General features: G+C 63.5%; 49 protein-coding genes and 2 tRNA genes (2 of these 51 cut by a window edge). 34 read left to right on the top strand and 17 right to left on the bottom strand.

What is annotated here, in order from left to right; all coding sequences use genetic code 11:
* Positions 1–479, bottom strand: partial view of a cysteine synthase A gene (locus tag OZ411_RS01940; protein WP_282526564.1) — the beginning only. The gene continues 556 nt to the left of window position 1, outside the view; the window shows 479 of its 1035 coding nt (coding positions 1–479); the start codon lies at positions 477–479; its stop codon lies off the left edge, out of view.
* Between the two features lie 563 nt (positions 480–1042).
* Here OZ411_RS01940 and OZ411_RS01935 point away from each other — a divergent pair.
* The 5 genes from OZ411_RS01935 to OZ411_RS01915 all read left to right on the top strand — a co-directional run bounded on the left by OZ411_RS01935 (position 1043) and on the right by OZ411_RS01915 (position 10955).
* A complete protein-coding gene (locus OZ411_RS01935; protein WP_282526598.1) occupies positions 1043–2455 on the top strand; it encodes an efflux transporter outer membrane subunit in 1413 nt (470 codons plus the stop codon).
* On the top strand, positions 2445–3863 hold the full coding sequence (locus OZ411_RS01930) for an efflux RND transporter periplasmic adaptor subunit (protein ID WP_282526563.1): 1419 nt from the start codon (positions 2445–2447) through the stop codon (positions 3861–3863). The genes OZ411_RS01935 and OZ411_RS01930 overlap by 11 nt, the downstream gene beginning before the upstream one ends.
* 105 nt (positions 3864–3968) lie before the next feature.
* Positions 3969–7097, top strand: coding sequence for an efflux RND transporter permease subunit (locus OZ411_RS01925; RefSeq protein ID WP_130579194.1), 3129 nt, complete (start codon positions 3969–3971; stop codon positions 7095–7097).
* On the top strand, positions 7097–10201 hold the full coding sequence (locus tag OZ411_RS01920; RefSeq protein WP_282526562.1) for an efflux RND transporter permease subunit: 3105 nt from the start codon (positions 7097–7099) through the stop codon (positions 10199–10201). The genes OZ411_RS01925 and OZ411_RS01920 overlap by 1 nt, the downstream gene beginning before the upstream one ends.
* Positions 10202–10235: 34 nt before the next feature.
* Positions 10236–10955: a tRNA-uridine aminocarboxypropyltransferase gene (locus OZ411_RS01915; protein ID WP_130579189.1), complete on the top strand. Its 720-nt coding sequence runs from the start codon at positions 10236–10238 to the stop codon at positions 10953–10955.
* 44 nt (positions 10956–10999) lie between these two features.
* Here the strand turns inward: OZ411_RS01915 and OZ411_RS01910 are convergent.
* Both OZ411_RS01910 and OZ411_RS01905 read right to left on the bottom strand, forming a co-directional pair.
* A tRNA-Cys gene (locus OZ411_RS01910) sits at positions 11000–11073 on the bottom strand.
* Positions 11074–11236: 163 nt separating this feature from the next.
* Entirely contained in the window at positions 11237–11419 is a 183-nt protein-coding gene (locus OZ411_RS01905) for a hypothetical protein (protein ID WP_130579187.1), read from the bottom strand.
* A gap of 257 nt (positions 11420–11676) precedes the next feature.
* On the opposite strand from OZ411_RS01905, the gene OZ411_RS01900 reads away from it, so the two are divergent.
* The 6 genes from OZ411_RS01900 (at position 11677) to OZ411_RS01875 (ending at position 18821) form a co-directional block, all read left to right on the top strand.
* The gene (locus OZ411_RS01900; protein ID WP_245476142.1) at positions 11677–11856 is read left to right on the top strand and encodes a hypothetical protein; all 180 of its coding nucleotides are present in this window, start codon (positions 11677–11679) and stop codon (positions 11854–11856) included.
* A gap of 260 nt (positions 11857–12116) precedes the next feature.
* The gene (locus OZ411_RS01895) at positions 12117–13019 is read left to right on the top strand and encodes an ABC transporter substrate-binding protein (RefSeq protein WP_130579185.1); all 903 of its coding nucleotides are present in this window, start codon (positions 12117–12119) and stop codon (positions 13017–13019) included.
* Positions 13019–14647, top strand: a complete 1629-nt coding sequence (locus tag OZ411_RS01890; RefSeq protein WP_282526561.1) for an amino acid ABC transporter permease/ATP-binding protein — start codon at positions 13019–13021, stop codon at positions 14645–14647. Before OZ411_RS01895 ends, OZ411_RS01890 begins: the two co-directional genes overlap by 1 nt.
* Positions 14648–14699: 52 nt before the next feature.
* Positions 14700–15941: an acetamidase/formamidase family protein gene (locus OZ411_RS01885; RefSeq protein ID WP_282526560.1), complete on the top strand. Its 1242-nt coding sequence runs from the start codon at positions 14700–14702 to the stop codon at positions 15939–15941.
* Between the two features lie 131 nt (positions 15942–16072).
* The gene (locus tag OZ411_RS01880) at positions 16073–18421 is read left to right on the top strand and encodes an acetamidase/formamidase family protein (RefSeq protein WP_282526597.1); all 2349 of its coding nucleotides are present in this window, start codon (positions 16073–16075) and stop codon (positions 18419–18421) included.
* 16 nt (positions 18422–18437) lie between these two features.
* The gene (locus OZ411_RS01875; RefSeq protein ID WP_282526559.1) at positions 18438–18821 is read left to right on the top strand and encodes a RidA family protein; all 384 of its coding nucleotides are present in this window, start codon (positions 18438–18440) and stop codon (positions 18819–18821) included.
* Between the two features lie 401 nt (positions 18822–19222).
* Here OZ411_RS01875 and OZ411_RS01870 read toward each other — a convergent pair whose 3' ends face one another.
* From OZ411_RS01870 to OZ411_RS01860, 3 genes are all read right to left on the bottom strand, one after another.
* Positions 19223–20104, bottom strand: a complete 882-nt coding sequence (locus OZ411_RS01870) for an NAD(P)/FAD-dependent oxidoreductase (protein WP_282526558.1) — start codon at positions 20102–20104, stop codon at positions 19223–19225.
* Positions 20094–20309 carry a hypothetical protein gene (locus OZ411_RS01865; RefSeq protein ID WP_282526557.1) on the bottom strand — a complete coding sequence of 72 codons (216 nt, stop codon included), beginning with the start codon at positions 20307–20309 and terminating at the stop codon, positions 20094–20096. The genes OZ411_RS01870 and OZ411_RS01865 overlap by 11 nt, the downstream gene beginning before the upstream one ends.
* A gap of 77 nt (positions 20310–20386) precedes the next feature.
* Positions 20387–20869, bottom strand: a complete 483-nt coding sequence (locus OZ411_RS01860; RefSeq protein WP_282526556.1) for a hypothetical protein — start codon at positions 20867–20869, stop codon at positions 20387–20389.
* A gap of 133 nt (positions 20870–21002) precedes the next feature.
* Between OZ411_RS01860 and OZ411_RS01855 the strand changes: the two genes are divergently transcribed.
* From OZ411_RS01855 to OZ411_RS01820, 8 genes are all read left to right on the top strand, one after another.
* Complete coding sequence (locus OZ411_RS01855) at positions 21003–21335, top strand: metalloregulator ArsR/SmtB family transcription factor (protein ID WP_282526555.1); 333 nt, start codon at positions 21003–21005, stop codon at positions 21333–21335.
* Complete coding sequence (locus OZ411_RS01850) at positions 21335–22261, top strand: SRPBCC domain-containing protein (protein ID WP_282526554.1); 927 nt, start codon at positions 21335–21337, stop codon at positions 22259–22261. Before OZ411_RS01855 ends, OZ411_RS01850 begins: the two co-directional genes overlap by 1 nt.
* Positions 22262–22448: 187 nt before the next feature.
* Positions 22449–22523, top strand: a tRNA-Asn gene (locus OZ411_RS01845).
* Between the two features lie 228 nt (positions 22524–22751).
* Entirely contained in the window at positions 22752–22931 is a 180-nt protein-coding gene (locus tag OZ411_RS01840) for a hypothetical protein (RefSeq protein WP_130581694.1), read from the top strand.
* Positions 22932–23066: 135 nt separating this feature from the next.
* A complete protein-coding gene (locus OZ411_RS01835) occupies positions 23067–23732 on the top strand; it encodes a protein-L-isoaspartate O-methyltransferase (protein ID WP_130581693.1) in 666 nt (221 codons plus the stop codon).
* 322 nt (positions 23733–24054) lie between these two features.
* Complete coding sequence (locus OZ411_RS01830; protein WP_130581692.1) at positions 24055–25434, top strand: TolC family outer membrane protein; 1380 nt, start codon at positions 24055–24057, stop codon at positions 25432–25434.
* Between the two features lie 396 nt (positions 25435–25830).
* Positions 25831–26592 (top strand): DUF2497 domain-containing protein, encoded by a 762-nt coding sequence (locus tag OZ411_RS01825; RefSeq protein WP_282526553.1) that lies wholly within the window; start codon positions 25831–25833, stop codon positions 26590–26592.
* Positions 26593–26725: 133 nt separating this feature from the next.
* The gene (locus OZ411_RS01820; RefSeq protein ID WP_282526552.1) at positions 26726–29602 is read left to right on the top strand and encodes a valine--tRNA ligase; all 2877 of its coding nucleotides are present in this window, start codon (positions 26726–26728) and stop codon (positions 29600–29602) included.
* Positions 29603–29724: 122 nt separating this feature from the next.
* Here the strand turns inward: OZ411_RS01820 and OZ411_RS01815 are convergent, their stop codons facing one another.
* Positions 29725–31974, bottom strand: coding sequence for a carbohydrate-binding domain-containing protein (locus OZ411_RS01815; protein ID WP_282526551.1), 2250 nt, complete (start codon positions 31972–31974; stop codon positions 29725–29727).
* 246 nt (positions 31975–32220) lie between these two features.
* Positions 32221–32832, bottom strand: a complete 612-nt coding sequence (locus OZ411_RS01810) for a DNA-3-methyladenine glycosylase (protein ID WP_130581688.1) — start codon at positions 32830–32832, stop codon at positions 32221–32223.
* A gap of 132 nt (positions 32833–32964) precedes the next feature.
* Between OZ411_RS01810 and lipA the strand changes: the two genes are divergently transcribed.
* The 3 genes from lipA (at position 32965) to OZ411_RS01795 (ending at position 34944) form a co-directional block, all read left to right on the top strand.
* Positions 32965–33924 carry a lipoyl synthase gene (gene lipA, locus OZ411_RS01805; protein WP_130581687.1) on the top strand — a complete coding sequence of 320 codons (960 nt, stop codon included), beginning with the start codon at positions 32965–32967 and terminating at the stop codon, positions 33922–33924.
* A gap of 100 nt (positions 33925–34024) precedes the next feature.
* Positions 34025–34477, top strand: coding sequence for a DNA topology modulation protein (locus tag OZ411_RS01800; protein ID WP_245476607.1), 453 nt, complete (start codon positions 34025–34027; stop codon positions 34475–34477).
* On the top strand, positions 34477–34944 hold the full coding sequence (locus OZ411_RS01795; RefSeq protein ID WP_130581685.1) for an SRPBCC family protein: 468 nt from the start codon (positions 34477–34479) through the stop codon (positions 34942–34944). Before OZ411_RS01800 ends, OZ411_RS01795 begins: the two co-directional genes overlap by 1 nt.
* A 140-nt stretch (positions 34945–35084) precedes the next feature.
* On the opposite strand, the gene OZ411_RS01790 is transcribed toward OZ411_RS01795, so the two are convergent.
* Both OZ411_RS01790 and OZ411_RS01785 read right to left on the bottom strand, forming a co-directional pair.
* A complete protein-coding gene (locus OZ411_RS01790) occupies positions 35085–35687 on the bottom strand; it encodes a CinA family protein (RefSeq protein ID WP_282526550.1) in 603 nt (200 codons plus the stop codon).
* 2 nt (positions 35688–35689) lie between these two features.
* A complete protein-coding gene (locus OZ411_RS01785) occupies positions 35690–36871 on the bottom strand; it encodes a bifunctional 2-C-methyl-D-erythritol 4-phosphate cytidylyltransferase/2-C-methyl-D-erythritol 2,4-cyclodiphosphate synthase (RefSeq protein ID WP_130578436.1) in 1182 nt (393 codons plus the stop codon).
* Positions 36872–37157: 286 nt separating this feature from the next.
* On the opposite strand from OZ411_RS01785, the gene dusB reads away from it, so the two are divergent.
* The 7 genes from dusB to hflX all read left to right on the top strand — a co-directional run bounded on the left by dusB (position 37158) and on the right by hflX (position 46692).
* Positions 37158–38159 carry a tRNA dihydrouridine synthase DusB gene (gene dusB, locus OZ411_RS01780; RefSeq protein ID WP_130578462.1) on the top strand — a complete coding sequence of 334 codons (1002 nt, stop codon included), beginning with the start codon at positions 37158–37160 and terminating at the stop codon, positions 38157–38159.
* A complete protein-coding gene (locus OZ411_RS01775; protein WP_130223420.1) occupies positions 38156–39331 on the top strand; it encodes a nitrogen regulation protein NR(II) in 1176 nt (391 codons plus the stop codon). Before dusB ends, OZ411_RS01775 begins: the two co-directional genes overlap by 4 nt.
* A 9-nt stretch (positions 39332–39340) precedes the next feature.
* The gene (ntrC, locus tag OZ411_RS01770) at positions 39341–40783 is read left to right on the top strand and encodes a nitrogen regulation protein NR(I) (RefSeq protein ID WP_130578437.1); all 1443 of its coding nucleotides are present in this window, start codon (positions 39341–39343) and stop codon (positions 40781–40783) included.
* 246 nt (positions 40784–41029) lie between these two features.
* A complete protein-coding gene (locus OZ411_RS01765) occupies positions 41030–43402 on the top strand; it encodes a PAS domain-containing sensor histidine kinase (RefSeq protein WP_130578438.1) in 2373 nt (790 codons plus the stop codon).
* A gap of 16 nt (positions 43403–43418) precedes the next feature.
* Positions 43419–44789, top strand: coding sequence for a sigma-54 dependent transcriptional regulator (locus OZ411_RS01760; protein WP_130223414.1), 1371 nt, complete (start codon positions 43419–43421; stop codon positions 44787–44789).
* Between the two features lie 260 nt (positions 44790–45049).
* Positions 45050–45298, top strand: coding sequence for an RNA chaperone Hfq (gene hfq, locus OZ411_RS01755; RefSeq protein WP_027578348.1), 249 nt, complete (start codon positions 45050–45052; stop codon positions 45296–45298).
* 11 nt (positions 45299–45309) lie between these two features.
* Entirely contained in the window at positions 45310–46692 is a 1383-nt protein-coding gene (gene hflX, locus OZ411_RS01750; RefSeq protein ID WP_282526549.1) for a GTPase HflX, read from the top strand.
* Between the two features lie 78 nt (positions 46693–46770).
* On the opposite strand, the gene mazG is transcribed toward hflX, so the two are convergent.
* Complete coding sequence (mazG, locus tag OZ411_RS01745) at positions 46771–47601, bottom strand: nucleoside triphosphate pyrophosphohydrolase (RefSeq protein ID WP_282526548.1); 831 nt, start codon at positions 47599–47601, stop codon at positions 46771–46773.
* Between the two features lie 127 nt (positions 47602–47728).
* Here mazG and queC point away from each other — a divergent pair, with 127 nt between their 5' ends.
* Positions 47729–48457 carry a 7-cyano-7-deazaguanine synthase QueC gene (queC, locus tag OZ411_RS01740; RefSeq protein ID WP_282526547.1) on the top strand — a complete coding sequence of 243 codons (729 nt, stop codon included), beginning with the start codon at positions 47729–47731 and terminating at the stop codon, positions 48455–48457.
* Between the two features lie 5 nt (positions 48458–48462).
* On the opposite strand, the gene OZ411_RS01735 is transcribed toward queC, so the two are convergent.
* Together OZ411_RS01735 and OZ411_RS01730 are read right to left on the bottom strand one after the other, a co-directional pair.
* Complete coding sequence (locus OZ411_RS01735) at positions 48463–48627, bottom strand: hypothetical protein (protein WP_282526546.1); 165 nt, start codon at positions 48625–48627, stop codon at positions 48463–48465.
* Positions 48628–48776: 149 nt separating this feature from the next.
* Positions 48777–49505, bottom strand: coding sequence for a hypothetical protein (locus OZ411_RS01730; protein ID WP_282526545.1), 729 nt, complete (start codon positions 49503–49505; stop codon positions 48777–48779).
* Between the two features lie 223 nt (positions 49506–49728).
* On the opposite strand from OZ411_RS01730, the gene OZ411_RS01725 reads away from it, so the two are divergent.
* The 3 genes from OZ411_RS01725 to OZ411_RS01715 are packed head-to-tail and all read left to right on the top strand — an operon-like array spanning position 49729 to position 54799.
* The gene (locus tag OZ411_RS01725) at positions 49729–50796 is read left to right on the top strand and encodes a DUF559 domain-containing protein (RefSeq protein WP_282526544.1); all 1068 of its coding nucleotides are present in this window, start codon (positions 49729–49731) and stop codon (positions 50794–50796) included.
* On the top strand, positions 50793–51581 hold the full coding sequence (locus OZ411_RS01720) for a hypothetical protein (RefSeq protein WP_282526543.1): 789 nt from the start codon (positions 50793–50795) through the stop codon (positions 51579–51581). Before OZ411_RS01725 ends, OZ411_RS01720 begins: the two co-directional genes overlap by 4 nt.
* Positions 51581–54799: an ATP-binding protein gene (locus OZ411_RS01715; RefSeq protein WP_282526542.1), complete on the top strand. Its 3219-nt coding sequence runs from the start codon at positions 51581–51583 to the stop codon at positions 54797–54799. Before OZ411_RS01720 ends, OZ411_RS01715 begins: the two co-directional genes overlap by 1 nt.
* Before the next feature lie 13 nt (positions 54800–54812).
* On the opposite strand, the gene OZ411_RS01710 is transcribed toward OZ411_RS01715, so the two are convergent.
* From OZ411_RS01710 to nthA, 3 genes are read right to left on the bottom strand one after another with little or no spacing between them, the layout of a single operon-like run.
* Entirely contained in the window at positions 54813–55193 is a 381-nt protein-coding gene (locus tag OZ411_RS01710) for a nitrile hydratase accessory protein (protein ID WP_282526541.1), read from the bottom strand.
* Positions 55193–55852 (bottom strand): nitrile hydratase subunit beta, encoded by a 660-nt coding sequence (gene nthB / locus OZ411_RS01705; protein ID WP_282526540.1) that lies wholly within the window; start codon positions 55850–55852, stop codon positions 55193–55195. Before nthB ends, OZ411_RS01710 begins: the two co-directional genes overlap by 1 nt.
* The gene (nthA, locus tag OZ411_RS01700; protein ID WP_282526539.1) at positions 55849–56478 is read right to left on the bottom strand and encodes a nitrile hydratase subunit alpha; all 630 of its coding nucleotides are present in this window, start codon (positions 56476–56478) and stop codon (positions 55849–55851) included. Before nthA ends, nthB begins: the two co-directional genes overlap by 4 nt.
* 80 nt (positions 56479–56558) lie before the next feature.
* Here nthA and OZ411_RS01695 point away from each other — a divergent pair, with 80 nt between their 5' ends.
* Positions 56559–57365: an enoyl-CoA hydratase/isomerase family protein gene (locus tag OZ411_RS01695; protein WP_282526538.1), complete on the top strand. Its 807-nt coding sequence runs from the start codon at positions 56559–56561 to the stop codon at positions 57363–57365.
* 9 nt (positions 57366–57374) lie between these two features.
* Here OZ411_RS01695 and OZ411_RS01690 read toward each other — a convergent pair whose 3' ends face one another.
* Positions 57375–57671: the 3' portion of a hypothetical protein gene (locus OZ411_RS01690; RefSeq protein WP_130578449.1), read on the bottom strand. Its footprint extends 45 nt past the window's final position; 297 of the gene's 342 nt are visible here — the last part of the coding sequence; the start codon falls outside the window, past its right edge — the gene reads right to left on this strand; the stop codon is at positions 57375–57377.

Genomic DNA, 57671 nt, shown 5'->3' with positions numbered 1-57671 from the left:
GCCTTGGCATTGTCGAGGTTGTTCCACTGGTCGGCGAACAACACGCCGTTCGGCTCGGTCTTGCGAAGTTCGTCAGCCAGCCGTTTGCCGACATGCTGATAGTTGTTCGGATTGGAGTAGGGCAGCGCCGGCACCTCGATCAATTCGGCACCGCACAGCCGCAGCATGTCCTTCTTTTCCTGGCTCTGAGTTTCCGGGATCAGGATCAGGGTCCGGTAGCCGCGGGCGCTGGCGACGACCGCGAGCCCGATGCCGGTATTGCCGGCGGTCGATTCCACCACCAGCCCGCCCGGCTTGAGCGCGCCACGTTTCTCCGCCTCCAGGATCATCCACTTGCCGGCGCGGTCCTTGACCGACTGGCCGGGATTCATGAACTCGGCCTTGCCCAGGATGGTGCATCCGGTCAGCTCGGAGGCACGCTTCAGCTTGATCAGCGGCGTATTGCCGATGGCTTCGACGACGTCGTTGTTGATTGTCATGTCGGGGGTATTCTTTGCCGGTTATTTCGCTCCCGGCTGACCCTAGTGCGGGGGCGGCAAAAGGGAAAGGCCCCCTTGCGCCGCGGTGCGAGCCGGCCCGAATCGACCCACCGGTCCGCGGCAATCTGCCTCGCGACTCTCGGTCCGCGAAATGGGGTGCCGGATGGTGTCGGAGCATTGGGGATTCGGGGCAACAGGCGCTCGGAAATCCCCATGAAATCTTCGTAAGATTCCGGCAGCTTCCGGTGCCCACGAAATTGAAGTAAGGCCTGTAAGATAAGGACAACTTGCTATTCGGAGGTTCTCTGGTTGAACTTGGCCAGGGTCTCTCGTCGGGTTGGCAGGACTGTCCGCTTGCCATGCCCCCGGAGTAGTATGACGGGGCGGTTCCATTGGAAGCATCACTCCGTGAAGGTTCTACAGACTATCCCCCAACGCGTTGCGAACTCATCGCGACTTGATTCGGCGCGCGGAGGAGAACGGAGGTGACCCAGCGCATCCGGGGGGCTGCTGTCGGCGCACGGCCGCGCGCGCCCGTGCCAAGCCTGCGAACCGTGTTGCGCATGTTTGCGGGTTTTGTGATTGCCGCGAGCTCGGCCGGCTGCATCCTGACCAAGGATCTTCCCGATCCTGCGCTGGATATTCCCGGCGGCTACAAGGCGGCGCGGCAGACAAAGGCCTCAGACGCGCCGCCGACGCTCGACTGGTGGCGTGGCTTTCGCTCGACGGAGCTGACGACGCTGATGGAAGAAGCCCAGCGGGTCAATCTGGACATTGCGGCGGCGGTGGCGCGTTTCAAGCAAGCGGACGCGCAGGCTCGGATTGCCGGCGCGGCCTTGCTGCCGACGCTGTCCGGCAGTGGATCAGAGACGTATTCGCGTACCTCCGGCTCGAGCGCAAGCGGCTTGAGCATCGGCGGGCGCGAGGTGGTCAACTACAACGCCTCGCTTGCCGCGAGCTATCAGCTCGATTTCTGGGGCCAGAACCGCGACGCTGCGCAGGCCGCGGAAGAGACCGCGGTCGCCAGCCGCTTCGACCGCGAGGTGGTGGCGCTGACCACACTGACCGCCGTTGCCAATGCCTATTTCCAGGTGCTGACGTCGCAGGATCGGATTCGCACCGCCCAGCGCAACATCGCCAGCGCCGAGCGTGTTCTCAACGCGATCAGGGATCGCTTCAAGGCCGGCACCGGCACCGATCTCGACGTCGCGCAGCAGGAGAGCCTGGTGGCCAACCAGCGCGCGCTGGTGCCACCGCTCCGGCAGACCCTCGACCAGAACATCAATGCGCTGGCGACGCTGGTGTCGCGGCCGCCGGAGAGCGTGCGCATCACCGGCGGCTCGCTCAACAACGTCGCCATTCCACGGGTAACCCCGGGCCTGCCGTCGGGGCTGTTGACGCAGCGTCCCGACATCAGGCGACAGGAGGCACAGCTCGCAGCCGCCACCGCCAATGTCGGCAGCGCCCGCGCGCAGTTCTTTCCGAGTATCCAGTTGACCGGGCAGGGCGGCTATCAGAGTTCGGCGCTGTCGGCGCTATTCCAGCCGCATGCGGCGTTCTTCAGCCTGGTCGGCAGCGCGACGCAGCCGATCTTCGACGGCGGGCGGATCCTCGGCAATTTCGAATTAACGCAGGCGCAGCAGGATGAACTGCTGCAAGCCTATCGTAAGGCGGTGGTGCAATCCTTTGCCGACGTCGACAGCGCGCTGGTGGCAATACGCGAGACCACGATCCGGCTGAGGCTGCAGCGTGACGTCGTGGCGTCGTCACAGCGGGCGTTTCAATTGGCCGAACAGCAGTTGCAGGCCGGAACTGCTGACATCGTAACTGTGCTACAGACCCAACAGACTCTATTCCAGGCCGAGGACGCGCTGTGGCAGGCGCAACTGGCCCGGCTGCAGGCGATCATCAGCCTGTATCAGGCGCTGGGCGGCGGCTGGGAGCCAAAGGTGGAGAGACCGGTCGATGCTCTTTAAGCCGGAAGCAAAGGACAACGCGAAGGCTGCGGAGGTCAAGAAGCCGGGCTTGTTGTCGCGCCTGCTCAGGCGGATGGTGTCGCTGATCATTGCGGTCGTGATCCTCGGCGGCCTCGGCTATATCGGCTGGCTGGCCTGGCAGCAAAAGGGCGGTGGCCACAACGCCAACGCACGGCCGGACCTGCCGGTGCCGGTGCTGGCGGCCACGCCGCGCGTGCAGGACATGCCGGTCTATCTCGACGGCGTCGGCTCGGTGCGCGCGCTGAATACGGTCACGGTTCGCTCGCAGGTCGACGGCAAGCTGATCAAGGTGAACTTTGTCGAGGGGCAGGACGTCAAGAAGGAAGACGTGCTCGCCGAAATCGATCCCGCGATCTATCAGGCGCAGTACGATCAGGCCGTCGCCAAGAAGGCGCAGGATGAGGCGCTGCTCGCCAACCAGCGGCTCGACCTCGCACGTTACCAGCAACTCGCTCAAACCAACGCCGGTTCGAAGCAGCAGTATGACACCCAGAAGGCGGTGGTTGCGCAGCAGGAAGCGCTGGTGAAGGCCGATCAGGCTGCGATCGACAACGCGGCGGCGACGCTGAGCTACACCAAGGTCGTTGCGCCGATTTCGGGCCGCGCGGGCCTCCGCCAGGTCGACCAGGGCAACATCATCCATGGCTCCGACACCACGGGCCTCGTCGTTCTCACCCAGTTGCAGCCGATCGCGGTGTGGTTCAGCCTGCCGCAGCAGCAGATCGTGCGGGTGAACGCGGCGGCCGCCCAGGGCACGCTTGCAGTCGATGTGTTCGGCAATGACGGCGTGACCGTGATCGATACCGGCAAACTGACCGGCATCGACAATCAGGTCGACCCGACCACCGGCACGCTGAAACTGAAGGCGGAATTTCCCAACGGTAATTTCCAGCTCTGGCCCGGCCAATTCGTCAATGTGCGGCTGAAGGTCGAGACGTTGCCGAAGGCGATCGTGGTGCCGACCTCGGCCGTGCAGCGCGGGCCCGCCGGAACATTCAGCTATGTGATCGGCGAGGACAATATCGTCACCGCAAAACCGGTGACGGTCATCCAGCAGAACGAGCATGACGCCGTGATCGGCAAGGGGATCGCGGCCTCTGACCGCGTCGTCACGACGGGATTTGCCAATCTCGCCGATGGATCGAAAGTCATCGTCGGCAAGGACGACGCCGCGCCGACCGCCGATCTCGCGCCGCGCAAGCGCAGCCGCAGCCCGGATGCCAAGAACGGCCAAGCCAAGGATGGTCAGGCCAAAGATGGCCAGGCAAAGGACGGCGAACATCGTTCGCGGCGCGAGCGCACGCAGGGCGAGGGCGACCAGAAGGGCTCGAGCGGGGCGGCAACGGGGGGTGAAACGTCAGGCGGCGCAGCGAAGTCGCAGCCATGACCGGACGATCAACCTAGAGCATGATCCGGAAAAATGGAAACCGGTTTTCCGAAAAGATCATGCTGAAATTAATGTCTGACTTCGCAAGGACGAGTACGCAAAGCCATGGGCGTCTCTGAACCGTTCATCCGCCGGCCGATCGCGACCTCGCTGCTCGGGATCGCGCTTCTGATCGGCGGCGCGCTCGGCTATTTCGCGCTGCCGGTCTCGGCGCTGCCGCAGGTCGACTTCCCGACGGTGCAGGTGTCGACGCAACTGCCGGGCGCCAGCCCCGATGTGATCGCGTCCCTGATCACGGCACCGCTCGAACGCCAGCTCGGACAGATCCCGTCGCTGTCGTCGATGAATTCGACCAGCTCGTTCGGCGTCAGCCAGATTTCGCTGCAGTTCGATCTCAACCGCGACATCGATGGCGCGACCCAGGACGTCCAGGCTGCGATCAATGCCGCCGCGGGGGTATTGCCGAAGAATCTTCCATACCCGCCGGTGTACGCGAAAGTGAATCCGGCGGATGCGCCGGTCATGACGCTGGCGCTGACATCGGAGACGATCTCGCTGCGCGCGATGAGCGACCTCGCCGACACGATCCTTGGCCAGCGGCTGAGCCAAATTTCCGGTGTCGGTCGCGTCGCCGTGCTCGGCGGGCTGAAACCGGCGGTGCGGGTGCAGGCCGATCTGGCGCGGCTTGCGGCCTATGGCATCTCGATGGAGGACCTGCGCAACGCCATTGCCGGCGCCAACGTCTCGGGCCCGAAAGGATCGCTCGACGGCGCGCAGCAAGCCTACACGATCGCCGCCAACGACCAGATCGCGGCAGCGGAGGCCTACAAGCCGATCATCATCGCCTATCGCAACGGCTCGCCGGTGACGATCGGCGACGTGGCCGTGATCGTCGACGGGCTCGAGAACGACCGCACCGGCGGCTGGTACCAGGGCACCCCGGCGGTCATCATCGACATCCAGCGCCAACCCGGCGCCAATGTCATCGAGGTCGTCCGCCAGATCCGCGACGAGATCCCGCGGTTGCAACGCCTGATTCCGGCCGGCGTCAACCTGACCATCGTCAGCGATCGCACCGTCACCATCCGCGCCTCCGTCCGCGACGTGCAGTTTACGCTGATCCTGAGCGTCGTGCTGGTGACGCTGGTGGTGCTGCTGTTCCTGCGCTCCCTGCGCGCCACGCTGATCGCGGGCGTCGCGCTGCCGCTGTCTTTGATCACGAGCTTCGGCATCATGTATTTTGCCGGCTTCAGCCTCGACAATCTGTCGCTGATGGCGCTGACGATCGGCACCGGATTCGTGGTCGACGACGCCATCGTGATGATCGAGAACATCGTCCGCCACATGGAGGAGGGCGAGTCGGTGATGGAAGCCGCGCTCAAGGGCGCGAGCGAGATCGGCTTCACCGTGATCTCGCTGACGCTGTCGCTGATCGCGGTCTTCATCCCGCTGTTGTTCATGTCCGGGCTGGTCGGGCGCATGTTCCGCGAATTTGCGCTGACGCTGACGATTGCGGTGGTGACCTCGGCGGTAGTCTCGCTGACGTTGACGCCGATGATGTGCTCGCGCCTCTTGAAGCATGTCGGCGAGGAATTCGTGCTGCCGGGCCTTGGCGCCATCAGCGGCTTCATCGACCGTATGGTCGAGTTCTACCACCGCACGCTGCTGTGGGTGCTGCAGCGCCAGCGCGCGACCCTGCTGGTGACCTTCGCCACCATCGCGCTCACGCTGTTCATGTATGTGATCGCGCCAAAGGGCTTCCTGCCGCTGCAGGATACGTCATCGATAACAGCGGTGACCGAGGCAGGCCCGGACGTCTCCTTCGCCGAAATGCAGGCCCGACAGACCAAGGCGGCGGACCTGATCAAGTCGGACCCGGACGTGACCGGCGTGGTTTCCGTGATCGGCGCTGGCTCCGTCAACCCGACCACCAATGTCGGCCGGCTCGTGATGACGCTCAGGCCGCTCGGCGAGCGGCGTGACGGCATTTCGACGGTGGTGGCGCGGCTGAAGCAGAAGACGGCGTCGATCCCCGGCATGACCATCTATTTCCAGCCGGTGCAGGACGTGCAGATTTCGACACAGTCGAGCCGGTCGCAGTACCAGTACACGCTGAACGGCACGGACGCCAAAGAGGTGTCGCTCTGGGCGGGCAAGCTGGTCGCCGAGATGCGGCGCGATCCGATGTTCCGCGACGTGTCGTCGGAGGCGCAGGAGGCCGGCCTCCGGGCCGCGCTCGATATCAATCGCCAGCGCGCGGGCCAGCTCGGCGTCAGCCTGCAGGCCGTCAACGACACCCTGAACGACGCGTTCGCGCAGCGGCAGATTTCGACCATTTACGGACAGGCCAACCAGTACCGCGTCGTGCTGGAGGCGCTGCCGATGTATCAGCGCGATCCATCGATCCTCGACAAGCTGTATTTGCCCGGCGTGAACGGCGCGCAGGTGCCGCTGTCGGCAGTGGCGACGCTGACGCGTACCACGGCGCCGCTCGCGATCTCGCACCAGGCGCAATTCCCGGCGGTGTCGCTCAGCTTCAACCTCGCGCCCGGCGAGGCGCTCGGCGATGCCGTTGAAGCGGTGAAGGCGCTCGAGACCCGGATCGGCATGCCCAACAGCATCGTCGGGGTCTATACCGGCGACGCTGCGGAATTTTCCAGATCGCTCGCCGGCCAGCCCTGGCTGATCCTCGCCGCGATCATCACGATCTACATCGTGCTGGGCGTGCTCTATGAGAGCTACATCCACCCGATCACGATCCTGTCGACGCTGCCTTCGGCAGGCGTCGGCGCCATCCTGGCGCTGATGCTGTTCGGGCAGGACCTTTCGGTCATCGGCCTGATCGGAATCATTCTCCTGATGGGCATCGTCAAGAAGAACGCGATCATGATGATCGACTTCGCGCTGGAGGCGGAGCGGCACAAGGGCATGTCGCCCTATGACGCGATCGTGCAGGCCTGCCTGCTGCGGTTCCGGCCGATCATGATGACGACATTGGCGGCGCTGTTCGGCGCGCTGCCGCTTGCGATCGAAAGCGGCACCGGCGCCGAGCTGCGCTTCCCGCTCGGCATTTCCATCATCGGCGGCCTCCTGCTCAGCCAGTTGCTGACGCTCTACACGACGCCCGTGATCTACCTCGCGCTCGACCGGCTGAACCGCAGGATCGAGCACGCGCTGCCAGACCCGGGGCCGCAGGGCCCGCCGGTCGCGGGGGCGACCGAGGGGATGCAGTGATGGCATCGATCTCGATCTCGGAGCCCTTCATCCGTCGTCCGGTCGGCACCACGCTCATGGCGATCGGGCTCTTCCTGCTCGGGATCGTGGCGTACGAGTTCCTGCCGGTGGCGTCGGTTCCGAACGTCGATTTCCCGATGATCAGGGTGTTCGCATCGCGGCCGGGCGCCGACCCGTCGGTGATGGCTGCGACGGTGGCGGCGCCGCTGGAGCGCCGGCTCGGCGAGATCGCGGACGTGGAGCAGATCACGTCGGTCAGCTCGCTCGGCAGCACCAGCATCCAGGTGCAGTTCGCGATCGGTCGCAACATCGATCGCGCCGCCCGCGACGTGCAGGCGGCAATCAACGCCTCGATGGCGGATCTGCCGACCGACCTGCCGACATTGCCGATCTTCAGGAAGGCCAATCCTGCGGCGGCGCCGGTATTCGTGCTGGCGCTGACGTCGAAGACGATGTCGACCAGCGCGATGTACGACGTTGCGGATACCGTGCTCGCGCAGCGCATCTCGCAAGTGCCGGGCGTGGGCGAGGTCACGGTCTCGGGCGCCGATCAGCCGGCGGTCCGGATCTCGCTCAATCCGGTGGCGCTGTCGAATGCGGGCATTGCCACGGAGGACGTCCGCCAGGCCATCGTCAATGCCAATCCGCTCGGGCCGGTCGGCATCTTCAATGGCGGCCGCCAGAGCGAGACGCTCTCGATCAATCCGCAGATGCGAACCGCCGCCGAGTTCCGCAACATCCTGATCAAGAGTGCGAACGGCAATTTCGTCCGCCTCTCTGATGTCGCCGAAATCGAAGACAGCGTGCGCAACGTCCGCTCGGTCGCCTGGTTCAACAAGCAGCCGGCGGTCCTGATCCAGATCACCAAGCAGGGCGACGCCAATGTCATCGACACCGTCAACCGTGTGACGGCGATGCTGCCGGAGCTGAAGCAGTGGATCCCCGCCGGTCTCGAGATTTCCACCCTCGTGGACCGCACCGGCACCATCCGCGCCAGCGTGCTCGACATGCAACTGACGCTGCTTGCCACGGCCGGGCTCGTCATGGTCGTGGTGTTCGTGTTCCTGCGCCGCTTGACGCCGACGATTGCGGCGGGCGTCTCGGTGCCGCTGGCGCTCGCGGGCACGTGCGCCGGCATGTGGCTCGCCGGTTTCTCGATCGACAATCTGTCGCTGATGGCGCTGGCGATCTCCGTCGGCTTCGTGGTCGACGACGCGATCGTGATGATCGAGAACATGTACCGCAATCTCGAGCAGGGCATGGCGCCTTATCCGGCGGCACTGGAGGGGGCCAAGCAGATCGGCTTCACCGTGGTTTCGATTTCGCTGTCGCTGATCGCCGCCTTCACGCCGCTGATCTTCATGGACGGCATCGTCGGCCGGCTGTTGCGTGAATTCTCGCTGACGCTGACCTTCGCCATCCTGGTCTCGACCCTGGTGTCGCTGACGATCACCCCGATGATCTGTGCGCATTACATCAAGGAAGCGACCTCCGATCGCGCCACCTGGTTCGATCGTCTGATCGAGGGAACCCTGTCGCGCATCGTGCGCTTCTATATGTGGACGCTGCGCGGCGTGCTCGATTTTCCGTTCCTGACCTTGCTCGTCTTCTTCGCCACGATCGCACTGACTGTGACGCTCTACATCAAGACGCCGAAGGGCTATTTCCCGACCGACGACAGCGGCTTCGTCATCGGCGCAACGCGGGCATCGCCTGACACCTCGTTCCAGGCCATGCTCAAATTGCAGCAACAGGTGGCCGACATCGTGATGGCCGATCCTGCGGTCGCCGGAATCGGCTCTTCGCTCGGGAGCGGGGGGATGGGCGGTGGCGCCAACCGAGGCACCATGTTCATTAGCCTGAAGTCGCCGGAGGAGCGGGGAGGAGTTTCTACGCAGCTTGTGATCGATCGCCTGCGCCGCAACCTGTTCACGGTGCCGGGCATCCGCCTGTTCATGTTCGCGGCTCAGGACGTCCGCGCCGGCGGACGACAGAGCGATTCCGACTACCAGTACACGCTCTCGAGCGCCGATCTCGACTTGTTGCAGAAGTGGGCGCCGATCGTCGCCAAGCGCATGGAGACCGTTGAAGGTATCACCGACGTCTCCAGCGATCGCGACCCCGGCGGATTGCAGCTCAATTTGGTGATCGACCGCAAGACCGCCTCAAGCCTCGGCGTCCGCGTGCAGGATATCGACAACGCGCTCAACAACGCGTTCTCGCAGCGGCAGATCTCGATCGTCTATACCCAGCGCAACCAATACATGGTGGTGCTGGAGATCGATCCGAAATTCCAGACCGATCCGGCCAATCTCGAGCGCATCTACGTGGCCGGCGCCAACGGCGTTCAGGTGCCGTTGTCGGCCGTCGTCCATTACCAGCGCGGGCTGGCGCCGCTGGCCGTCTACCACACGCAGTCGTTCCCCTCGACCACGGTTTCATTCAATCTGCTGCCGAACGTGCCGCTGGACGAGGCGACGTCGAATATCCAGCGCGCTGTCGATGAATTGCACATGCCTGAAGGCATTCGTGGCAGCTTTGACGGCAACGCCGGCGACTTCAACAAGACCAGCGGGAGGCAGCCGCTCCTGATCCTGGGGGCGCTGGTTGCGATGTATATCGTGCTCGGGGTGCTCTATGAGAGCCTGGCCCATCCGCTGACAATCATCTCGACCTTGCCGTCCGCAGGGCTGGGCGCGCTGCTGGCGCTGCAACTGACCGGCACGCCGCTGACCGTGATCGCCTTTGTCGGCATCATCCTCTTGATCGGCATCGTCAAGAAGAACGGCATCATGATGGTCGATTTCGCGCTGGACGCCGAGCGGCAGCGCGGCCTGTCTTCGGCGGACGCGATCTTCGAGGCCTGCAGCGCAAGGTTCCGGCCGATCCTGATGACGACCATGGCGGCGCTGTTTGCCGGCATTCCGCTGGTGCTCGCCACCGGTCCCGGGACGGAGCTGCGCCGGCCGCTCGGCATCACCATTATCGGCGGACTGTTCGTTTCGCAGATCCTGACGCTCTACACCACGCCTGTGATTTACCTGTTGATCGACCGGTTGCGGCGGCGCGCCGAACCAGCCGCGCTGGCAGCGCCCGCGGAATAGTTGAATTGGCGGCCGCGTAGCGTATAGCGGGCGGATGACGGAATCAGATCAGACAATCCTTGCCGAGCCGGTCGCGGACTGTCCACATTGCGGCAAGCCGATGCCGCTGTGCATCTGCGACAGTGTTACGCCGATCGGGAACCGGATTGGGGTCCTGATCCTGCAGCATCCGCAGGAGCAGGATAGGGCGCTCGGTACCGCACGGCTGACCGCGCGCCATTTCGAGGAAGCGGTGGTACGGATCGGGCTGTCCTGGCCGAGCCTGTCCAAGGCGCTGGAGCAACCGGTGGCTGACCCGTCGCGCTGGGCGGTGCTCTATCTCGGCTCCGCCAAGGTCGCCGATCTCGACACCGAAGCCGAGGTCGTCGCCATCGACCGCAAGGGCGCACTCGAGCCGAACCAGCGCGGCATCCTCGGACGCATCGAGGGCATCGTGCTGCTCGATGGCACCTGGAGCCAGGCCAAGGCGCTGTGGTGGCGCAATCCCTGGATGTTGAAATGCCAGCGGGTGATTCTGGGCCCCCGCCAGCCGTCACGTTACGGCCAGCTTCGCCGCGAACCGCGCCGCGATGGACTTTCCACGATCGAGGCGGCCGGCCTGCTGCTCGCCGCGCTCGAAAAGCGGCCCGACATTGCCGAAACCCTGAACGCCAGCTTTGAGCGGATGCTGGCAAGATATCGCCAGGTGCAGCGGACGATGCCGGAACTCGCCCCAAAACCGAAGAAGCGCGATTTTCGTCGCCGGAAGCGATGAAAGCGACGCCTCATCTATCAGGCGTAAGCTATTGATTGTATGAGTGGAGGCCACGACCAGAATTGAACTGGTGTACACGGTTTTGCAGACCGTTGCGTAACCACTCCGCCACGTGGCCCCAAGCGGGGCGGATCAATACAGAGGTTCAAGGACTTAGGCAACCGGCCCCGAACCGGTTCCTGCAGAATTCTGAAACTCCGGCTACCTCGCCGGCACCGCGGTACACAGCGCCTTTCTGCAGGCGGCGATTGGATTTGGCTGGATGGCGGGAGTGGCGCTCTTTAGCAGGAGGCGAACCAGCCATCCGGAAATGGGATGAGCGGCCAGGGCGTCTGGTTGTCATTCGCGGGGCGTGGCGGCGGCTGGAAGCGCGGCAATGGCTGAGCCATGAAATCCTCCTGCGGCGTCGGGGCGACGGCTGCTCGCACGGCGTCCAACACCAGATCAAATTCAGCTTCGCTCATTGCGCTCTCCGGGGGTTGTGAGCGCAACGTCGCAAAATGGGTTTGTAGGCGGATTGAGCGGATCGCTTCAATTTTAGCGATCCGGCAGCCGCCCCCTCACTTGGTTACCAGAGTCTTGCTAGTGTCGTATGAACGCTATTGCCGGCGCGGTCCCACCGCACTGTGAGAAAAATCACATTTGACCAAAATGAATTCGCGTAAGTCGCAATCACGCCTGCGGCGGAGCAGGGCAGGTTTGAGCTTAGGGAGACGCGGTCATGAAGGCAAGCGTTACGCGACTGGCAGCCTTGAAAAGCCGCGCCCGTCGGGTGTCCACCCTCAGCCTTTTCCTCACGCTGTTCGCGGCCGGATCGGGCAACGCGCTCGGCTCGTCCGAGCAGCGCCGGGCCTGCACCCCCGACGTCTACCGGCTTTTGCCGGCGAAATCCCCAACGTGAAAGCCATCATCGCCTGCCTGAGCCGCAGAAGGCCAGTCTGAGCGCCGCATGCGCCGCCGTGTTCGAGTAATGAATCGCCCGCGCCAAACGTCGGGCTGTCGCCGAATACAATTTGAGCAGCCGTTGCCCAAACCGCAGGCCCGCTCCATCCAATTTTTTGTACGCCGCCAGACAAGCTTTTGCGGAGCGGTTCCCCGTAGCCTTGCCTTCGAGCTTTGGAACATGGCCGTGGCCATGACAACGTCGGAGGAGCTGGCAACATGCAGAAATGGCTTTGTGGGGAAGCACGGCGCGCGTCACTTCCGTGGCGTCGGGCGATTCTGGGCGCGATCGTCGCCGCGGGATTTCTGGCGCCGCTAAGCGCGCAGGCGGCGGCGCCGGCGGCATGCGCGGCGCTTCAGGAGAAATATCCGGACTGGAAGGGCAAGACGCTCGTCAACGCGATCAACCCGCATACGCCGGGCTATGAATCGATCGACCCGAAAGACCCCAGCAAATATATCGGCTTCGACATCGATCTCGGCGAGATGATCGGTGAATGCCTCGGCTTCAAGTTGACCTACAAGGCGGTGACGTTTGCCGCGTTGCTGACGACGTTGGCCAGCGGGCAAGCCGACATCGTGATCTCGGACATCTACGCGACCGAGGAGCGCGCCAAGGCGGCTGACTTCATCACCTATTCGAAAGTATTCGACGGCGTGCTGGTCGCCAAGGGCAATCCGAAGGGCATCAACGGCATCAATCTTTCGCTGTGTGGCGCGGCGGCGGCCGAAAATACCGGCTTCGTCGAGGTGCCGCTGGTGCAGGCCCTCGTTCCCCAGTGCAAAGCGGCCGGCAAGCCTGAGCCGACGCTGCAGCTCTACGAGAACAACGCCAACTGCATCCAGGCGATCCTGGCCGGCCGCGCCGACACCTACATCAACGACGTCAACACCGTCGATAACGCGGTGAAGGCCTACCCGGACAAGCTCGAGAAGGCGATCGCGGTGACGATCCCGTATTCGGTCGGCATCGCCGTACCCAAGAACAAGCCGAAGTTTCGCGACGCTGTGATGGCCGCACTGACGGAGATCTACAAATCCGGCGACCAGCTCGCGCTGCTCAAGAAGTGGGGACTTGATCCCGACAATCTCAAGGAACCGGGCCTGCTGACCGTCAACTGATGTCCCTGTTCCTGCACTATCTCAGCCTGCCTTACCTGCTCGCGGGCATCGAGCTCACCCTGGAGGTGACCGCCCTCGGGCTCGCAGGTGGGCTGATCCTCGGGCTGATCCTGGCCTGGATGCAGCTCAGCCGGTTCTGGTGGCTGGCGGCGATCGCGCGCGGCTACACCGTGATCTTCCGCGGCACGCCGCTGATCCTGCAGATGGTGTTCGCCTACGACGCGCTGCCGCATATCGGCATCAAATTGCCGGCCGTGCTGGCGGCCGGCCTCGCGCTCGCCTGCAACGAGGCGCCGTTCATCGCCGAGATGCTGCGCGCCGGCGTGGTCGGCGTCGAGCGCGGACAGATCGCCGCGGGACAGGCGCTCGGCATGACGCCCGCGGTGCTGATGCGGCGGGTGATCGCGCCGCAGGCGATCCGCACCATGATCCCGGCCTTCGGCAATGAGTCCGTCAGCGCGTTGAAGAATTCGTCGCTGGCCTCCGTGATCGCAGTCCAGGAATTGACGCTGCGAAGCACGCAGCTTGCGTCCTCGACCTTCGATTTCTTCTCGATCTTCTTCGCCTCCGGCCTGATCTATCTCGTGCTGACCGGCGCAATCAGCGGCATCCAGCTCGCGTTGGAATGGTTGCTCGATCTCGATCGTACCTCGCGTGAACGCAAGCTTGCCGATTATCTGCCCTGGCGCCGGGTCGATCTCCTGACCAAGCTGGAGCTTGCCGAGAAGACCGCGCCGGCGGTCGACGTTGCGGCCGGCATAGAGCCGGAAATTCCGGTGCCGCCGTCCAGGACGCTGACGCCGGAGGAACGGGCCAGGCGCACCGCGACGATCGCGCGCAACAATATCGCGGTCGAGGTGAGGGATTTGCGCAAGAGCTATGGCGAGCAAGATGTGCTCGATGGCTTGAATCTCACGGTTCGCGTCGGCGAGGTCATCGCGCTGCTCGGACCCAGCGGCTCCGGCAAGAGCACATTGCTCCGCTGCATCAATCATCTGGAGAATTGGGATGCCGGAACGGTGCATGTCGGGGGACGGCGGCTCGGCTTCGACGACCACGGCAGGCTGCTGTCGCCGCGCGCGATCGCCAATGAGCGCGCCAACGTCGGCGTCGGCATGGTGTTCCAGCAGTTCAACCTGTTCAGCCACCTGACGGCGAAGGAGAACATCGCCGGACCCTTGCGCTGGGTCCAAGGCATGACGCGAATTGATGCCGACCGTCGCGCGCGCGAACTGCTCGACCGCGTCGGCTTGAGCCATCGCGCCGACGCACTGCCGCGGCATCTGTCAGGCGGGCAACAGCAGCGGGTGGCGATCGCCCGCGCGCTGGCGCCAAACCCGAGTGTGCTGCTTCTGGACGAGCCGACTTCGGCGCTCGATCCCGAACTCGTCAACGAAGTCCTGGAAGTGATCCGGCGGCTCGCCATCGACGATGGCCTGACCATGATCATTTCGACGCATCAGATCCGCTTCGCTGACGAAGTGGCCGACCGCGTCGCCTTCCTTAGCGGCGGACGGATCCTGGAGGAGGGCCCGGCACATGAGGTGCTCTCCAACCCGCGCAACCCCGTCACCGCGCGCTTCCTCAGCGTGATGGAAGCCGACAAGACGCCGGAGGCGGTGAGATGAAGTGTCACGCGCCAGAACTTCGATCGTTCCGATCCCCTGAAGAGGCACTTGCATGAGGCACTTTACCCTGCCGGTCTCGCCGGCCACCGTTCACTGGGGCTACTTCAGCAAGAAGGTCGCGCCGGCGCTGACGCTGCGTTCGGGCGACCGCGCCACCATCGAGACGCTGACCCATCACGCCAACGACGATTACGAGCGGATGATCGCCGGCGATCCAGGCGCCGAGAGCGTGTTCCACTGGACACGTGAGCACAAGAGGGTGGCGCGCCGCGGCTCCGGCCCGACCGAGGGGCCGTTCATTCGCGGCGCCGGCGAGGGGCTTGGCGTGCACCTTCTCACCGGGCCGGTCGCAATTGAAAACGCCGAGCCCGGCGACGTCCTGGAGGTGCGGATCCTCGACATCAGGCCGCGCCCGAGCTGCAGCGCCTGCCACGCCGGCCGTTGTTTCGGCTCGAACGCCGCAGCCAATTGGGGCTTCCATTATCACGATCTCATCGAGGAGCCGAAGCCGCGCGAGGTGATCACGATCTTCGAGCTCGACACCTCGGGCGAGCCGTTCGCGAAAGCCGTCTACAACTACGTCTGGACGCCGCAGACCGACCCTGATGGCATCGTGCACGCCACCATCGACTATCCCGGCGTGCGGGTCGACCATGCGACCATCCGCAAGCGCGAGAACATCCTCACCGGCGTCAAGGTGCCGGCGCGGCTGCATTTCGGAACCATGGGGCTTGCGCCGTCGGAGGCCGACTATGTCAGCTCGATCCCGCCGAGCTATACCGGCGGCAATATCGACGACTGGCGGATCGGGAAGGGCGCGCGGATGTATTATCCCGTGGCCGTCCTCGGCGCGTTCTTCTCGGTCGGCGATCCCCACGCCGCGCAAGGCGACAGCGAACTCGGCGGCACCGCGATCGAGACCTCGCTGACCGGGGATTTCGAATTCATCCTGCACAAGAAGAATGATCTCGGCGGAACCGCGCTCGAGGGCCTCGCGCATCCGATGCTGGAGACTGATCATGCCTGGTCACTCTATGGCTTCACCTATCCGAACTATCTCGCCGAGCTTGGCGTCGATGCGCAGACGGAGATTGCCAACCACTCCAGCCTCGACCGTGCGATGCGCGATGCGTTCCGCAAGCTGCGGCGGTTCCTGATGACCGTGCACCGGCTGAGCGAAGATGAGGCGATCTCGCTGATGTCGGTCGGCGCCGATTTCGGCGTCACCCAGGTGGTCGACGCCAATTGGGGCGTCCACGGCACGATCCGCAAGAACGTCTTCAGGTGCGACTAATGCATTGAGAATGGGCTGCTTTTGATCGCGGGTTGAATTCACTGGCGTCGTTTTGACGCCGCCATTTTGGCGGAGGACTGCGCTTGTCTGGCACGCGGGTTGCTTCGATCGGCCCTGATTGGGTCGAACCGATGAGCTTCCGTCCGTTCACGAGTGAATCCTACGCGCGCGACGACCGCCTGGAGGCCTGGCGGGACGTCCTGGCCGCGGTCGGGCTGCAGCCGGCTTCAGCAAGCGCATTCGACGACGGTCACGCGACGGCCTCGCATCGCAACGCCGTAGGTGTGGCGCTCACGCGGATCGCCGCGGGATCGCAGGGGATCGCGCCGCTGCCGCAATCGGGCGAGGGGTTGCCGATCGTGCTGCTCCCGATCGAGGACGGCGCGATGCTGCGGCAAGGCGGAAGCCATCGTATCGTTCCCGTCGGCCATCTCCTGCTGCTGCCGCGCCAGGGCGACTGGAGCCTGATGTTCCAGCGCGACATGCGGGCGATCATCCTATCAGTTACAGCCGAAGCGCGGCACGGCCGCCTCATCGGCAGGCCGATCGCGTCCGAAGCCCGCGTCGTCGCGCCCGCCGGTTTTGCCGATGTGTTCTCGCGATTGCTGGATGCAACCTCCCGCACCCTGGAAACGCTGAGCGACGTCGAATGGGCCGCTATTGCACAAAGCCTCGTCGATCTCCTGCTGACGCTCGCGCACCAGTCCATCTCTCCCGCGTCAGAGGTCGCCGGTACCGCCACGCAAGCTGCGACCCTGCACCGGATTTGCCAGACCATCGAGCGCAACCTCGACAACCCCGAGCTTGCGCCGTCGCGTGTCGCGCAGGCGGAAGGGATTTCCGAGCGCTACCTGCAAAAGCTGTTCGAGGGCGTCGGCGACAATTTCTCGCACTATGTACGCGAGCGCCGGCTGCAGCGCGCCTGGTCCGATCTGTCGAACCTGGCGGAGGCGCATCGATCGATCTCGGAGATCGCCTATCGCTATGGCTTCAGCGACTCCGCGCATTTCAGCCGCGCGTTCCGTCATCGCTTTGGTCTGCCGCCGCGCGAGTTTCGCCAGCAGGAGGCCGAGCGCGCAGCGCCATCGTCGATCGCCGCGGGTCAGCGCGGCTGGCCGCAGGAGGCGCTTGCGCAATTGCGAACGCATCAGCCATCGAGCGTCGGCAGAAATATCGCGGCTGGCACGCCGACCCCGGCGCAGGAAGGTAAGTGCGAGGGCCGCCCAGCCCACCATCATCTCTCCGTTGACGCGAGCCGCGTGCATTGGGGCTATTTCAGCCGCACGCTTGCACCTCAGGCCGAGATCAATTCCGGCGACACGATCACGATCGAAACCCTGACGCAGCATGCCTCTGACGACCCTGATAGAATGATCGCGGGCGATCCTGGCGCCGAAAGCGTGTTCGGCTGGAGCAAGCAGCGCAAGAATGTCGACCGGCGCGGCGCCGGTCCGATGGACGCCTCGGTGTTCGGGCGTGGCGCGGGCGAGGGCTTCGGCGTGCACATCTGCACCGGGCCGATCGCCGTGAAGGATGCACAGCCCGGCGATGTCCTGGAGGTGCGCATCCTCGATATCGCGCCGCGGCCGAGCGGCAATCCGCACTATGAGGGCAGGGTATTCGGCTCCAGCGTCGCGGCGTGGTGGGGCTATCACTACAACGAGTTCCTGGCCGGCCCCAAGCCGCGCGAAGCCGTGACGATCTACGAGATCTTTCATGACGAGACGCCGCATGCGCGTGCGCTCTATTCCTACCGCTGGGAGCCGCAGACCGATCCATTCGGCGTGGTTCATACGACCTACGATTATCCCGGCATTCCCGTCGCGCCTGGTTCGGTGAGGCGCCGGCACGCCGTGCTAGACGGCATCCGCATTCCGCTACGGCCGCATTTCGGTGTGATTGCGGTCGCGCCGCGCGAGCTCGACTTCGTTGATTCCGTACCGCCGTCCTATTTCGGCGGCAACCTGGACAATTGGCGGCTCGGCAAGGGGGCGACCGTCTATCTGCCGGTCTCGGTGCCAGGCGCGCTGCTCTCGGTCGGCGATCCCCATGCAGCCCAAGGCGACGGAGAGTTGAGCGGAACGGCGATCGAATGCTCGATGACCGGCACGTTCCAGGTGATCCTGCACAAGAAGGGCAATCTGGCCGGCCAACCGTTTGCCGATCTCAGCTATCCCCTGATCGAGACCGCGACCGATTGGGTGTTGACCGGCTTCAGCCATCCGAACTATCTCGCCGAGTTCGGTGCGCAGGGGCAGAGCGAGGTCTATGCGACGTCCTCGCTCGACCTCGCGATGAAGGACGCTTTCCGCAAGATGCGGCGCTTCCTGATGAACATCAAGGGTCTCACCGAGGACGAGGCGATCGCGCTGATGTCGGCGGCGGTCGATTTCGGCGTCACCCAGGTCGTCGATGGCAATTGGGGCGTGCACGCAATCCTGAGCAAGCGGCTGTTCGAGGACGTGGCTACGTCGCCATAACAGAAGGATACCGAGATTGAAGTTTCACATGATCGCCGGCGGGCCAAAACCCGTGGCGCCCTTCAGCCACGCAGTCGAGACCGACGGCTTTGTCTTCGTCACCGGCCAGATGCCGGATACGCCCGCAACCCCCGGCGTATTGCCTGATGGCATCGTCGCGCAGACCAAGGCGGTGATGGAAAATCTGCGCGTTGTGCTCGAGGGTCTCGGTCTCGGCTTCGAGCACATCGCGATGTCGCGCATCTATCTCACGCGCTTCAAGGAAGACTACGCCGCGATGAACGAAACCTATCGCAGCTATTTCCCGCCGAACCGCCTGCCGGCACGCACTTGCGTCGGCGTCACCGGGCTTGCCTATGATGCACTGATCGAGATCGATCTGGTGTGCCGCCGGCCGTGAGTGCCGCCGAGTTCGCGATTGATCGCGCGGCTCGCCACGCTGTCGTCCCCGCGAAAGCCCGTGGTTATGGGTTCCGGGTCCCGGCTACGCCAAGGGGCTTTGCCGCGGTGCGCAAGCCCGGGACGACGTGGGGAAGGTTCTGATTCAAATTTCAAACAGCAGACCTGTAGGATGGGTAGAGCGAAGCGAAACCCATCGCGATGGAGCAAGCGGTGCGAATGATGGGTTTCGCTTCGCTCTACCCATCCTACGTGTGATTCAGCAGCTGACGTGAATCCGCGTTCTCGCGGCGCGATGCGCCCGAGCTTTGCATCTCGCTTCACCCTCTCATTGAGCATTTGATAGAACCGCTGCTGCGGTCGTCGATGCGTGTCTGCGTGGTGGACTGGGATTCTGAGCCCTCAAAAGACCAGTGAACGGTGCACATGCACCCCAGCCATTGCGCCATCGCCAACCGCAAGCGATACCGAATGCGGTACTCGCGCGACGTCTCCGCAGGCAAAGGCGCCGCGCACCGTCGTTTGCTTGCTTTCGTCGGTTCGGATCTGGATGCCGAACGGAGTCGTTTCCAATTCGCAGCCAAGCGTCTCGGCCAATGGCGTAGAGGGCACATTGCGCGTTGCGGTGAACAGGCCGGCGAAAGGCAGGACGCGTCCGTCTTGTAGCCTCACGTCTGCGTGGCCTTCGATCCCTGCGATAGGACCTGCCTCGATCGTGACGCCGCGCGCAGCAAGCTCGGCGCGGGCGTCCGCGTCCGGCTCGAAGGCGCCGTTGAGCAGGAGCGTCACGTCTCCCCATTCCGTAGACAGAACTACGTGATGGAGCACGTCCGGGCTTGTGGCGATCACACCGATCCGTCCCTCATTCAGTTCATATCCGTGACAATAGGGGCAGTGAAAGACGCTACTGCCCCAGCGCTCGGCGAGCCCATCAAGAGGAGGGAGTGCATCGCTGACGCCGGTGGCAAGGATAAGCCTCTTGCCACGATAGAGCTCGCTGTTGGCTGTTGTCACCGCGAAGCCGTCTCCTTGCCGCTTGGCGTCGGTAGCGGTTCCCTCGAGCCATGTGAGCGTCGGATAGGCCATGAGCTGTTCTCGCGCAGTGCGTGCGATCTCGGCTGGATCGACTCCATCCTGACCAAGAAAGCCGTGGGATGCCGAGGCGAACCTGTTGCGCCGGGCGCCTGCGTCAACGACGATCACCTTGCGCCGGGCGCGCAACAATTGAAGGGCCGCGGCCATGCCGGCGTAGCTGCCACCGATGACGATCGCGTCATGAAGCATTTCTGTTCCTTTCCTTGTGGTGCGCCATATGACGTCGCGAGAATTCCGCACTGAGATCGGCGAGGGTGATGCCGCCGAAGCGATCGAGCAGTAGCGCCTCTGCTTCGGCGAAAGCTTCGCCCAAAACGGCGTTCAGCGGTTCGCCGTGCTCGGCCATGTGCAAAAGAGCATGAAGCACGGAGGAGAGGCGGCTGTCTGGCATCATGTAACTTCGTATATTACATGAACTGCCAAGTTTCAAGGCGAGCCTTGAGGCCCGGAGCGATTCTCCTCGAAACTACGTCAAAGCCCCTTCACCAAAATCCGATGGCGCCACTCTATTGATTTGCAGGGACGTCGGCGCGCCGTCGTATCGTGGGAAGATTCCTTCTCCCCACTCGGCGATGGTGGGCCATTCAGCAATGTCTGGCAGGGCCGGATGCATTGCGAGATGCGCGCGAATGGATTCGGGAAGAAAGCGCCAATTTGGCGTGAAGGAAAACAGCAGCGCGTCGCGCCGTGAAAGGCTGCGGTTCGGATGCGTTCCATGGAGCAGACGGTAGTCCACCGCCGCTGCATCGCCACGGCGCACATTGAGCGTGATCTGTCCTTCGTGGGATGGTCGGCCGCCAACTGCTCGGCGGCTGCGCGAGCCGCGCGCTGAACCTGCTTTTCGATCGCTTGCAAGTCAGGTTCTTCAAAGAGCGCCGGGATGGTTGTGAAACCGTCTACAGCAAAATCGCTCGAACCTGACATGCGGGCTCCGTTACGCAGATGAAGTTTCATTACGAGATTCATCCAACCGCCGAAAGCTGACGGATCGGCTCCGGCGATTCGAACACGTGCGCCGATGCGCCCTTGACGAAAGGCGCACACTCCTATAGGAACCGGTCAGTTCCAGAACTATTTGGTTCCAAATATGCCGCCCCAAGACCCGTTGAGCGCCACGTTTGGTGCCCTGGCTGATCCGACCCGCAGAGCAATTCTCGCGCGACTGTTGGAGGGCGAAGCCTCGGTCGCCGAATTGGCCAAGCCATTCTCGCTGACGCCCCGGGCTGTCTCCAAGCATGTCGCCGTGTTGGAGGCGGCGGGCCTGGTGACGAAGGGCCGCGATGCCCAGCGACGTCCGTCGCGGATCGTTGCCAGTCCGCTGATCGAGATCGATTCCTGGCTCGCCAACTATCGCAAGCTCTGGCTGCAGCGCTTCGACAAGCTCGAGACCCATCTGGCAAAGCAAACGGGAGGAGAATGATGGACAGAGGCAAGGTGACCTTGGAGGAGAGGCCGCTGGGCGCCACCATCCAACGCTGGTTTCCAGCCCCGCCCGAGCTCGTCTATCGCAACTGGATTGAAGCCGAACAGATCCGGCATTGGTTTGCGACCGACGGCTACGAGGTCACTGGCTGCGAGATTGATGCACGGCCGGGAGGAAAGTGGCGGGTCGATTTTCGCTCCTCGACCGGGCACGTCTATTTCGAGCACGGTGAATTCCGCGAAATGGTGCCGGGGAGGTCGCTCGTGCTGACCCTGACCCAGGTCGATGGCGCCCACACAGGACCGGAGACGCTGATGACCGTCACCTTCGAGGCTTCACGCGGTGGCACTGACATGACGTTCCGCCAGGTTGGCTACGACAACAGCCTGCGCCGCGACGGCAATGCCGAGGGCTGGCAGGAATGCTTCGACAAGCTCGTCGCCCGCCTGACAAGCTCGAACGTCACCGCCTGGAAGGAGACGCATATAAGCAGGCATGCCGCGGAAGAGCAGGAAGTCCGCGCTCTCTTCGCCGACTGGCTGCGCACTTCATCGGCGCTGGACATCGACGGCGCCATGCGTCCTCTCGATCCCGATATTCATTCCTATGAACATTTGGCGCCACTTCAGTACCGCGGTATCGATGCTATTCGCGAGGTCTGCCGGCAGGGCTTCGACCTGATCAAGGGCGAGTTCGAATGGGACATTCCTGATCTTCAGGTGATCGTGCGCGATGACATTGCCATCGCGTGGGGCCTCAACCGCATGCGCTACCGTTCGGCTTCAGCGCCGGTGGTTGAGAATTGGTCGCGAAGCACGAGAGTGTTTCAGAAGAAGGACGGGCAATGGAAGATGATCCACCAGCATCTTTCCGTCCCCGCCGATCCAAAAACCGGACAGGCCAGATTCGACCTGAAGCCCTGAAATGGCGATTGCCGAGCAACCCTGCCGATGCGATGTGCCGCTGAAATTGTACAGACCGCGCAACGAGCGGCCCGATGGCTCGCGCTGTTATCTTTGCGGACTGTGCGGCGAAGCCCATTTGGTCCTTTGCAAGCCGGGAAGGCTTTGTTATAGGGCTGACCGCAAGCGAAACGCCGGTTTCGCCTATTCCTCGGTAGCTCAGCGGTAGAGCATTCGACTGTTAATCGAATGGTCGCTGGTTCGAATCCAGCCCGGGGAGCCAACATTTCAATTAAATCAAGCTGTTAGCCGAACCTCCTAAGCTCCTGGTTTCGCGTATGCGCGGCCCGGGCAAGGCGGATTCGCATCCGACGTCCCGATTCAAGTCGTCCTGAAGGGCGCGACTCAATCACATCCGCGTGGCGCTTTGCGGGTTTGGTGCGGACAGCCGCCAAATCGACTCATTCACCGTCGATTCTTGGCTAAGCAGGGTTCCTTGCGAGGTGATTCCATGGCCGTCTTCGACACCGAGGTGCCGAAAACAACACCCTCGATCGTCCCGAGCGATATCCCGACCATGAGCGACGACGAATGCCTCCGGCGGCTCGCGCAGATCGTCGAAGAGCACGATTCCGCGCGTCTTGACGAGGCTGCGAGGCTGATCGGCCGGCTTGCCGTCGCGATCGAATAGACGCCGTTCCCCTGCAAGAGCTCGTGCGGCCGGTATGGCCCATCGGGCGTGTTGCGTTTTGATCCTGCTTGTTACAAAAGACGGGCGGTCTCACTCCCGTCGCGGCCGCGCCGCACGACTTGCAGGTTTCAGCCCATGTCCGGTTTCTCGACCGCGCGCCAGAAAATGGTCGATGGCCAGGTGCGCACCAGTGACGTCACCGACGCGCGTATTCTCGATGCGATGCTTGCCGTGCCGCGCGAGGCTTTCGTCCCCGACAGCAAGCGCGCGCTGGCGTATCTCGATCTCGACCTCGATGTCAGCGAGGGCGGGGCGACGAAGCGCTACCTGATCACGCCAGCCGTGATGGCGAAGATGCTGCAGGCGGCTGAGATCAATTCGACTGACCGCGTTCTGGTCGTCGGCTGCGCAACCGGCTACGCGGCTGCCGTGGTTGCACACCTCGCCGGGGAGGTGTTTGCCACCGAAAGCGAGCCGACGCTCGCCGACCAGGCCAAGGCCGCGCTTGCGGGGGCTGGTGCCGCCAACGTGACCGTCCATGCCGCGCCGGCGGCGAAGGGCGATGCCGCGGACGCACCGTTCGACGTCATTTTCCTCAATGGTGCCACCGAGATCGTGCCGCAGGAACTCTTTGAGCAGCTCCGCGAGGGCGGGCGGCTGGTCGGGGTGTTTGCCTTGTCGCAGCCGCAGCGGGCCGCCATCGTGACACATACCCACGGGGATTTCGGGCATCGGCCGCTATTCGATGCCGTGGCGCCGCTCCTGCCGGGCCTGGAGCGCGTGCCGGCTTTCGTGTTCTAAGATGGATCGCCCCGGAGGGAGGAAGGCTTCGAGGCGTTTCGGCGAATACGGATTCACACCAAGGGAAGGATTCCTAGCCGGCTCGAACGGAGAAGTCCGGTTCGTGGCGGCTTGGTGGCGATTCGAAGCGTTAAAATCCCGTTCTGAATCAGAAGTGTGGCCCGTTTGCCCCACGTGAAGAGTTTCCACCGGGTTCCGTTGCGAGGTAGTTCCGTCCAGCCTAGCTGCGGAATAAGGTGAGGCGGGACTCACTTCGATCGAAGCAGCGCCCGGTTCATGGTCTCGAGCCGGGTGGTGAATAGCAATGGATGGATTATTGGGGATGCGTGGGGTGAAGGTTGTCACCGGAGCCGCGGCAGCGGTCCTTTTGTTGGCGTGCATGGGACCGACGCCGGCCCTGGCCGACACGATCGAGGCCGCATTGGTTCGTGCCTATCAGACCAATCCGCAGCTCAATGCGCAGCGCGCCTTCGTGCGCTCCACCGACGAAAACGTGCCGCAGGCTTTGTCGGGCTACCGGCCGAGGGTGTCGATCACGGCGAGCGGCGGTTATCAGTACACTGATGCCGTCTCGGGTGGAGTGGCTGCGCATGGAGCGCAGGCCCCGCGCGCCGTCGGCGCCACGATTTCGCAGACCCTGTTCAATGGATTTCAGACCGGCAACCGAACGCGGGCCGCGGAGAGCCAGGTTTCCGGCTCACGCGAAGCGCTGCGGAATATCGAACAGACCGTGCTGTTCAGCGCCGCGCAGATCTACATGGACTACCTGCGCGACGCGGCGATCGTCGAGGTCCAGCGCAGCAACACGCGGGTGCTCGAGCAGACGCTCAAGCAGACCCGCGACCGATTCAATGTCGGTGAGGTGACGCGTACCGACGTCGCGCAATCGGAGGCTCAGCTCGCCGCCGGACGTACGCAGCAGCTCACGGCCGAATCCCAACTGACCACGACGCGATCGAACTTCCGGCGCATCATCGGCAGCGAACCGACGAATCTCGCGCCGGGCTCACCGGTCGACCGTTTCCTGCCGCCGACCCTCAATGCCGCCATCGAACTCGCGCTGACGCAGAACCCGAACGTGACCGCAGCGATGTTTGGCGTCGACGTCAACTTCCTCAACGTCAAGATCGCCGAAGGCGCGCTGTTTCCGAGCGTGACGCTGCAGGCGAGCGCGCAGCAGGCCTACGATCAGACGCTGGTCATCCAGCGCCAGTTCCAGGCGTCGGCGATAGCGCAGATTGCGGTGCCAATATACCAGGGCGGCGCCGAATATTCGTTGATCCGCCAAAATAAGGAATCGCTGGCCCAGCAACGCCTGGTTCTTGAACAGACGCGCGACCAGGCCCGCGCCAATGTCGTCACGGCATGGGGCCAGTTGCTGGCGGGCAAGGCGCAAGTAACCTCCGCGCAGGCGCAGGTGACGGCATCCGAGATCGCGCTCAACGGCGTGCGCGAGGAAGCCAAGGCCGGGCAGCGCACCACGCTCGACGTGCTGAACCAGCAGCAGGCCCTGGTCAACGCCCGCAACGCTCTCGTGATTGCGCAGCATGACCGTGTGGTCGCCTCCTACAGCGTGCTGCAGGCGGTGGGCCGGCTGCAGCCCCAGGTGCTCAACCTGCCGACCTCGACCTACGATGCGAGCGTGCACTACCAGCAGGTGCGTGATAGCTGGGCTGGGGTTCGAACGCCCGACGGCCGCTGATCGTCGCTCCCACATTGCTCTGAACAGACAATTGGGCCCGCTTGGCTAGCGGGCCCAATGCATTTCTGAGCCCTCGTTTGTCCCACCCGCGGCCGCCGACTCCATATGTCGCGTGGTGGTCATGAAGACGCCGCAAAACTTCGAAGCGCGTTGCTTGCAATCGATTGTTGCCCTGACATACCGTTTCCATAGGCAAGAGAACGATTCGCAACGGCTTTTTGCGTTCATCGCTGCGGATCGGTTGCCGTGAGGGCGAACGCACCGCGTGCAACGCACCGGTAACCGTTGATCTGGGGACAAGTCTGGACTCGAGCGATGAAAAATTCCGGCCGCTTCATCCGGAACCGCCGAATCTCGTGCGGCTTGGTGTAGGATAATTTCGATGTGGAGTCGGAAATGACGCAACCTGCAAAGGTCCAAGAGCCCTCCATGGAGGAGATTCTGGCGTCGATCCGTCGCATCATTGCCGATGATGAGGCCAAGCCTGCTTCCGCGGATAAGCCGGCAAACGACAGGCCGGCAAGTGTTGCGGCGCCGGAGAAACCGGCGGTCGCCGCCGCGCCTGCCCCCAAGCCGGTGGTGAAGGACATTCCGCCGCCGCCGACTCCTGCAGCAGCGAAGCCGGCACCACCAGCGCCAAAACCTGCGCCGGCGCCACCACCAGCCAAAACCAACAGCCAGGACGACATCGACGCCATGCTGGCGAGCCTCGATGAGGCGACGCAGCAGGCCGAAGTCAGGCCGCCGCAACCCGATGGCGACGTATTCGAACTGACTGACGAGATGGCCCTGCCGGATCCAGCACCGACGCCCAAGCCGCCGCCACCGACCTTTCAGAAAGTTGAACCGCAGGACGACATCGAATTCACGGAAGCCACCAAGCCGCCGCCTCCACCGCGGCAGTCAGCCTATGAGCCGGCGACCGAGAGTTCCTCCTATGGTCAGCAGCCAATCCTGTCGCGCACGACCATGAACGCGGTCGAAAGCGCGTTCAATTCGCTGGCCAATACCGTGCTCAGCAACAATGCACGGACGCTGGAGGATTTGGTCAAGGAAATGCTGCGGCCGATGCTGAAATCCTGGCTGGACGACAACCTGCCGGGGCTGGTCGAGCGGATCGTGAAAGCCGAGATCGAGCGGGTTTCGCGCGGGCGCTAGCCGCTCGGGCTGCGAAGCCCCCTCAATTCAGCCATCCCGAATGGGTGTTATGGCGGTTTGGACGCGTCGGTCCGGTTGACTTGGCGCGTTCGGACGGCTTTTTAGCGCTCTCAAACATCCCATTTGTAGTGCCATGATCGAGAAAAACTACCAACCTGCCGATATCGAAAGCCGGATGTCCCGCGTCTGGGAGGAGAGCGGCGCCTTCAAGGCCGGCCGCCCCGAGCGGCGCGACGCCGCGCCGTTCACCATCGTGATCCCGCCGCCGAACGTGACGGGCTCGCTGCACATGGGACATGCGCTGAACAATACGCTGCAGGACATCCTCTGCCGCTTCGAGCGCATGCGCGGACGCGACGTGCTCTGGCAGCCCGGCACCGACCATGCCGGCATCGCCACCCAGATGGTGGTCGAGCGGCAGTTGATGGAACGGCAGGAGCCAAGCCGTCGCGAGATGGGCCGTGCCAAATTCCTCGAGCGGGTCTGGCAATGGAAGGCCGAGAGCGGCGGTACCATCATCAACCAGCTCAAGCGGCTGGGTGCCTCCTGCGACTGGTCGCGCGAGCGCTTCACGATGGACGAGGGCCTGTCGCGCGCGGTCGTGAAGGTGTTCGTCGAACTCCACCGCGAAGGGCTGATCTACAAGGACAAGCGGCTGGTCAATTGGGACCCGAAACTGCTCACCGCGATCTCCGATCTCGAGGTGCAGCAGGTCGAGGTCAAGGGCCACCTTTGGTACCTGCGCTATCCGATCGAGGGCAGGGCGTTCAGCCCTGACGATCCCGCAAGCTTCATCGTGGTCGCGACGACCCGTCCCGAAACCATGCTCGGCGATACCGCGGTGGCCGTGCATCCGGACGACGAGCGCTACAGTGCGCTGGTCGGCAGCCACGTGATCCTGCCGCTGGTCGGCCGCAGGATTCCGATCGTGGCTGACGATTACTCCGATCCAGAGAAGGGCTCCGGCGCAGTAAAGGTCACGCCGGCGCACGACTTCAACGACTTCGAGATCGGCAAGCGCCATGGGCTGCCGCAGATCAGCGTGCTCGACCAGGAGGGCAAGCTCTCGCTTGTCGGCAACGAGGACTATCTGCGCGGCCTGCCTGAGGGTGCGCTGCAGTTCGCTGAAGAGTTCCACGGCGTCGAGCGCTTTGCCGCGCGAAAACAGATCGTGGCGCGGCTGGAGGATTTCGGCTTTCTCGAGAAGATCGAGCCGAACACGCATATGGTGCCGCATGGCGACCGTTCCGGCGTGGTCATCGAGCCGTTCCTCACCGACCAATGGTATGTCGACGCCAAGACGCTGGCGCAACCGGCGGTCGCGGCCGTGCGCGCGGGCGAAACCAGCTTCGTACCGAAGAACTGGGAAAAGACCTATTTCGAATGGATGGAGAACATCCAGCCCTGGTGCATCTCGCGCCAGCTCTGGTGGGGCCATCAGATCCCGGCGTGGTACGGGCCCGACGGCAAGGTCTTCGTCGCCGAGACCGAGGAAGAGGCCGTTGGCAACGCGCTCGGCTATTACGTCGAGCAGGAAGTCATCACGCCGGAGCAGGGCCACGACATGGCGGAGGACCCCGCCAAGCGCGAGGGCTTCATCACCCGCGATGAAGACGTGCTCGACACCTGGTTCTCGTCCGCGCTGTGGCCGTTCTCGACGCTTGGCTGGCCGGACGAGACGCCGGAGCTGCAGCGCTACTATCCGACCGACACGCTGGTCACCGGTTTCGACATCATCTTCTTCTGGGTGGCGCGGATGATGATGATGGGCCTTCACTTCACGAAAGAGGTGCCGTTCTCGACCATCTACATGCACGCCCTTGTCCGCGACGAGAAGGGCGCCAAGATGTCGAAGTCGAAAGGCAACGTCATCGATCCCCTGCATCTCGTCGACGAATACGGCGCAGATGCGCTGCGCTTCACGCTGGCGGCGATGGCGGCGCAGGGACGCGACATCAAGCTGTCGACGCAGCGCGTCGATGGCTATCGCAGCTTCGCCACCAAGCTCTGGAACGCCTGCCGTTTTGCCGAGATGAACGGCGCCGCCCTGACGGCCGGGTTTGATCCGACCAGCGTAAAGGAGACGCTGAATCGCTGGATCATGCATGAGACGACGCTTGCGGCCCGCGAGGTGACTGAAGCGATCGAGGCGTACCGTTTCAATGATGCGGCAGGCGCGGTCTATCGCTTCGTCTGGAACGTGTTCTGCGACTGGTATGTCGAGCTGACCAAACCGCTGTTGATGGGCGAGGACGGGCCTGCGAAGACCGAGACCCGCGCCATGATCGCATGGGTGCGCGACGAGATCCTGAAGCTGCTGCACCCGTTCATGCCGTTCATCACCGAGGAACTCTGGGACGTCACAGCGAAGCGCGACGGTCTTCTGGTGCTGGCGCCATGGCCGCGAAAGCCGCGCGCGCTAACGCCTGAGCAGATCGCCACGCTTTCGCTGGCAGGGCCGACCGACGCGCTCATTCCGCCCGTGATCGGCACGTTCGAGGATGACACCGAGGAGGAGTTCAGCGACCCCGAAGCCGAGGCCGAGATCGGCTGGGTGGTTGATCTCGTCAGTGCGATCCGCTCGGTGCGCGCGGAGATGAACATCCCACCGTCCACGTTGACGCCGCTGGTGCTTGTAGACGTTTCCGATGAGACGAAGGCGCGGGGGCAGCGCTGGAACGATGTCGCCAAACGGCTGGCGCGGCTGGCCGACATCTCCTTTGCCGATGCCGCCCCGGAAGGTGCTGTGCAGCTATTGGTGCGCGGCGAGGTCGCGGCGCTGCCGCTGAAGGGCGTGATCGATCTTGCCGCCGAGCGCGCGCGGCTCGAGAAGGAAATCGCGAAAGCCGACGCCGACATCAAGCGCGTCGACGCCAAGCTTTCCAACGAGAAGTTCGTCGCCAACGCGCCGGAAGAGATCGTCGAGGAAGAAAAGGAAAAGCGCGAGGCGGCGCTGGAGCGGAAGGCAAAGATCCTCGAGGCGCTCGAGCGGCTGAAGAAGGCTTCTTGAGAAGAGGTAGGGTGGGCAAAGCGCAGCGTGCCCACCATGCACGTTCGGTGCAAGTCTTCGGTGCAAGTCAGGGTGGGCACGCTGCGCTTTGCCCACCCTACGATCCGTTTCGAAACCCGCGCCTAGACAAACGTGAAGTCGCTCGCGTGGAGCTGATCGAGCGTCGTGTTCCTGATCTCGACCGAATTGTTGTCGTCGAAGGTGATGACGACGCTCGTTCCGCTCTGCGCCATGTGCGATTGCACGGCGTTGAAATCGGCAAACACCGTGCGGTTGAACTGAATCAGATCCTGCGCGCCATCGGTGTTCTGGAAGTCGACAATGACGTCCTTGCCGAAGCCGGGGCTGAACATGAAAATGTCATTGCCTGCGCCGCCTGACAAAGTGTCGTTACCGCCGTCGCCATTGAGCCTGTCGTCGCCGCTGCCGCCGTACAGGAGCTCGTTGCCGGTTCCGCCCATCAGCGTGTCGTTGCCGTCATCGCCGAACATTTGGGTCGCGGCCGGACCGCCTTTCATCGAGTCATTGCCGGCGCCGCCATAGAGGGTGTCGTTACCGCCGCCGCCTGAAAGATAGTCATTACCGTCGCCACCCTTGATGACGTTGGCGGCCCATCCGCCATAGAGCTGGTCGTTGCCGGCGCCGCCGTCGAGCAGGGCGCCGGTATCGCCGTTGCCCGCTTTGATGATGTCGTTGCCATCGTCGCCATAGAGTTGATCAGTTGCGGTGGCAATGCCAGGACCGCCATTGATCGTGTCGTCGCCTGCGCCGCCATGGATCACGTCGGCACCGGCGCCACCGTTGATCACATCCTTCCCAGGACCGCCGTCGATGATGTCGTTGTCGGTCGACGCGCCAAAGAACAGGTCCTGGTGGCCGCTCATGTCATAATGGATCGCCTTGTTCTGATAGAGATTCCAGGTTCCCGGCGAGCTCGGATTGACCGCATCGGCAACCGACAGATGATCGCCATTGACCGTGATGTCCTTGATGTAGAGGTTGCGGTCGCCACTGGCGCCGGCGATGTCGTTGATGAAGGCGAGATCGAGACTTGAGATCGTCGCGGGGTTGGCGAATGTGAAGGTGAAGCTCTGGAAGCCCGATGCGTTGGTCGCATTGTGGAACTCGACGGTGTTGCCGACCTGCTGGCCATTGACTAGAAGCTGCATCTGCGCGCCGATGCCGTCGACCACGGAGCCATAGCCGGTCACGGTGACGGTGGTTTGCGTCAATTTCGGAATCGTGTCGGGACCGCCGGTGATGGTGTCGTCGCCCGCGCCGGCCTTGATCGTATCGTTGCCGACCCCGCCCGACAGCACGTCATTGCCGCCGCCGGTATCCATCAGATCGGCGGCCGGAGAGCCCGTCAGGGTCTGGCCGGGGGGCTGACGCTCGCCGCCGTACCATTCTGTGATCAGCCCCTGAGCCGGCTTCCCTTCCGGTGAGTAGCCGAGTGGTGAATATTTGTTGTCCGCATCCCAGTTCCAGATCGAAGCGCCCCTGAACCAGCTTCCGCCTTCCGATCCCCACACCTGAAAGAAGGCGTTGAACGCGTCATATTGCTCCTGGACGTCCTGCGTTGAGCTCCCTGGGTTGCCCGGGCTGATATTGGTGCCGTCGACGCTGCGATAGCCTGTTTCGGTGAAGACCACCTGCTTGCCGTATTGAAGGGCGAGGGAGTGGAAGAAATCGACCGGCGATTTGTGATCCATCACCTTGGCCCAATAATCATCGGTGGACATGGTGTTCCACGCGTTGACCATTTCCTGGACGGTTGGATCGCGCTCGGTCGTCAGCGGCGGATAGGCGTTGACGCCGATGACATCGACCTTGTCCCAGAAGCTGACATTGATGGCTTCATCGGTGGCGGCGGCGTAGGTGATTTCGCCGTGATACACGGCGCGCACGGAATTGATGATGTCCACCCAGTCGTCGCGATATTCGGGACCGGAGAGCTTGCCGAGCTCATTGCCGATCACGAACATGCTGACGCCGGCTTGCTGGGCGAGTTCCGCCATGTGAACGATTTCGGTCTTGTAGGACGCGAAGAAGGCGGCGGGATCGTCCGGTGTCAGCACATGTGCAAGCGAGCCATCGAGAGCGGAGACCATGGGTTTCAGCGAAACCGAAAGGCCGAGCGCCTTCGCATCCGCGATGGCTTTAAGGATGTTGGCGTCGCTCTCGGTCTTGCCGGGATCGGCGAACACATCGTCCGAATGCCTCGTGTTCGTAAAGAGCCGAGGCGCAAGCTCGATCGAATTTGCATTGGTGTCCGCGATTGCCTGCATGGCATCGCGCGCCGCGCTGGTGACGAATGCACCATTGTAGTTGGACGGGAATCCGAATCCTTCGACAGTAAAAACGCCCGCCATCGGCCAGCTCCTTAGTTTCTATGTTTTCTATTTCGCTGTTTCGGTGGCCAGCATTTTGCGCAGGACTTGTTCACCTGCGTTGTGTTCCGTCATTTCAGCAGAGCACAATTCATAAGCAACTCACACGCGTGCAGCGAAGCAACGCGCGCTCAGTCTGCACGCGCAACGTGGGCGTGTCGTGACAGGATTGCGTCGATGTTGCGATTGTTGATGCGCGCCTCGTTACGATGGCGCTTCAACTTCAACTCAAACTGGAAATGGCTTGCTCAGGAATTTCGAGCCCTTCATGCCATAACGCCAAGGCAGATCGATTGCTTTTGTGATTCCGATTCGCACGCCTGCGACAATATCGACACTGCCGACGCGCGCGTGCAGCGAGAACGGTGCCTGATCGAGCGGCAGGGCGTCGTGCTCAATCGTTATGCCGAGTGCTTCGGTCAGCTTTCCCGGACCGGAACATAGTGCGTGCGCTTCCTTGAGATGACGTCGCCGCCGCATCGTCGCGATCCCATGCGTGGGCTCCAGCGCGCGGATCAGCAGGGCGCTCGCCGAGCCTGCTTCTTCGCAGACGAAATTCACGCACCAGTGGATGCCGTAGGAGCGATAGACATAGGCAAAGCCCGGCGGGCCGAACATCACCTGGTTGCGCGGCGTCGGCCCACGATAGGAATGGGCGGCCGGATCGGTGTGGTGATAGGCCTCCACCTCCACGATGAGGCCGCCGACGCCATTGAAGAGCAAGGTCGCGCCGATCAGGTCGGGCGCGACCTCGTGCACGCTGCGGCCAAAGAATGAGCGTTTGAGCGCCTTGCCAAGGCGGATGGGTGCTTCGCCCGGCAGTCTGGGATTTTGAACCATTTTGGTGGGAATCAGAGGGAAACGCGGGGGACTGCTGCCCATATGTTGCACGTTCTGTTAGCATGCGCGAGCCGGGTTGCGGGTTCGGGCAATACGGATTAGCTAACAGTCTCGAAGATCCGCAGATTTCCCATGGTCACCCTGATCGACACCATTTCAGCCAGTCCGCTGCGCCCGCGCCACCCCGAAAAGGTGAACCGGCCCGACGCGCTGTCGCCGCCTAAGCCGGACTGGATCCGGGTGCGTGCGCCGAACACGCGCGGCTATGCCGATACCCGCAACATCGTGAAGGAGAATGGCCTCGTCACGGTCTGCGAGGAGGCCGGCTGCCCGAATATCGGCGAGTGCTGGGACAAGAAGCACGCCACCTTCATGATCATGGGGGACACCTGCACCCGGGCGTGTGCGTTCTGCAACGTCAAGACGGGCATGCCCGGCGCGCTTGACGCCGGCGAGCCGGAGCACGTGGCGGAGGCGACCTTCAAGCTCGGGCTCTCGCATGTCGTCATCACCTCGGTCGACCGCGACGATCTTGCCGACGGCGGCGCTGAGCATTTTGCCCAGACCGTCCGCGCCATCCGCGCGCGCTGCCCGAAGACCACGATCGAGCTCCTCACCCCCGACTTCCTGCGCAAGGAAGGCGCGCTTGAAGTCGTGGCGGCGGCAAAGCCCGACGTCTTCAACCACAATCTCGAAACCGTGCCCTCGCGCTATCTGTCGGTGCGGCCCGGCGCGCGCTATTTCCACTCGATCCGGTTGCTGCAGCGGGTGAAGGAGATCGATCCGACGATTTTCACCAAGTCCGGCATCATGGTGGGCCTGGGTGAGGAGCGGCACGAGGTGCTGCAGGTGATGGACGACCTGCGCTCGGCGGATGTCGATTTCCTCACGATCGGCCAATATCTGCAACCGACGCGGAAGCATCACGCCGTGATGCGCTACGTCACGCCGGACGAGTTCGCGGGCTACGAGAAGGTTGCCTATACCAAGGGCTTCCTGATGGTGTCGGCGAGTCCGTTGACGCGTTCGTCCCATCATGCGGGCGACGATTTCGCCAAACTGCAAGCGGCGCGCGTGGCGCGGTCGCGCTAACGCCGGATCGCCGATGCGACGCATTCTTGTGATGGGATCCTCGGGGTCCGGCAAATCGACCTTTGCGCAACGTCTTTCAGACACTACGGGAATCCCGTTCGTGTCGCTCGACGCGATCTACTGGAAACCAGGCTGGGTCGCGTCCGAGAACGCGGAGTTCCACGAACGCGTGACTGAGGTGGCGCTTCGACCGCAATGGGTCATGGACGGAAACTACATTTCAAATGGGGCCGGCGAGCTGCGCCGCCAGGTCTGCGATAGCGTCATCTGGTTTGATCTTCCGCGTCGGACCTGCATGCTTGGCATCGCGAGGCGGATAGCCGGAAGCTTTGGCCAGGTTCGACCGGAAATGGCCGAGGGGTGCCCGGAACGAATCGATCTCGAATTCTTTCGATACGTCTGGACGTATCGACAGAAGCAGCGACCGAAGCTTCTCAAGTTTTTCGAGGGCCTGCGACCCGACCAGTCACTTGTCCGCTTCAGGGATCGGACACGGGCGAGCCAGTATTTGAAGGAGCTCGCGCCGATGCTCCATGCGACGAGTATCCACTGATGCCGAGGTTTTCCAGCACGCGGCGGGTCCGTCACTCCGCGTCGCAGATGTTCGATCTGGTCGCCGATGTCGAGCGCTATCCGGAATTCGTGCCGCTGTGCCATGCGCTGAAGATCCGGCAGCGCACTCCGAAGGAGGACGGCACGGAGGTCCTGGTCGCCGACATGACCGTGTCGTTCAAGCTGGTGCGCGAGAACTTCACCAGTCGCGTCACGCTGGATCGGCCGAACCTGAAGATCATGGTCGAATATCTGCGCGGCCCGTTCAGCAATCTCGAGAACCGCTGGACCTTCGAGCCGAAATCCGAGACCGAGTGCGATGTCGGCTTCTTCATCTCATATGAGTTCAGAAGCCGGATGCTGGCGATGCTGATGGGATCGATGTTCGATGCCGCATTCCAACGCTTCGCCGCCGCATTCGAAAAACGCGCCGATGTGATCTACGGCAAGCCGGCTACCGCATCGTAAGCTATCCCCGTCATTGCGAGGAGCGAAGCGACGAAGCAATCCATTCTGCCCGCGTGGGAGAGGTGGGTTGCTTCGCGGAGCCTGTCATCGGGCGGCGCTGCGCGCCGACCCGATGGCTCGCAATGACGGAGCGAAAGCGCTTAGGCCCGTGGCGGACGGCGGCGCTTGACGGCGCTGCGGCGCGGGGAGCGCGCGACGCGGGGACGCAGGCGGCTAGATGCTTCGCGGCGCGGCTTGGCCGCGGCCTGGGGGCCGCGCGCCACTTCCATCAGCATGCGCAGGGCTTCCACCACGGAGCGTTGCCGTACTGCGGTGCGCCCGATCGCGCCGAAGCGGTGCTCACGATGCATGATCCGGCCATCGCGGGCGGCGACCGCGAAATGCACCAGACCGACTGGCTTGCCCGGGGTGGCGCCGCCGGGACCGGCGATGCCGGTGATGGCGACCGCAAGATCGACGCCGGCACGCTCCAGGGCACCGACCGCCATGGCGGTCGCGGTCTCCTTGCTGACCGCGCCGAAGGTCGAAAGCGTCAGCGCGTTGACGCCGAGCATGGCGCGCTTGGCCTCGTTGGAATAGGTGACGAAGCCGCGATCGATGACGTCGGAGGAGCCGGGGATATCGGTGAGCGCGCCCGCGACCAGCCCGCCGGTGCAGGACTCCGCCGTCGCGATGGTCAATTTCCGCATCCGGCACAGATCGAGCAGCGAGCGGGAGAGGGCGCGCGCGTCGCTGCCGCTCATGGTTACTCGCTCCAGGGGAGGCGAATGGTGGCGCTCGCAGTGGCTGCGATGCCTTCCTCACGGCCGGTGAAGCCCAGTTTCTCGCTGGTCGTCGCCTTCACCGCGATGCGCGAGATGTTCACGCCCGAGATCTCGGCGATCTTCGCCCGCATGGTGTCGCGCAGGGGGCCGATCTTCGGCCGTTCGCAGATCAGCGTCACCTCGAGATTGGCGATGCGGCCGCCGCGCGCGGTGATGCGATCGACGGCATATTTCAGGAATCGGTCGGAAGAGGCGCCCTTCCACTGCGGATCGCTCGGCGGAAAATGCGAGCCGATGTCGCCGTCCGCGAGCGCGCCGAGAATGGCGTCGACCAGCGCATGCAGGCCGACATCGCCGTCGGAATGGGCGAGAAAGCCCTTCGTGTGCGGCACGCGCACGCCGCAGATCATCACGTGATCACCTTCCCCGAACGCATGTACGTCGTAGCCGGTGCCGGTCCTGATGTCGCCGAGCAGGCTGGCGAGGCGGGCCTCCTCGCGGACGAAGTCTTCAGGTGTGGTGAGTTTCATGTTCGCAGGATCGCCTTCAAAGGTCGCCACCGTCAATCCCGCCCATTCGGCAATCGCGGCATCGTCGGTGAAATCGCTCAAGCCCTCGCGCGCGGCGCGGCGATGCGCATCCAGGATCACGTCGAACCGAAAGACCTGTGGCGTCTGCGCGATTCGCAGCCGCGCGCGATCGGGCGTCGCTTCGACATCGCCGTTCGTACCGGTCAGCTTGATAGTATCGGTGACCGGGACCGCGGGAACAGCGGCACCGGTACGGCCGGCCGCGTCGATCGCGCGCGAGATCAGCGCCTGCGTCACGAAGGGCCGCGCGGCGTCGTGGATCAGTACGATGTCGGGCTTCTCGCTCGCAAGTGCCTCCAGTCCCGCACGCACGGACGCTTGCCTTGTCGCGCCACCGTTTGTCGGCGGCCGATGGCGAAGGCCCACGACTGCTTCGTTGAAGAGGGCGGCATCATCGGGATTGACGACGGGCTGCACGGCGAAAACATCGGGATGTCGGCTGAACGGCTCCATCGCCCGGAAGATCACCGTCTGTCCGCCGATCATCCGGTACTGCTTCGGCCCGCCCGCGCCGGCGCGAAGCCCGCGGCCGGCTGCAACAAGGATGGCGGCGGTGCGCTCAGGTCTGGGCATTGGACGAAACTGTATACGAGTTGGTTAAGGTGAGGGCGCCGGGCTTTCCGCCAGCGCACAGCCCTTACCATGCTGGATGCCCAATGACAGAGCTATTCCCATACCCTGTGGGAAAAGCAGTTCTTGTTGCGGTGCACTTGCGCAAATGATAGAAATGTCTAAACCGTAGGCATAACGCTTGACTGCACAAGAATTGTGCTCAAAATATAGGGCGGCGGCGCGATAAGGCTGCCGCCAGTAACACGAGAAGCTTGTGACCGGACTCGCAAGAACACGTCGTAACTCTTTGAAAATAGGTGACATTACCGTCGCCAACCCGGTGCTTCTCGCCCCCATGTCCGGCGTGACTGATGCCCCGTTTCGGCGTCTCGCGGCGAGTCTCGGCGCGGGGCTTGTCGTCTCGGAGATGACCGCAAGCGACGATCTTGCGCAGGGCAGACCGATCTCGCTTTTGCGCTGCGAGGCGGCCGGGATCGGGCCGCATGTGGTTCAACTCGCCGGGTGCGAGGCCCGCTGGATGGCCGAGGGCGCGAGGATCGCGGAGGCCGCCGGCGCCGACATCATCGATATCAACATGGGCTGCCCGGCGCGCCACGTGACCGGCGGCCAGTCCGGCTCCGCTTTGATGCGCGACCTCGATCACGCGACAAGCCTGATCGAGGCGACGATCGCCGCGGTCAAGGTGCCGGTGACACTGAAGATGCGGCTCGGCTGGGATGACCGCACGCGCAATGCGCCGGAACTGGCACGGCGTGCGCAAGCCGCCGGCGTGCAGATGGTGACGGTGCACGGCCGCACGCGCTGCCAGTTCTACAAGGGCGAGGCGGATTGGGCCGCTGTGCGTGAAGTCAGGGACGCCGTCTCGATCCCGCTCGTCGTCAATGGCGACATCACCTCCTTCGAGAGGGTGGTGACCGCGCTCGATGAGTCCGGCGCAGACGCGGTCATGATCGGACGCGGCGCGCAGGGTCAGCCCTGGCTGCCCGGGCAGATCGCGCGCCGGCTCGAGACCGGCATTGCCGAGCAGGCGCCGCCGCTCGCCGAGCAGCTCAGCCATATCCGTGAGCTCTATGATGCCGTCCTGAGCCATTACGGTGTCCGTGTCGGGCTCAAGCACGCGCGAAAACATCTCGGTTGGGCGCTGGAGATCGCCGCCCACTGCAGCCGCGCTCCGGCAGCGACGCTGAAGGGCTGGCGGCAAAGCATCCTGACCTCGGACGAACCCTCGAGTGTGCATCAATCGCTTCAGGATGCTTACGACGATTTTGCATGGAGTGCTGCTGCATGACATCAGCCGCAGAGACTCGCCGGCGCATGCCCTCCGACAGCGAGGCCATTCTCAACGCGCTGCCGAACCCGGTGCTGCTGGTGGCGCCGGATGGCCGTATCGCCGACGCCAACATCGCCGCCGAATCGTTTTTCGAAATCTCCACGCAGTTCCTGCAGCGGCAGTCGCTGAAGGAACTGGTGCCATTCGGCAGCCCGCTGCTCGCGCTGATCGACCAGGTGCGCACCTCGGGGTCGCCGGTCAACGAATACAAGGTCGACCTCGGCACGCCGCGGATCGGCGGCGACCGCCAGGTCGATTTGCATGTGGCGCCAGTCACGGAGCGGCCGGGGCATATCGTCGTGATGCTGCAGGAGCGCACCATCGCCGACAAGATGGACCGGCAGCTTACCCATCGCAGCGCCGCGCGCTCGGTGATCGCGCTGGCGGCGATGCTGGCACATGAGATCAAGAACCCGCTGTCGGGCATCCGCGGCGCGGCGCAACTCTTGGAGCAGCAGGCCTCCTCGGATGACCGCATGCTGACCCGGCTGATCTGCGACGAGGCCGACCGCATCGTCACCCTGGTCGACCGCATGGAAGTGTTCGGCGACGATCGGCCGGTCGCCCGCGGCCCGGTCAACATCCATTCAGTGCTCGACCACGTCAAACGGCTGGCGCAGTCCGGCTTCGCGCGTAACGTCCGCTTCATCGAGGATTACGACCCGTCGCTGCCGCCGGTTCTCGCCAACCAGGATCAGCTCATCCAGGTGTTCCTCAATCTGGTGAAGAACGCCGCCGAGGCGGTGGCCGATCTCGGCACCGATGCGGAAATCCAGCTCACCACCGCGTTCCGTCCGGGCGTCCGGCTGTCGGTACCCGGCAAGAAATCGCGGGTGTCGCTGCCGCTGGAATTCTGCGTCAAGGACAACGGCTCCGGCGTACCGGAAGACCTGTTGCCCAATCTGTTCGATCCCTTCGTCACCACAAAACAGACCGGCAGTGGCCTCGGGCTTGCGCTCGTGGCCAAAATCGTCGGCGATCACGGCGGCATCATCGAATGCGAATCCCAGCCGCGGAAGACCACCTTCCGCGTGCTGATGCCGATGTACAACCCCGCCAAACAAATCGACCAAAGCAGCCGCGAGGACGTTCCGGGTACGCCATCGCATGCCTCACAGGACGCAAGATGAGGAAAGACAATGCCCGCAGGTAGCATTCTCGTTGCTGATGACGATACCGCCATCCGCACGGTTCTCAACCAGGCCCTGTCACGCGCCGGGTACGAGGTGCGGTTGACCGGCAACGCGGCGACGCTGTGGCGCTGGGTGAGCCAGGGCGAGGGCGATCTCGTCATCACCGACGTGGTGATGCCCGACGAGAACGCGTTCGACCTGTTGCCGCGGATCAAGAAGATGCGGCCGAACCTGCCCGTCATCGTCATGAGCGCGCAAAACACCTTCATGACGGCGATCAGGGCCTCCGAGCGCGGCGCCTACGAATATCTGCCGAAGCCGTTCGACCTGAAGGAGCTGATCACCATCGTCGGCCGGGCGCTCGCCGAGCCGAAGGAGAGGGTGGCGAGCGCCGCCGACGACTCCGAGTTCGACTCGATTCCGTTGGTCGGCCGCTCGCCGGCGATGCAGGAAATCTACCGCGTGCTGGCGCGGCTGATGCAGACCGACCTTACCGTGATGATCTCGGGCGAATCCGGCACCGGCAAGGAACTGGTCGCCCGTGCGCTGCACGACTACGGCAAGCGGCGGAACGGCCCCTTCGTCGCCGTCAACATGGCGGCGATCCCGCGCGACCTGATCGAGTCGGAATTGTTCGGCCATGAACGCGGCGCGTTCACCGGCGCCAATACCCGCGCCTCGGGCCGGTTCGAGCAGGCGGAAGGCGGCACGCTGTTCCTCGACGAGATCGGCGACATGCCGATGGAGGCGCAGACCCGGCTGCTGCGCGTGCTGCAGCAGGGGGAATACACCACCGTCGGCGGACGTACCCCGATCAAGACCGACGTGCGCATCGTCGCCGCCAGCAACAAGGATTTGCGGATCCTGATCCAGCAGGGCCTGTTCCGCGAAGACCTGTTCTTCCGCTTGAACGTGGTGCCGCTGCGGCTGCCGCCCTTGCGCGAGCGGATCGAGGATCTGCCCGACCTGATCAGGCACTTCTTTGCGCTCGCTGAGAAGGACGGCCTGCCGCCAAAGAAGCTCGACGCCCAGGCGCTGGAGCGGCTGAAGCAGCACCGCTGGCCCGGCAACGTCCGCGAACTGGAAAACCTCGCACGCCGGCTGGCGGCACTTTATCCGCAGGATGTGATCACCGCGTCCGTCATCGACGGCGAACTGGCTCCGCCGGCCGTCAACTCCGGCGGCAACACCCAGCACGGGGTGGACAATCTCGGTGGCGCGGTCGAGGCCTATTTGTCCTCGCACTTCTCCGGCTTCCCGAATGGCGTACCGCCCCCGGGCCTCTACCACCGCATCCTCAAGGAGATCGAGGTGCCGCTCCTGACGGCTGCGCTCGCGGCCACCCGCGGCAACCAGATCCGCGCCGCCGACTTGCTCGGCCTCAACCGCAACACGCTGCGCAAGAAGATCAGGGACCTCGATATTCAGGTCTACCGGAGCGGGGGCTAACCCCGATCCGTCATTCCGGGGCGCGCGTTGCGTCAACTCCGATGTGCGATTGCACGTCGGAGAATCTCGAGGTTTCGAATTCGGTAGCTCGCCGCCCCGAACGAGGGGACCTCCGAGAGGGCTGTGGAACCCTGTTCATTCCTGAGCAGGCGCCGCGGAAATGTCGCAATTCGGCAACATTGTGATATGATTGCATCAGTCCGCTCGATCAGCGGACGTTGAGGCCTTCAGTTCATCCTTGCCGGAATGACCAGCCCAGAGACCACGGCCCAGCCGTACGAACCTTCACGTACCGAGAAAAGGGGGGTGCCGCTTGCGAAGTGGCTGGCGCCCTTTGCGGTGGCGATTGCGCTCTTGTCGGCGTTCCTTACGTTCGTGGTGCTGACGGGGCTGACCCCGATCGAGCCGACGCCCGAGGTGGTCCGTTCCTTCCTGCTAATCAACGCCACGACCATCCTGCTCTTGGTCGGCATCATTGTCCGCGAGGTCTGGCAGATGGTGCAGGCGAGGCGGCGCGGCCGAGCGGCGGCGCGGCTGCATGTGCAGATCGTCGGCCTGTTCTCCGTGGTCGCTGTGCTGCCCGCGGTCCTGGTCTCGATCGTTGCCAATGTCACCATCGAGCGCGGCCTCGACCGGCTCTTCTCGGGCCCCACGAAAGAGGTGATCCAGAATTCGCTGACGATCGCCGGCGCCTACATGCAGGAGCATGCGCAGCTCATCCGCGGCGACGTCTTGGGGATGGCGAATGACCTCGCCCATGCAAGGCCACTGTATGACCAGGACCGCATGACGTTCATGCAGCTCCTGACGGCGGGCGCGGCGGCGCGCAATCTGCCGGTTGCGCTGCTATTGGACAAGGACGGCAACGTTCTCAACAGCGCGGACACCGGTAGTCGTCTGAACTACGCACTACCACCGCTCGAAATTCTCAAGAACGTCAACGAGACAGAGCCGGAAATCTCGGTTTTCCCCGAAAGCTATGTCGCCTCCGTGGTCCGCCTGCGGGCTTATGACGACACATTCCTGTACGTGGCGCGTCTGCTTGATCCGACCATCGTTGCCCAGCTCAAGCAGACCCAGACCAGCGCTGCCGAATATGCTCAGCTTGAGGCGCGTCGGCTCGGCATCCAGGTGGCGTTCGCGCTGATGTTCGCGGTCATCGCACTGACCATCCTGATGGCGTCGGTGCTGACCGGTCTCAACTTCGCCAACCGGCTGGTCGCGCCGATCCGCCGACTGATGGCCGCGGCGGGCGACGTCTCAACGGGCAATCTCAATGTGCAGGTCCCCGTGCGCAAATCGGAGGGCGACCTCGCTCAGCTCGGCGAGGTTTTCAACAAGATGACGCAGGAGTTGCGGACCCAGCGCGACGAACTCGTCAATGCCAGCGAACTGATCGACAGCCGCCGCCGCTTCATCGAGGCAGTGCTGTCATCGGCCAGCGCCGGCATCATCGGCGTCGATCCGTCCGGCAGCGTCGGCACCCTCAACCGCTCGGCGGAGAAGCTGATCGGCCACGCCGAGTCGGAGACCTTGGGCCATCCGCTCTCGGACGTGCTTCCCGAGCTCGACGAGATGATGAAGACGGCGCGGGAAGGCACCCAGCGCCTGGTCCAGGGCCAGATCACTATCACGCGCGACGGCCACGAGCGCAATTTGTCGGTCCGCATCTCCGCCGAAAAGACCAGCCACTCCTGGGACAATTACATCATCACGCTCGACGACATCACCGAGCTGGTCTCGGCGCAGCGCACCTCGGCCTGGGGCGACGTCGCGCGCCGTATCGCGCATGAGATCAAGAATCCGCTGACGCCGATCCAGCTTTCGGCCGAACGCATCCGCCGCAAATTCGGCAAGACCATCACCGAGGAGAAGGACAAGTCGATCTTCGAACAATGCACCGACACCATCGTGCGCCAGGTCGACGACATCAGGCGCATGGTCGACGAATTCTCGCGCTTTGCCCGCATGCCCAAGCCCGTGATGGAGGGCGAGGACGTCGCTGACACCGTGCGGCAGGCGGTGTTCCTGATGAAGGTCGCGCACCCCGAGCTCGAAATCGAGGCCGACATCAAGCAGGACCCGATGCGGGCGCAGTTCGATCGCCGGCTGATCTCGCAGGCGCTGACCAACATCATCAAGAATGCGACCGAAGCGATCGAGCAGGTGCCGCCGGAAGAGCTGGGCAAGGGGCGGATCGACGTCATCGCGCAGCGCGAGGGCGAGGAGATCATCATCGACGTGATCGACAACGGCATCGGCCTGCCGAAGGTCGCGCGCGCGCGCCTATTGGAGCCCTATGTCACGACGCGCCAGAAGGGCACCGGGCTTGGGCTCGCCATCGTTGGTCGCGTGCTCGAAGACCATGGCGGCCGCATCGAGCTCAAGGACGCCTCCGATTTCCGTCCCGGGCAGCGCGGTGCCTGGATGCGGCTTCGGTTCGCCGTCTCCGGGCAGCCGCCGAAGGCGGGGGCGAACGAGCCGCCTCAGGCGGCCGGCCCTGAGTCGCAGCAGTCAAGCGCGCCGGACGAAGAAAAAAATCCGCCGGCATCCGCGACCAGCGACCCGGCATCGACGACCAATATCCAAGCGAAAATCCAAGCAGCGACAGGCGACTGACAGGCAGGTGTAACCCATGGCAAGTGACATTCTGATTGTCGACGACGAAGCAGACATTCGCGACCTCGTTGCGGGCATCCTCGAAGACGAAGGTTTTTCCTCGCGCACCGCGCGCGACAGCGATTCGGCGCTGGCGGAGATCGCCAACCGTCGCCCGCATCTGGTCTTCCTCGACATCTGGCTGCAGGGCTCGAAGCTCGACGGGCTGCAGCTTCTGGAGCAGATCAAGAAGGACAATGCCGACCTGCCGGTGGTGATGATCTCCGGCCACGGCAACATCGAGACCGCGGTCGCTGCGATCAAGCGCGGCGCCTATGACTTCATCGAAAAGCCGTTCAAGTCGGACCGGCTGATCCTGGTCGCCAACCGGGCGCTGGAGAATTCGCGCCTCAAGCGCGAAGTGAAGGAACTCAAGCAACAGGCTCCAACTGCAAGCGTTTTGACCGGCCGCTCCGCCTGCATGAACCAGCTACGCCAGACCATCGAGCGCGCCGCCAAGGCGAACAGCCGCATCCTGATCGTGGGTCCGGCAGGCTCCGGCAAGGAACTGGTGGCGCGTACGCTGCACCAGGCATCGAGCCGCGCCGACGGACCGTTCGTCGTCATCAACGCGGCCGCGATCACGCCCGAGCGGATGGAGGTCGAGCTGTTCGGCGTCGAGGCGTCCAATGGCGAGCAGCCGCGCAAGCCGGGCGCCCTGGAAGAGGCCCATGGCGGCACGCTGTTCATCGACGAGATCGCCGATATGCCGCGCGAAACCCAGAACAAGATCTTGCGGGTGCTTGTCGACCAGACCTTTCAGCGCTCGGGCGGCACCGCAAAGGTCCATGTCGACGTGCGCATCATCTCCTCCACCGCGCGCAACCTGGAGGAGGAGATCGCGGCCGGCCACTTCCGCGAGGATCTCTACCACCGCCTGTCGGTGGTCCCGATCCGGGTGCCGCCACTATCGGAGCGGCGCGAGGACATCCCCGAACTGATCGACTATTTCATGGACCAGATCTCGGCGGCGACCGGTCTGCCGAAGCGGCAGATCGGACAGGACGCGATGGCGGTGCTGCAGTCCCATGTCTGGCCCGGCAACGTCCGCCAGCTCCGCAACAATGTCGAGCGGGTGATGATTCTGGCCGGCGGCGGCCCGGAGGCGATCATCACCGCGGACATGTTGCCGCAGGACGTCGGCTCGATGGTGCCGGCGATGCCGACCAGCAGCAATGGCGAGCACATCATGGGGTTACCGCTGCGCGAGGCGCGGGAGGTATTCGAGCGCGACTATCTGATTGCTCAGATCAGCCGGTTTTCCGGCAATATCTCGCGCACGGCGGAGTTCGTCGGGATGGAGCGCTCCGCGCTCCATCGCAAGCTCAAGGCCTTGGGGGTCGGCTGAGCCAACCGGTCGCAGATCCATGCAATTGACTGGGAATGATCGCTTTTTTCCCCATGCTTTTGCGGCAATTGCCGATTCTTGTTCATGGGTGGCGCGTGAACCGGCTTGCCTAATAGGCGGGCCTGCCCTCTAATCCTACCGCCAGCCTGTCAGAGGGGGAACTCAGGACAGGCCGGCGACCGGGGAAAGGCTCCATCAGAGGGCTCCAACCGGTTCCAACATTCCAATAAGAAGAACCACAAGACGGCGGGACAACAAAAATGGCGGCAGACCGCGCTCAAAATCTACAAGACACCTTCCTAAATCATGTTCGTAAGACCAAGACGCCACTGACGATCTTTCTGGTGAATGGCGTGAAACTGCAGGGCATTGTCACCTGGTTTGACAATTTCTGCCTTTTACTCCGGCGCGACGGTCATTCGCAGCTTGTCTACAAGCACGCGATCTCGACCATCATGCCGGGCGCACCGATCCAGTTGTTTGAAGGCGGTGAGGATACACAGGGTTGAGAGTGAACTGATTGGAGCCCCGTAATCGTGAAGGGGCCGCCGACCGGCCACGGTCGGCGGAGGGAATTGATAGCGGGCGGGTGATTGTCATCGGCCCGTATACGCGCATGCGCCGCGGCGACGCCGAGGCGCAAACGGAGGCCTCTGTCCGCGACTTCGAGGGGCGGATTGAGGAAGCGGCCGGGCTTGCCCGTGCCATCGATCTTGCGGTGATCGACAGCGTGATTGCCCCGGTCAGCCAGATCAGGCCGGCGACCTATCTCGGCAAAGGTAAGGTCGAGGAGATCGCCGGCCTCGTCGCCGGCCACAACATCGAACTCGTGGTGATGGATTGCGCGCTGTCGCCGATCCAGCAGCGCAACCTGGAGAAGGCCTGGAACACCAAGGTGCTCGACCGCACCGGCCTGATTCTGGAGATCTTCGGCCGCCGCGCCAAGACCAGGGAAGGCGCACTGCAGGTCGAACTCGCGCATCTCAATTACCAGCGCAGCCGGCTGGTGCGGTCATGGACCCATCTCGAGCGCCAGCGCGGCGGCTTCGGTTTCATGGGCGGCCCCGGCGAAACCCAGATTGAGGCCGACCGGCGGCTGATCGGCGAGCGCATCATCAAGCTCGAAAGCGAGCTGAAGAAAGTGCAGGCGACGCGGCGATTGCACCGCGCCGGCCGCCAGCGCGTGCCGTACCGCGTGGTGGCGCTGGTCGGCTACACCAATGCGGGCAAGTCGACGCTGTTCAACCGGTTGACCCGTGCCGACGTCCAGGCCGCCGACATGCTGTTCGCGACGCTCGATCCGACCTTGCGCGCGCTGCATCTGCCGCATGGCGGCAAGGCGATGCTGTCCGACACCGTCGGCTTCATCTCCAACCTGCCAACGCAGCTCGTCGCGGCATTCCGCGCCACGCTGGAAGAGGTGCTGGAAGCCGACCTCATCCTCCACGTCCGCGACATCTCGCATGAGGATGCCGAGGCTCAGGAGCGCGATGTCGAGGCGGTGCTGCGTCAGCTCGGGATCGATCCCGATGCCGACGGCGGCCAGCGCATCATCGAAGTCTGGAACAAGATCGACCGCTTCGATCCTGAGGAGCGGGCGAATTTGCGCAACATCGCCGCCCGTCGTCCGCCGGAGCGGCCGGCTTTCCTGGCCTCCGCCTGGAACGGGGAGGGCATCGACGAACTCCTCGCCGCCATCGAGGATCGGCTGGCGGCAAGGCGCATGACGCTGGATCTGTCGATCGATGCCTCCGACGGCGCCGGCATTAGCTGGCTGCACCGCAATTCCGAGGTGCTCGACAAGAAGCTGCACGACGGCCGCTTTGATATGACCGTGCGCGTCGACGAAACCAAGCGCGATATTGTCGTGTCTCGCTTCGACGCCGTGCCGCACGCGATGTGAGCGGAAGCGCCGTAGCCCGGATGGAGCGCAGCGCAATCCGGGACCGATCGAGCCATAGGCAAGAACCCCGGATTTCGCTTACGCTCCATCCGGGCTACGAACGCCCTTCGCCTCGTTCCACAGCGCGTCCATCTCCTCCAGCGACGCTTCTCCAAGCGAGCGTCCACGCGCCTCAAGCGCGCGCTCGATATAGGCGAAGCGGCGCTCGAATTTGGCGTTGGTGCCGCGGAGTGCGGTTTCCGGATCGGCGCCGACGTGCCGCGCGAGATTGACCACCGCGAACAGCAGGTCGCCGGTTTCTTCCGCCAGTTCATCGGCATCGGCTCCGTCGAGCGCTGCCTCGATCTCGTCGGCCTCCTCGCGGATTTTCTTCAACACCGCGCGCGGATCATTCCAGTCGAAGCCGACGGTCGAGGCCTTGCGCTGCAATTCCATCGCGCGCGTCAGGGCAGGCTGGCCAGCCTTGATCCCGGACAGCAACGATTTGTGCCCGACCTCTTCCGGCGGCCGGCGAGCCGCACGCTCAGCCTTCTCCTCAGCCTTGATGCGATCCCAGACTTCCTTGACGTGGGAGGGAGCAAGATTGCCGTCCTTGTCGGCGAACACATGCGGGTGCCGCCGGATCATCTTCCTGGTGATCGCCTCCACGACATCGCCGAACGCAAAGGCGTTCTGCTCCTCTGCCATGCGGGCGTGGAACACCACCTGCAGCAGGAGATCGCCGAGTTCTTCCCTGAGATCGTCGAGGTCGCCGCGGGTGATGGCGTCCACCACCTCATAGGCTTCCTCGATCGTGTAGGGAGCAATCGTCGCAAAATTCTGCTCGAGATCCCACGGGCAGCCCGTCACGGGCGTGCGCAGCGCGGCCATGATCTCAAGAAGGCGTGAAATGTCGCGGGAAGGGGTCATGCGGGCACCAGAATTCTGCTTGTCCCGCTTTATGCCGTAAGCGATGGCCCGATCCCAGCGGAACGCGCTGAAATATGCCGATTTCCACCGGTTGGCCGCCGTCGCAGGTGGTGCTAAAGCGCGCGCCATGAGCGAAGATTTATCGTCCGAAACCGCGCTGGTGCTGTTCTCCGGCGGGCAGGATTCCACCACCTGCCTCGCCTGGTCGCTCAAGCATTTTGCGCGCGTCGAAATGCTCGGTTTCGCCTATGGCCAGCGCCACGCGATCGAGCTCGAATGCCGGGAGGGGCTGATTTCCGGCATCAAGGCGCTGCGGCCGGACTGGGCTTCAAAGCTTGGCGAGAGTCACACGCTGGAAATCCCGACGCTCGCCGAAATCTCAGACACTGCGCTGACGCGTGACGTCGCGATCGCGATGGGCGCGGACGGCCTGCCCAATACGTTCGTGCCTGGCCGCAACCTGGTGTTCCTCACCTTCGCGGCCGCGCTGGCCTACCGCCGCGGCATCCGCCACATCATCGGCGGCATGTGCGAGACCGATTATTCCGGCTATCCCGATTGCCGCAACGAGACCATCAAGGCGCTGCAGTCGGCGCTCAGCCTCGGCATGGCCAGGAATTTCGAACTGCACACGCCGCTGATGTGGCTCAGCAAGGCCGAGACCTGGAAGCTCGCCCACGAACTCGGCGGCACTGGCCTGGTCGACCTGATCCGCGAGCACTCCCATACCTGCTATCTCGGCGAACGCGGCGCGCCGCACGATTGGGGCTACGGCTGCGGCGAATGCCCGGCGTGTACGCTGCGGGAGAGGGGATGGCGGGAATATGCGGAGCGTGATGCCGTCTCGCGCATGTAGAGCCGTCAGTGCGGGGGCAAGCGCCTGCCGTCGGGCTCAAGCTGCGCAGAGATGTCGCGGAGCTCTTTTAAACAACCGCGAATGGTGAGGCGCGCCTGCAACTGGATCAGCGTCTTGTCTTTCAGTGCTTGCTCGATGGCTTGGATCTTGGCGACGGCATCTTCGATCATCGACTCGGCTCCCTCTGCCCTTAAGGCATTGGTAACCGAATGAGGGTTAACGAGATGTTAAGTCGCGTTGGTTTGCGCAGGCGATCGCACGGGCCAATGAAAATGCCACGCTCTTTCGAGCGTGGCATTGATGTACCATAGGCGATCTTCTACGCGGCTTTTTCGGCTTCGAATGTTTGTGGTGGCGGCGAACTGTCCGAATGTGACTCTGTCGCGACGGCGCTCGCTGGATTCAAGTCTGTCGGCGCGCTTGCCGCCGGCTCGGATGAACTGGAGGAATAGGCTACCTCCGCTGAATCCTCCGGAGCGCTGAGCGCGGTCTGAACTTGAGAAATCGCGTCCGCGGACGCTTGCTCTGCCTGCGCATCGGGGGGCGTCGTTGCAGTGAGGGCGACGGTAGTCTGCTCCGTGGTCTCGACTTGAGATGTGATCTCCGGTTGCGCTTCGGCATGAACGGCCTGCGCTGCTTCCGCAACGACAACCTGATCCGCCGCAGTCGTTTCGGGCTCGGCAGATGCCGACGTCGCATTCAACTCTGGTGCCGCCTGCTCCGGCTGCGGTTGGGTGACGGTCTGCAGGCCGAGGTCGGCGGAGACATCGCTGATCAGCTTGTCGATGGCGAGCAGCGCCCGGAATTCGGGCACGCTTGCAAGATGTTGCCGACACTTCGCCTTGGCGGCTTCGAGCGCTTCAACGACTTCCGCAGCCATCGACTGCGCGGCCGCCAAGCCCTGCAAGGTATCAGCGACCTGTTGCGTCGAACTCTCCACCAGCAGGAAAGCCGAATACTGCGGAACGGCTTTCAGATGCTCGTTGTATTCGTTACGCACAGAGCGAAGCGAATTCACAATGTTACCAAAAGAGACAACCTCAGACATTATATCCCCCTAACTCCCACCGTTGGGATTTCGCGACGCTATTTCAAAATTTTTCTGTATTCAATTTGAAATTGAGATGAATTCGTGATGTTCTTAAATGGGCGGGCTGCAGAACTAATCGATTACCTTTTTCACCGCAGTTATCGGCCATTTTGTCTTGTGATCGTCACACTGGACGTTCGCTGTCCAGTTGTAACGGTATTTTTGTTGGCTGTGATCGATCGTGGCTGGGGAGATCGTTACACAAGATTCAATTGCCGGCATCGTCTTAAACGCGACGCCGGGAAAGGTATTGGTTCTCGCCGGGCTGGACGGAGCCATGCTTGGCCGTGTGATAGACCAGCTCGAGGCCAAGCCGGATTCTCGTCGTGCGCTGTTTACGCGGCTGTCACGGGCGCAGACGACCGATGCCGCGGTTCAGCAATTGACGGAGCAGCTTGCCGACACTGCGCAGCGGTTATGGCCTGTTTGGTTCACCGACATTAGTTTTGCCGGATGCCGATCTGACGTGCTGGGCCAACTGGCCGCATCTGCGATCGTGCGCCGCGCTGCGGCCGATATCAATGACTTGCAGATGACTTGGGCGGAGGCTGCAACTAAACTGGCGTTGGATCAAAGACGTCCGCGCGTTCGGAACGTGCCTGCGGAGGTCGAAGTGGCGCAGCTTGCGCTCGCGATCAGCCGCCATGGCCTTGCGTTGGTCATCGATGCCGACCAGGCCTGCGCGGACTCCAACCCTGCCGCCATTGTTTATACGCTGGAATGGATCGCTCAACTTACCCAATGCGTAGTGGTCGCGCTGTTTCGCGCGTTGCCGCCGCACCAGCCGCCCTTCGACCGCATCCTCTATGACGCCCGCGTCCTGGTGGTGGAAGAGGAGCTCGATCAGACAGAGATACCGGCGCCTTCAACGGACACAGTCTGGCTCGCGCCCTGGATGGGTTCGCCACATCCGCTCAGTGAAACGGAACAGCGCCTCGAGAAGGCACTGCGCGGCGATCAGGAATTGGCGCGCTTGTTCGACTGCAACCAATTCATCGAAACCGTTCGCGGATCGCGGCCGAAAGTGGATTTCGTTTGGACGCAGGGCCGGATGGTCATCGAACTCGATGGCTATGGCAGCCACGGCAATCGCGCCGCCTTTATGTATGACCGGCATCGCGATTACGAGCTCATGCTGAGCGGATATACGGTCTTGCGTCTTGCCAACGACGAGGTTGCGCAGGACGTCGGAAAAGCCGTTGAGAAAATCCGGGACATCGTCCAGCTTTGCCGCGGTCGGATCAAATGAGCGAGGCAGCAGTGGCGAAAGCAAAGCAACCCAAGGCTGAAAAGAAAGCGAAGAAGGCTGAAGCCGCCACAGCGTCAGACGGGGCCGGTCGGAAACGCAAGGCCGCCGCAACTCCAAAGAAGAGTCCGGCCAAGCCGCAAAAGACCGCAGAGCAAATCCGCGCGGAGAAGCAGGCGCTTGCGATGTGGGGATTGTTGAGCGAGGGGGGAGCGGCGTATGGCGGTAAATTGAAGCCCAGGATCGATCCGCCCGAACGCAGCGCGCTCGAGCAGGCAGGTCTCGTTGAGGTCACGACAGTTAAGCGCGCCTACTTGCTTACCGTCACCGACAAAGGTTGGGATTGGGCCGAGCAACATCTCGGTGATCCCTTGCCGGACAATGTCACCGGCGCTTCCGTCCTTCATGGTTGGCTCGCGCGGTTGCACACTTTCCTAAAGGCGCGCGGCCTGCGTCTGTCGGATTTCTTCGTCGCACAGTCCGTACCGGTGACCGACGCACCGGCTGCACAACACCGGCCGGAACATGCCGAGCTGCGCGAGCGTATTCGGGCGGCGTATCGGGAGGTTGCAGGAGGTTTTGATCGTCGCGTGCTGCTCCGCGACCTGCGCCCGCGTCTTGCTGACCTCGACCGCCAACAGGTCGACTCTGCACTGATGCAGATGGTGCGCGACGGCGAGGCATCATTGATGCAGCTCGACTATCGCCCTGACGTCACGGACGAGGACCGCGCCACTTCGCTGCAGATTGGCAATGAACCCAGGCATATTATCTGGATAACAGCGTAATGACAGAATTAGATGTTTTGCGTGAAGTGGATTTCAACTGGGCACGTCAGTTGCGAAGCGTCTGGCGAGATCAAGCCTACAGCGTATCGGCGATTCATCAGGACGTTGTCGAAGACGTCATGGCCTATTTTCTCAGGAATACGCGCGAACCCGAGCCCGACAACGAGCCACTTGGGCGCGTCATTCTCGGTGGGGCAGGGCACGGTAAGACCCACCTTGTCGGAGAACTCAGACGCCGTGTCTGGGAGGGGGATGGCACGTTCATTCTGCTCGATTTCGTCGGCGTCACGGATTTTTGGGCGTCGGCGGCACTCGGATTTCTCAACTCGCTCCAGATCAGGGTCGACGGGCGCCAAATACAGTATGATCGTCTAATTCAAAAGCTCATCTCCCTTCTCAGCCTGCAATCGCAATTGACTGAAATCGCAGCCCGGTACAAGGGACGGCCACGTGAATTGATGGCTGAGTTGGTCAAGACCTTCATCACTGCGCTGACACGTGGAGACCGTGCAAAAACACAGCAGCATGGCGATATCATCCGCGCGCTGGTGATGCTGATCTCGGATGACCTCGAGTGCGCCAGCATCGCGCATGGCTGGCTGCAGGGCATGGAATTGGATACGCAGAGCCTGCGGGATCTCGGTTTCGTAGCGCTGCGCAAGCCGCCGATCGAGATCGTGCGCGGGCTTTCGTGGTTGCTCAGCCTCGTAGGACCTACGATGATTGCGGTCGACCAGATCGATCCGATCATCAGCGAGGCCAGCATTGAGAGACGCCAGTTGGGGGCGCTCGCCGGTGCCGAACAACTGGAGACGCAGTCGATCATCGAGAAGCTCGTCGAGGGCCTGATGGGTCTTCACGAGGTGAAGCAACGGGCTGTAACGATCATTTCGAGCCTCGATGTGTCATGGGAGGTGCTCAAATCGCGCTCGACGGTTGCCGTGGATGCGCGTTATCGTCAGCCTACCCGCCTAAATGCGCTATCGCAGCCGCAGATGGCGCAGATGCTTGTCGCGGCCCGTCTGACGCCTGCTTACGCAACCGTTGGATTTCCGGCGCCGTACGAAACATGGCCATTCGCCCCGGAGGCGTTTGGGACAGCGGTCGGATTTACGCCGCGTCAACTGCTGAAGGCCTGCGACGATCACCGGCAGCGTTGCATCGCTGCAGGCGAGGTGCTGATCTGCAAGTCGTTTGGCAATCAGCCAGTACCAGCGCCACCGCCTCCACCGTCCGATCTGCAGGCCATGTTCGAGCGTACGCGAAGTGCTGCGGTGGTCGATGGCTTATTTGAGAAAGCCAACGAGAGGCGTTTGGCAGACATTCTGGCCGTAACGCTGGACGTCTATGCCAGGCAGCTCAATCTGCCCGACGACATCGATGTCGCTTCGCAGCAGGACCCTGACCAGCAGCGGCCGTCACTTCATGGGCGGCTGACATTTACCTTCCGTAGCGAAGCCGATCGCGAGCAGCATTTCTGTTTTCGCGTCATTTCGCACGGCAATGCCATTGCATTCCAAAGCCGACTTCGCGCGGCCATGACAGCTTCTGGCGTCGACCGCGCGCTTGGTTTCAGGCATCTGTTCATCCTGCGCAGGGATGCAACCCCAGGTGGGGCAAAGACCAAGCAGCTTGTCGAAAAATTTGAACAAGCGGGCGGCAAGTTCGTCGCTCTCAGCGATGATGATCTGCGGACCTTTATGGCGCTCAACTCCATGACGGAGCGAAAGCCCGAGGGGTTCGATGCCTGGCTGCGCGAGAACAAGCCGTTGTTCGAGACGTCACTGTTTCGTGCGGCAGGCCTTGCGCCGCCTGCGTTCCTGCCGTCTGCGCCACCGCCAAACGGACCGGGTCCGGCCGGCACCGCAGCCGATACAACACGGGACCGAGCGGCGGCCACTCCCTCACCGGCGCCGTCACCCAGGCCGATGCCCGGAGCGACTGCATCGACAAGCCCTCACAAGCCGGAGCCGCAAGAGACGAACGCCGGGCGGGATATTCCGCTCGGCCATCGTTACGACCGTGGCACCGTCGGCACGCCCGTGAAACTCGCAGCCGATCTCCTGCCGCGGCACGTTGCCATTCTCGCCGGCAGCGGCTCCGGCAAGACCGTCCTGCTGCGCCGGATTGTCGAGGAAGCCGCGCTGCTGGGTATCCCCGCAATTGTCCTCGACACCAACAACGACCTTGCGCGACTGGGCGATCAGTGGCCCGTGCCGCCGGAAGGCTGGACCGAGGAGGACGCAGGCAAGGCCGCCAGGTACGGCCGTAACGTCGATGTTACGATCTGGACGCCCGGCCGCAACGCCGGCCGCCCGATGTCGCTGGCGCTGCTGCCGGACTTCGCCGGTCTTGGTGACGACGAGGACGAGCGCGCGCAGGCGATCGAGATGGCGCGCGCGACGCTGGCGCCGTTTATCGGGGCGAGAGGCGCCAATGCCCAATTGAAAGAGGGGGTCTTGGCCGATGCCTTGCGGACGTTCGCGAGGGAAGGCGGCGGAAGCCTGGAGCGGCTGATCGACACCCTGTCGGAACTTCCCGAGGAGGTCAGCCAGATTGACGGCGCGCCAAAGCTCGCTGCCGGCATGGCGAACTTGCTGCGTGCAGCGATCGCGACCAATCCGCTATTGCAATCGCGTGGCGTGCCGCTCGATCCGGAAATCCTGTTCGGCACTGATCCGGGCAGGACCAGGATATCCGTCATCAACTTCTCGGGGCTGGCGAGCGACGAGGCCAAGCAGTCGTTTGTCAATCAGTTGCAGATGTCGCTGTTCACCTGGATCAAGCGTCATCCGAGCCCCACCGGGCGGCTATTGGTGCTCGACGAAGCGCAGAACTTTGCGCCCTCGTTGAAGACGACGCCCTGCAAGGAAAGCACGCTGGCGCTCGCGGCCCAGGCCCGCAAATACGGGTTGGGGATGATCTTTGCCACGCAGACGCCGACCGGCATCGACAACAAGATCGTCTCGAACTGCACGACCCACTTTTATGGTCGCATGAGCTCGCCGGCAACGATCGCAGCCACCCGCGGCCTCCTCGAAGCAAAAGGAGGCGGGGGCGGGGAGGACGTCGCGCGGTTGATCCGCGGAGAGTTCCATTTTTCGACCGAGGCAGTTCCGCGCCCGATGCGGATTCGCACGCCTATCTGTCTGACATGGCATCCCGCCAATCCGCTCACGGCGGCGGAAGTCGTGGAGAGAGCGCGGCGGGGAGAATGAGCCAAGCCGCGGCTTAGCCGGCAAAGTCCTCCGGCCGCAGTTCGATCGGCTTGCCGTGCGGGGTGCGGTCGGCGGCGTGGTCCCAGGCGTCCCGGTAACGGTGCAGGGTCTCGGTGGTGGCGACGCCTTTCTCGCCGACGAGATGTTCCAGCGTCGCGAGCCAGTGGCGGTAATAAGTTTCCCCGGTGTCGGGATCGCCGGCCGCCTGCGCGCGCTTGATCTGGTCGGCGAGGGCTGCGGCCCATTCGCTCCAGGTGAACAGGCCACGCTCATGAAGCGTCAGCGCCATTGCGAAGGCCTGCGCCTGCCAGGGTTCGCGGAACACCGGGCCGTCATCATCGCGCGGGATGCTCGGCACGGCGGCCGTGGCGCGCGCGGCTGCGGCGCCATCCATCAGGCAGGCTCCAGATATGGCTCGAAGGCGTCGATTGAAATCTTGACAGTCGGATCGGAATCCGGTCCCCACAATTCGGTCCCGTCGAACACCACGGTGTAGAGCCACTGCGGGTTCTCGCCGGCTTCCATTGCGGCCGAGTCCGGGAACACATGACAGCCATGGTCGCGTTCGACCACGCCGACATGGCCGCGCACATAGCGCGGCAGCCGCGTGTGCGTGAGGGGATGGATGTTCTTCGCGCGCACCTTGTCGCCCGGCTTGAACTTTGCGGGCACCGGCGCCGTGCGGCCGAACTTGCCGCGCACCATCACGCGCTCGACGTCGTCGAGCTCGAACTTGCCATGCTTGAGCGGCTTCGGCGGCTGCGCCGCATGGCCTGTGTCGACTTCCTCTTTTGCGATGAACCCCTTGTCCAGCAAGAGGTCCTCGAGTCCGAGCAGCCACTTCTTATAATAGGAACTGGCAAGATAGACGTGCGGCGGCAAGGTCTCGCGATAATAGCGCGAGGTGTCGATGTTGTAGGCGCCGGCGGCGCCCATCGCGCGCACCATCGCCATCACCCGCGCTTCCCACGCGGCGTGGAACATCGGCTCGTTCGGCTCGGGCTCGACCTTGCCGAACCCATCCATGCCGCCCATGTCGTGCACGCCGTTCATGACGGCGCTCCCGGCTGCTTCGGAAATCCGGTGCCGATCATGGAGTCGCGCGTCACGAGGTCGGCAAGCTGCGCCTCGCTCCAGCCCTCCGTGCCTTCAGGCCGCATCGGCAGCACCAGGAACCGCGTCTCGGCGGTCGAGTCCCAGACGCGGATTTCGGTCTCCTTCGGCAGCGTCACGCCGAAATCGGCGAGCACGCCACGCGGGTCTTTCACCGCGCGCGAGCGATAGGGCGCGGCCTTGTACCAGACCGGCGGCAGGCCGAGCATTTCCCAGGGGTAGCAGGAGCACAGCGTGCACACGACCATGTTGTGGCGCTGTGGCGTGTTCTCGACCACGACAAGATGGTCGCCGACGCGGCTGACATGGCCGAGCGTGCCGACGGCCTTACTGCCGTCCTCCAGCAGCGCCTGCTTGAACGCGGGATCCGTCCAGGCCTTGGCGACGACCCGCGCGCCGTTGTGGGGGCCGATCCGGGTCTCGTAGGCCTGGATGATGGCGTCGAGCGCGGCCGGCTCGACATAGCCCTTCTCGGTCAGGATCGTCTCGAGCGCGCGCACGCGCAGCTCGGTTTCCGACAGTTCCGAATGGTCGTGGTCGTGATGATGATGGTCGTGATCGCTCATGGAATAAGCATAGGCGCAAAAAGCCTGATATGTCGAGGTGCAGACTCTGCTAGCATTTCGGCCATGACAGGGAGGCAATCGTGGCCGAATACGTAACAATCGAAAAAGGCCTTGGCCTGGAGGGCCGCATCGCGGTCGTGCGCTTCGACCGCGGCGACGGCATCAATGCCCTGTCGCCGGAGGCGCTTCGCCAGCTCACCGATGCCGCGCGCAGCTTCGAGGATGACGGCGCGACGTCTGTCGTCGTGCTTACCGGCGGCGCAAAAGCCTTCAGCGCCGGCTTCGATCTCAAGGATGCCGAAGGCCGTTCGCGCCGCACCATGGACATCGGCACGCTGCGCCGCCACCTGAAACTGGGGCCGCGGCTGACGCGGGCCTGGCAGGACATGGAACAGGTCACGATCGGCGCGATCGAGGGCTTCTGCGTCGGTGGCGGCGTGGCGCTGGCGGTTGCGCTCGACTTCCGCGTCATGGCGCGCGACGCCCATATGCGCGTGCCCGAGATCGGGCTCGGCATGAACATGAGCTGGCAGAGCGTGCCGCGCATGCTGCACCTGATGGGGCCGGCACGGACCAAGCAGGCCGTGATCCTCGCCGACGACCGCATCTCAGCCGCGGAGGCCTACGAATGGGGATTGGTGGAGCAGGTGGCCGAGCCCGGCAAGGCGTTTGACGCCGCCATGGCGCTTGCGACAAAGGTCGCCGCGCAGCCACCGATCTCGGTCGCCATGACAAAGCTCACGGTCAACCGCCTCGCGCACGCGCTCGACGATCTGGCCAGCCATATGGACGTCGATCAGTTCGCGCTGGCGAGCCTGACCGAGGACCACAAGGAAGGCGTCGCGGCATTCCTGGAACGTCGGAAGCCGCGGTTCAGCGGACGATAGCGCTTCGGGCTACTTTCGTGACCCCGTCGTAGCATGCGCGTCAGTGGCCATTTCGAGGCAGGTCTGGAGCTCGACATAGCTCGGCGTACTGTCGATGCTGGACTCGCCGATGCATGCCGCCTTGTCTTTCGCTGTGAACTTGCTCCATTGCCCGGCCACTTGCGTTCGGGCCTGCTCTTCGGCCTTCATGCAGGACTCCAGGGTCTCTCCGATCCCTACCGTCTCCGCAGTCTCCGCCTTGCAGATCCGGGCGATGTCAAATTTCGGCACAGCGTCCGCCGCGCGCACGCCGTGTGATGCTGCAAT

Source organism: Bradyrhizobium sp. Arg237L (genome assembly GCF_029990105.1).
Classification (GTDB): domain Bacteria; phylum Pseudomonadota; class Alphaproteobacteria; order Rhizobiales; family Xanthobacteraceae; genus Bradyrhizobium.
The sequence above is the reverse complement of the archived record's forward strand: the minus strand, read 5'-3'. Positions and strand labels throughout refer to the sequence as shown.

Excerpts from the sequence above, each read along its gene's own strand:
- mazG (WP_282526548.1), bottom strand. The coding sequence starts at position 47,601 with ATGACCCCTTCCCGCGACATTTCACGCCTTCTTGAGATCATGGCCGCG.
- OZ411_RS01835 (WP_130581693.1), top strand. The coding sequence starts at position 23,067 with ATGTCCGGTTTCTCGACCGCGCGCCAGAAAATGGTCGATGGCCAGGTG.
- OZ411_RS01885 (WP_282526560.1), top strand. The coding sequence starts at position 14,700 with ATGAGGCACTTTACCCTGCCGGTCTCGCCGGCCACCGTTCACTGGGGC.
- OZ411_RS01715 (WP_282526542.1), top strand. The coding sequence starts at position 51,581 with ATGACAGAATTAGATGTTTTGCGTGAAGTGGATTTCAACTGGGCACGT.
- queC (WP_282526547.1), top strand. The coding sequence starts at position 47,729 with ATGAGCGAAGATTTATCGTCCGAAACCGCGCTGGTGCTGTTCTCCGGC.
- ntrC (WP_130578437.1), top strand. The coding sequence starts at position 39,341 with ATGCCCGCAGGTAGCATTCTCGTTGCTGATGACGATACCGCCATCCGC.
- OZ411_RS01815 (WP_282526551.1), bottom strand. The coding sequence starts at position 31,974 with ATGGCGGGCGTTTTTACTGTCGAAGGATTCGGATTCCCGTCCAACTAC.
- OZ411_RS01870 (WP_282526558.1), bottom strand. The coding sequence starts at position 20,104 with ATGCTTCATGACGCGATCGTCATCGGTGGCAGCTACGCCGGCATGGCC.
- OZ411_RS01935 (WP_282526598.1), top strand. The coding sequence starts at position 1,043 with ATGTTTGCGGGTTTTGTGATTGCCGCGAGCTCGGCCGGCTGCATCCTG.
- OZ411_RS01860 (WP_282526556.1), bottom strand. The coding sequence starts at position 20,869 with ATGAAACTTCATCTGCGTAACGGAGCCCGCATGTCAGGTTCGAGCGAT.
- OZ411_RS01890 (WP_282526561.1), top strand. The coding sequence starts at position 13,019 with ATGTCCCTGTTCCTGCACTATCTCAGCCTGCCTTACCTGCTCGCGGGC.
- OZ411_RS01865 (WP_282526557.1), bottom strand. The coding sequence starts at position 20,309 with ATGATGCCAGACAGCCGCCTCTCCTCCGTGCTTCATGCTCTTTTGCAC.
- OZ411_RS01855 (WP_282526555.1), top strand. The coding sequence starts at position 21,003 with ATGCCGCCCCAAGACCCGTTGAGCGCCACGTTTGGTGCCCTGGCTGAT.
- OZ411_RS01895 (WP_130579185.1), top strand. The coding sequence starts at position 12,117 with ATGCAGAAATGGCTTTGTGGGGAAGCACGGCGCGCGTCACTTCCGTGG.
- OZ411_RS01920 (WP_282526562.1), top strand. The coding sequence starts at position 7,097 with ATGGCATCGATCTCGATCTCGGAGCCCTTCATCCGTCGTCCGGTCGGC.
- OZ411_RS01775 (WP_130223420.1), top strand. The coding sequence starts at position 38,156 with ATGACATCAGCCGCAGAGACTCGCCGGCGCATGCCCTCCGACAGCGAG.
- OZ411_RS01720 (WP_282526543.1), top strand. The coding sequence starts at position 50,793 with ATGAGCGAGGCAGCAGTGGCGAAAGCAAAGCAACCCAAGGCTGAAAAG.
- OZ411_RS01915 (WP_130579189.1), top strand. The coding sequence starts at position 10,236 with ATGACGGAATCAGATCAGACAATCCTTGCCGAGCCGGTCGCGGACTGT.
- OZ411_RS01825 (WP_282526553.1), top strand. The coding sequence starts at position 25,831 with ATGACGCAACCTGCAAAGGTCCAAGAGCCCTCCATGGAGGAGATTCTG.
- OZ411_RS01730 (WP_282526545.1), bottom strand. The coding sequence starts at position 49,505 with ATGTCTGAGGTTGTCTCTTTTGGTAACATTGTGAATTCGCTTCGCTCT.
- OZ411_RS01830 (WP_130581692.1), top strand. The coding sequence starts at position 24,055 with ATGCGTGGGGTGAAGGTTGTCACCGGAGCCGCGGCAGCGGTCCTTTTG.
- OZ411_RS01820 (WP_282526552.1), top strand. The coding sequence starts at position 26,726 with ATGATCGAGAAAAACTACCAACCTGCCGATATCGAAAGCCGGATGTCC.
- nthB (WP_282526540.1), bottom strand. The coding sequence starts at position 55,852 with ATGAACGGCGTGCACGACATGGGCGGCATGGATGGGTTCGGCAAGGTC.
- OZ411_RS01925 (WP_130579194.1), top strand. The coding sequence starts at position 3,969 with ATGGGCGTCTCTGAACCGTTCATCCGCCGGCCGATCGCGACCTCGCTG.
- OZ411_RS01785 (WP_130578436.1), bottom strand. The coding sequence starts at position 36,871 with ATGCCCAGACCTGAGCGCACCGCCGCCATCCTTGTTGCAGCCGGCCGC.
- OZ411_RS01765 (WP_130578438.1), top strand. The coding sequence starts at position 41,030 with ATGACCAGCCCAGAGACCACGGCCCAGCCGTACGAACCTTCACGTACC.
- OZ411_RS01840 (WP_130581694.1), top strand. The coding sequence starts at position 22,752 with ATGGCCGTCTTCGACACCGAGGTGCCGAAAACAACACCCTCGATCGTC.
- lipA (WP_130581687.1), top strand. The coding sequence starts at position 32,965 with ATGGTCACCCTGATCGACACCATTTCAGCCAGTCCGCTGCGCCCGCGC.
- OZ411_RS01905 (WP_130579187.1), bottom strand. The coding sequence starts at position 11,419 with ATGAGCGAAGCTGAATTTGATCTGGTGTTGGACGCCGTGCGAGCAGCC.
- OZ411_RS01850 (WP_282526554.1), top strand. The coding sequence starts at position 21,335 with ATGGACAGAGGCAAGGTGACCTTGGAGGAGAGGCCGCTGGGCGCCACC.
- OZ411_RS01790 (WP_282526550.1), bottom strand. The coding sequence starts at position 35,687 with ATGAGCGGCAGCGACGCGCGCGCCCTCTCCCGCTCGCTGCTCGATCTG.
- OZ411_RS01795 (WP_130581685.1), top strand. The coding sequence starts at position 34,477 with ATGCCGAGGTTTTCCAGCACGCGGCGGGTCCGTCACTCCGCGTCGCAG.
- OZ411_RS01900 (WP_245476142.1), top strand. The coding sequence starts at position 11,677 with ATGAAGGCAAGCGTTACGCGACTGGCAGCCTTGAAAAGCCGCGCCCGT.
- OZ411_RS01930 (WP_282526563.1), top strand. The coding sequence starts at position 2,445 with ATGCTCTTTAAGCCGGAAGCAAAGGACAACGCGAAGGCTGCGGAGGTC.
- hfq (WP_027578348.1), top strand. The coding sequence starts at position 45,050 with ATGGCGGCAGACCGCGCTCAAAATCTACAAGACACCTTCCTAAATCAT.
- nthA (WP_282526539.1), bottom strand. The coding sequence starts at position 56,478 with ATGAGCGATCACGACCATCATCATCACGACCACGACCATTCGGAACTG.
- OZ411_RS01760 (WP_130223414.1), top strand. The coding sequence starts at position 43,419 with ATGGCAAGTGACATTCTGATTGTCGACGACGAAGCAGACATTCGCGAC.
- OZ411_RS01710 (WP_282526541.1), bottom strand. The coding sequence starts at position 55,193 with ATGGATGGCGCCGCAGCCGCGCGCGCCACGGCCGCCGTGCCGAGCATC.
- OZ411_RS01735 (WP_282526546.1), bottom strand. The coding sequence starts at position 48,627 with ATGATCGAAGATGCCGTCGCCAAGATCCAAGCCATCGAGCAAGCACTG.
- OZ411_RS01880 (WP_282526597.1), top strand. The coding sequence starts at position 16,073 with ATGAGCTTCCGTCCGTTCACGAGTGAATCCTACGCGCGCGACGACCGC.
- OZ411_RS01810 (WP_130581688.1), bottom strand. The coding sequence starts at position 32,832 with ATGGTTCAAAATCCCAGACTGCCGGGCGAAGCACCCATCCGCCTTGGC.